General features: G+C 59.7%; 38 protein-coding genes (2 of these 38 cut by a window edge). 17 read left to right on the forward strand and 21 right to left on the reverse strand.

The features are described 5' to 3' along the window. The 8 genes from BX592_RS26195 to BX592_RS26235 form a co-directional block, all read right to left on the reverse strand. Window positions 1-2,906, reverse strand: the 5' portion of a protein-coding gene (locus tag BX592_RS26195; RefSeq protein WP_134196109.1) for an efflux RND transporter permease subunit. The gene continues 184 nt to the left of window position 1, outside the view; the window shows 2,906 of its 3,090 coding nt (coding positions 1-2,906); its start codon is at window positions 2,904-2,906; its stop codon lies beyond the left edge, outside the window. A 28-nt stretch (window positions 2,907-2,934) separates the two neighbouring features. After that, complete coding sequence (locus tag BX592_RS26200) at window positions 2,935-4,041, reverse strand: metal transporter (RefSeq protein ID WP_134196111.1); 1,107 nt, start codon at window positions 4,039-4,041, stop codon at window positions 2,935-2,937. After that, entirely contained in the window at window positions 4,038-5,432 is a 1,395-nt protein-coding gene (locus BX592_RS26205; protein WP_134196113.1) for a TolC family protein, read from the reverse strand. Before BX592_RS26205 ends, BX592_RS26200 begins: the two co-directional genes overlap by 4 nt. A 54-nt stretch (window positions 5,433-5,486) precedes the next feature. Continuing rightward, window positions 5,487-6,821: a sensor histidine kinase gene (locus BX592_RS26210; RefSeq protein WP_134196115.1), complete on the reverse strand. Its 1,335-nt coding sequence runs from the start codon at window positions 6,819-6,821 to the stop codon at window positions 5,487-5,489. Next, complete coding sequence (locus BX592_RS26215) at window positions 6,811-7,500, reverse strand: response regulator transcription factor (RefSeq protein WP_134196117.1); 690 nt, start codon at window positions 7,498-7,500, stop codon at window positions 6,811-6,813. The genes BX592_RS26210 and BX592_RS26215 overlap by 11 nt, the downstream gene beginning before the upstream one ends. A gap of 31 nt (window positions 7,501-7,531) precedes the next feature. Beyond that, a complete protein-coding gene (locus BX592_RS26220) occupies window positions 7,532-9,583 on the reverse strand; it encodes a TonB-dependent receptor (protein WP_134196119.1) in 2,052 nt (683 codons plus the stop codon). A 360-nt stretch (window positions 9,584-9,943) separates the two neighbouring features. Next, the gene (locus BX592_RS26225; protein ID WP_243849735.1) at window positions 9,944-12,853 is read right to left on the reverse strand and encodes a bifunctional YncE family protein/alkaline phosphatase family protein; all 2,910 of its coding nucleotides are present in this window, start codon (window positions 12,851-12,853) and stop codon (window positions 9,944-9,946) included. Window positions 12,854-14,298: 1,445 nt separating this feature from the next. Next, the gene (locus BX592_RS26235; RefSeq protein WP_134196123.1) at window positions 14,299-14,616 is read right to left on the reverse strand and encodes a hypothetical protein; all 318 of its coding nucleotides are present in this window, start codon (window positions 14,614-14,616) and stop codon (window positions 14,299-14,301) included. 521 nt (window positions 14,617-15,137) lie between these two features. Here BX592_RS26235 and BX592_RS26240 point away from each other — a divergent pair. Beyond that, window positions 15,138-15,911 (forward strand): hypothetical protein, encoded by a 774-nt coding sequence (locus BX592_RS26240; protein WP_134196125.1) that lies wholly within the window; start codon window positions 15,138-15,140, stop codon window positions 15,909-15,911. A gap of 43 nt (window positions 15,912-15,954) precedes the next feature. On the opposite strand, the gene BX592_RS26245 is transcribed toward BX592_RS26240, so the two are convergent. Genes BX592_RS26245 through BX592_RS26260 form a run of 4 tightly spaced genes read right to left on the reverse strand, consistent with a single transcriptional unit; the run spans window position 15,955 to window position 20,834 of the window. Then, a complete protein-coding gene (locus BX592_RS26245; RefSeq protein ID WP_243849736.1) occupies window positions 15,955-16,629 on the reverse strand; it encodes a response regulator transcription factor in 675 nt (224 codons plus the stop codon). 5 nt (window positions 16,630-16,634) lie between these two features. After that, entirely contained in the window at window positions 16,635-17,822 is a 1,188-nt protein-coding gene (locus tag BX592_RS26250; protein ID WP_134196129.1) for an FAD-dependent oxidoreductase, read from the reverse strand. Beyond that, window positions 17,819-19,750, reverse strand: a complete 1,932-nt coding sequence (locus tag BX592_RS26255) for a LodA/GoxA family CTQ-dependent oxidase (RefSeq protein ID WP_134196131.1) — start codon at window positions 19,748-19,750, stop codon at window positions 17,819-17,821. Before BX592_RS26255 ends, BX592_RS26250 begins: the two co-directional genes overlap by 4 nt. 58 nt (window positions 19,751-19,808) lie before the next feature. Next, window positions 19,809-20,834, reverse strand: a complete 1,026-nt coding sequence (locus BX592_RS26260) for a cupin domain-containing protein (protein WP_134196133.1) — start codon at window positions 20,832-20,834, stop codon at window positions 19,809-19,811. 391 nt (window positions 20,835-21,225) lie between these two features. On the opposite strand from BX592_RS26260, the gene BX592_RS26265 reads away from it, so the two are divergent. Together BX592_RS26265 and BX592_RS26270 are read left to right on the forward strand one after the other, a co-directional pair. Beyond that, entirely contained in the window at window positions 21,226-22,128 is a 903-nt protein-coding gene (locus BX592_RS26265) for a substrate-binding domain-containing protein (protein ID WP_134196135.1), read from the forward strand. Between the two features lie 9 nt (window positions 22,129-22,137). Next, on the forward strand, window positions 22,138-23,829 hold the full coding sequence (locus BX592_RS26270; RefSeq protein ID WP_134196194.1) for an ATP-binding protein: 1,692 nt from the start codon (window positions 22,138-22,140) through the stop codon (window positions 23,827-23,829). 127 nt (window positions 23,830-23,956) lie between these two features. Here the strand turns inward: BX592_RS26270 and BX592_RS26275 are convergent, their stop codons facing one another. Beyond that, window positions 23,957-25,372 carry an amidase gene (locus tag BX592_RS26275; protein WP_134196137.1) on the reverse strand — a complete coding sequence of 472 codons (1,416 nt, stop codon included), beginning with the start codon at window positions 25,370-25,372 and terminating at the stop codon, window positions 23,957-23,959. 146 nt (window positions 25,373-25,518) lie between these two features. Between BX592_RS26275 and BX592_RS26280 the strand changes: the two genes are divergently transcribed. From BX592_RS26280 to BX592_RS26295, 4 genes are all read left to right on the forward strand, one after another. After that, window positions 25,519-26,079: a TetR/AcrR family transcriptional regulator gene (locus tag BX592_RS26280; protein ID WP_134196139.1), complete on the forward strand. Its 561-nt coding sequence runs from the start codon at window positions 25,519-25,521 to the stop codon at window positions 26,077-26,079. A 112-nt stretch (window positions 26,080-26,191) separates the two neighbouring features. Further along, complete coding sequence (locus BX592_RS26285) at window positions 26,192-27,601, forward strand: amidase (RefSeq protein ID WP_134196141.1); 1,410 nt, start codon at window positions 26,192-26,194, stop codon at window positions 27,599-27,601. Between the two features lie 316 nt (window positions 27,602-27,917). After that, complete coding sequence (locus BX592_RS26290; RefSeq protein WP_208327982.1) at window positions 27,918-28,385, forward strand: allene oxide cyclase barrel-like domain-containing protein; 468 nt, start codon at window positions 27,918-27,920, stop codon at window positions 28,383-28,385. Between the two features lie 255 nt (window positions 28,386-28,640). Next, window positions 28,641-30,632, forward strand: a complete 1,992-nt coding sequence (locus tag BX592_RS26295) for a right-handed parallel beta-helix repeat-containing protein (protein ID WP_166676471.1) — start codon at window positions 28,641-28,643, stop codon at window positions 30,630-30,632. Between the two features lie 490 nt (window positions 30,633-31,122). On the opposite strand, the gene BX592_RS26300 is transcribed toward BX592_RS26295, so the two are convergent. Beyond that, entirely contained in the window at window positions 31,123-31,668 is a 546-nt protein-coding gene (locus tag BX592_RS26300; RefSeq protein ID WP_134196145.1) for a YkgB family protein, read from the reverse strand. Window positions 31,669-32,266: 598 nt separating this feature from the next. Between BX592_RS26300 and BX592_RS26305 the strand changes: the two genes are divergently transcribed. From BX592_RS26305 to BX592_RS26315, 3 genes are all read left to right on the forward strand, one after another. Then, entirely contained in the window at window positions 32,267-33,184 is a 918-nt protein-coding gene (locus BX592_RS26305; RefSeq protein WP_134196147.1) for an NADP-dependent oxidoreductase, read from the forward strand. A 263-nt stretch (window positions 33,185-33,447) separates the two neighbouring features. After that, on the forward strand, window positions 33,448-34,404 hold the full coding sequence (locus tag BX592_RS26310) for an AraC family transcriptional regulator (protein ID WP_134196149.1): 957 nt from the start codon (window positions 33,448-33,450) through the stop codon (window positions 34,402-34,404). 146 nt (window positions 34,405-34,550) lie between these two features. Beyond that, the gene (locus BX592_RS26315; protein WP_134196151.1) at window positions 34,551-35,255 is read left to right on the forward strand and encodes a glutathione S-transferase N-terminal domain-containing protein; all 705 of its coding nucleotides are present in this window, start codon (window positions 34,551-34,553) and stop codon (window positions 35,253-35,255) included. 61 nt (window positions 35,256-35,316) lie between these two features. Here the strand turns inward: BX592_RS26315 and BX592_RS26320 are convergent, their stop codons facing one another. Next, a complete protein-coding gene (locus BX592_RS26320) occupies window positions 35,317-35,772 on the reverse strand; it encodes a DUF3331 domain-containing protein (protein WP_134196153.1) in 456 nt (151 codons plus the stop codon). 264 nt (window positions 35,773-36,036) lie between these two features. Here BX592_RS26320 and BX592_RS26325 point away from each other — a divergent pair, with 264 nt between their 5' ends. Further along, window positions 36,037-36,576 (forward strand): response regulator transcription factor, encoded by a 540-nt coding sequence (locus tag BX592_RS26325; protein ID WP_134196155.1) that lies wholly within the window; start codon window positions 36,037-36,039, stop codon window positions 36,574-36,576. Window positions 36,577-36,657: 81 nt separating this feature from the next. Here BX592_RS26325 and BX592_RS26330 read toward each other — a convergent pair whose 3' ends face one another. Together BX592_RS26330 and BX592_RS26335 are read right to left on the reverse strand one after the other, a co-directional pair. Beyond that, the gene (locus BX592_RS26330) at window positions 36,658-38,445 is read right to left on the reverse strand and encodes a sensor histidine kinase (protein WP_166676472.1); all 1,788 of its coding nucleotides are present in this window, start codon (window positions 38,443-38,445) and stop codon (window positions 36,658-36,660) included. 462 nt (window positions 38,446-38,907) lie between these two features. Continuing rightward, the gene (locus tag BX592_RS26335; RefSeq protein WP_134196159.1) at window positions 38,908-39,852 is read right to left on the reverse strand and encodes an AraC family transcriptional regulator; all 945 of its coding nucleotides are present in this window, start codon (window positions 39,850-39,852) and stop codon (window positions 38,908-38,910) included. Window positions 39,853-40,258: 406 nt separating this feature from the next. Between BX592_RS26335 and BX592_RS26340 the strand changes: the two genes are divergently transcribed. From BX592_RS26340 to BX592_RS26350, 3 genes are all read left to right on the forward strand, one after another. Beyond that, window positions 40,259-40,996 carry a response regulator transcription factor gene (locus tag BX592_RS26340; protein WP_341804903.1) on the forward strand — a complete coding sequence of 246 codons (738 nt, stop codon included), beginning with the start codon at window positions 40,259-40,261 and terminating at the stop codon, window positions 40,994-40,996. Window positions 40,997-41,688: 692 nt separating this feature from the next. After that, window positions 41,689-43,098, forward strand: a complete 1,410-nt coding sequence (locus BX592_RS26345; RefSeq protein WP_134196199.1) for an aminotransferase-like domain-containing protein — start codon at window positions 41,689-41,691, stop codon at window positions 43,096-43,098. 113 nt (window positions 43,099-43,211) lie between these two features. Then, window positions 43,212-44,459 carry a serine hydrolase domain-containing protein gene (locus tag BX592_RS26350; RefSeq protein WP_134196161.1) on the forward strand — a complete coding sequence of 416 codons (1,248 nt, stop codon included), beginning with the start codon at window positions 43,212-43,214 and terminating at the stop codon, window positions 44,457-44,459. 102 nt (window positions 44,460-44,561) lie between these two features. On the opposite strand, the gene BX592_RS26355 is transcribed toward BX592_RS26350, so the two are convergent. Beyond that, on the reverse strand, window positions 44,562-45,926 hold the full coding sequence (locus tag BX592_RS26355) for an MFS transporter (RefSeq protein WP_134196163.1): 1,365 nt from the start codon (window positions 45,924-45,926) through the stop codon (window positions 44,562-44,564). A 971-nt stretch (window positions 45,927-46,897) separates the two neighbouring features. On the opposite strand from BX592_RS26355, the gene BX592_RS26360 reads away from it, so the two are divergent. Further along, window positions 46,898-47,608, forward strand: coding sequence for a response regulator transcription factor (locus BX592_RS26360; protein WP_134196164.1), 711 nt, complete (start codon window positions 46,898-46,900; stop codon window positions 47,606-47,608). Between the two features lie 351 nt (window positions 47,609-47,959). Beyond that, a complete protein-coding gene (locus BX592_RS26365; protein ID WP_134196166.1) occupies window positions 47,960-53,494 on the forward strand; it encodes a trifunctional serine/threonine-protein kinase/ATP-binding protein/sensor histidine kinase in 5,535 nt (1,844 codons plus the stop codon). An 87-nt stretch (window positions 53,495-53,581) separates the two neighbouring features. On the opposite strand, the gene BX592_RS26370 is transcribed toward BX592_RS26365, so the two are convergent. After that, on the reverse strand, window positions 53,582-54,319 hold the full coding sequence (locus BX592_RS26370) for a response regulator transcription factor (protein ID WP_243849738.1): 738 nt from the start codon (window positions 54,317-54,319) through the stop codon (window positions 53,582-53,584). A gap of 876 nt (window positions 54,320-55,195) precedes the next feature. On the opposite strand from BX592_RS26370, the gene BX592_RS26375 reads away from it, so the two are divergent. Next, a complete protein-coding gene (locus BX592_RS26375) occupies window positions 55,196-55,831 on the forward strand; it encodes a sensor histidine kinase (protein WP_279589208.1) in 636 nt (211 codons plus the stop codon). A gap of 33 nt (window positions 55,832-55,864) precedes the next feature. Here the strand turns inward: BX592_RS26375 and BX592_RS26380 are convergent, their stop codons facing one another. After that, a complete protein-coding gene (locus tag BX592_RS26380; RefSeq protein WP_134196170.1) occupies window positions 55,865-56,230 on the reverse strand; it encodes a response regulator transcription factor in 366 nt (121 codons plus the stop codon). A gap of 299 nt (window positions 56,231-56,529) precedes the next feature. Further along, window positions 56,530-57,671: the 3' portion of an ATP-binding protein gene (locus tag BX592_RS26385; protein WP_166676473.1), read on the reverse strand. 682 nt of this gene lie beyond the right edge of the window; only the last 1,142 of its 1,824 coding nucleotides appear in the window; its start codon lies beyond the right edge, outside the window; its stop codon occupies window positions 56,530-56,532.

Consider the following 57,671-nt stretch of genomic DNA (forward strand, 5'->3'; position numbering starts at 1 on the left):
GTCATCATGATCGGCACCAGCCGTTCGGATGCGCCGGCCACCGCGGTATCGATTCCCCAAGGCAATCCATCGACGTGCACCAGATGCTCGTAGTGGCTGATCAACATGATCGAATTGCGCAGCGAAATACCAAGCAGCGTGACAAACCCAACCATGCTGCCCAGCGACAGGTTTGCGCCGCTTAGTATCACGCTCACTACCGCGCCTACGAGCGCAAACGGCAGATTCACCAGGACGAGCAATACCGCGCGCCGACTCTTTAGCGCGACGAATAGCAGCAGAACGATACCCATCAGCGACAGCGCGCCGTAAGCGATCAGGTCTCGCTGCGATTGCGCGCGTGCATCGCTCTCACCGGCGAATACCGCATAGGTGCCGGGCGGCATCGCGATTTCGCTTTGAACCCGCGCTTGTGCGTCACTGACGAAATCACTGACGGCGCGACTCCCGGGAATGACCGAGACCGTCTGCATTCGCCGGCAACCGTCGTGCGTAATCTGATAGCGCCCGGAGACCTCCCGTATCGTCGCAAGCTCGCGTAGCGGCACCGCCAGCCCTTCCGGATTGCGCAGCATCAGCGCACCGATGTCGCTGACATCCCGACGCGCGCCGGGAGCGAGCATTACGGTCAGATCCCACGTGCGGCTGCCGTCATGGATTTGCGATACGGATGTCCCCTGAAACGCGGCCTGAATCGCATCGAGCACGTCTACCGGCCGAAAACCAAAACGGCTCAACGAAGCGGCCTTCAGCTTCACTTCCAGTTCGGGAATGCCAGGTGGTGACTCCACCTGCACGCTCGCCGCGCCACGGACCGTCCCCAGCAGCCGTGCGATTTCCTGAGCCTTACGGTCAATCACGTCGAGGTCATTGCCGAATACGTTAACAACTACCGGTGCTGTCACGCCGGAAATCGTTTCGTCGATCCGCTCGACCAGGAACGTATTGACGGAGGTCGTCAGCCCCGGGAATCGCGCGAGTTCGCGCTGTATGCGCGTCAACACGTCAGCCTGTCGCGAAGCGCTCATCGGTGCGAGACCGACTTCGAATTCGGAGAGCTGCACACCGGTAGGATCGACCACGCCAGACGCACGGCCCGCACGTTGCGCAACGAGCCGCACACCCGGCACGCGCATCAGCGCATTCGACACCTGCGTGCCGATACGCATCGATTCCGCGAGAGATGTCCCGGGCGCGAGGCCCATATGCACGATGTAGTGCCCTTCGCGCAGTTGCGGAATGAAATTACCGCTCAGCAACGGCAGCGACCCCAGCGTCGCCACGCACGTCAGCGCGGAGATCGCCATCACCGTTTGCGCGCGCGGCTCGATTGCCGTCAGCGCGCTCACGTAGCGCTGCTTGAGGCTTGCGATGAAGCGCGGCTCACGTTCAGGCAGCGACCCGTGCGTCAGCAGCCCAAGCGCCATTGCGGGTGTGAGCGTAAGCGCAACGCCTAGTGAAGCGAGCACCGCGAGGATATACGCGACACCAAGTGGCGCGAACAGTTTTCCGGCCACACCGGTCAGCGTGAGCACCGGCAGAAAAATCAGCACCACGATGAAGGTCGCGAAGACGACGGCGCTACGCACTTCCACCGACGCGCGCAGCACGACGCGAAACGCCGGCAGAGGCACCCGGCGCAGCCGATTCTCGCGCAATCGCCGGTAGATGTTTTCGACATCGATGATCGCATCGTCGACCACTTCGCCAAGTGCGATCGCCAGCCCGCCGAGTGTCATCGTGTTCAGGCTGACGCCGAGCGACGTCAGCAAGACAATCGCGACAAGCATTGACAGCGGAATCGCAACGGCCGAAATGATCACCGTGCGCACGTTGAGCAGAAACAGGAACAACACCGCAATCACAAGCGCCGCACCGGCGAGCAGCGCGCTGCGCAGATGATGGATCGACGCTTCGATAAAGCTGGCTGGGCGGAATACGTCGGCGCGTAGCTGAACATCCTGTTTTTCAAGCATCGGTTTCAGTTCCGCGAGTGCCTTGTCGATATCCTTCGTGACGGTCAGGGTATTCGCACCGTACTGGCTTTCGATCACGAGCATTACGCCCGGCCGTCCCATGATCGATGCGCCACCGACGGCCGGTGCGCTAGCCCAGGTGAGCGTCGCGACATCGCCCAGACGCACGGCTGCGCCGTTGCTCGAGCGCAGCACGACGCCGGCGAGCGTAGCGGGCGAAGTCAACTGGCCGTCTGCGTTGATCGCAAGGCGCTGATTCGCGCCTTCGATAAACCCGGCGCCGCGCACGCCCGTCGACTGGCGAGCGGCGCCGACAACGTCCTGGATCGACAGCCCGTAGCGCATCAGCTTTGCCGGATCGACCTGGATCTGCATCTGCCGCACGTCGCCACCGAACACGATCACATCGGCGACGCCTTGCACGCTCAGCAATTGCGGCCGCACTGTCCATTGCGCGAGGTCGTGCAGTTCCATCAGCGAACGGCGTTCTGACGTGAAGCCGATCGTGCGCACGACGCTCGTCGCGGTCGTGAGCGGCAGCAGCGCGGGCGGCTGAACGCCCGCAGGCAGTGCCGCTGCAAGTCCGCCGATCCGCTCCGAAACCAGCTGGCGCACTTGCATCACGTTCGCGTGGTCGTCGAAGACGAGCGCAATCGACGAAAGGCCTTGCAACGATCTCGAACGCATCGACTGCAAGCCGACCAGACCGGCGAGCGCGTTTTCGACCGGCTGCGTGACGAGCGTTTCGACCTGCTCGCTGGTCAGGCCCGCCGCTTCGGTCTGCACGATGGTCATCGGCGCAGCGAACTCGGGGAACACGTCGAGCCGTGCGCGCGTCAGTGTGTAAAGGCCGTAGCCCGCCGCCATCACGGCGAGCGCATAGACGACGCCGCGAAAACGCAGCGAGAAGCGGATGATCGCGTTGAGCATGAGCGGTGGGTGCGCGAAGGCCGTGTGATCAGTCGTCGCACTCGGGCGGGTCTTTGCAGACCGTGGCGATGCCTTGCGGCTTGAGTTCTTCGGAAAGCAGAAGCTGCGCGCCCTGCGTGACGACTTCGTCGCCTGCATGGAGGCTCGCATTGGGGCTCGTATTGGGGCTCGCATTGAAGCTTTCAGTCACGATGATGTCGCGATTGTCGCTGTCCGTGACGGGCACGAAGCGGCGAGCAAACCTGTCCGGCGCGGTTTTCACGTAGACCCACGTCTGTCCGCCGTACCAGAGCACCGCGCGCGCGGGAATCGCGAGCGACGCTGCGGCAAGCTCGCGCATTGCCGGTACATGTGCGCTCGCGCGCATGCCGGCGGGAAGCGGACGAGCGGTCACGTATAGCCACGGCTCGCCCTGCACCGCCGGATCGACGACCGGTGACGCCGACAACCGTTGCGCGACGACCTCTGCACCATCGGGTGCATCGACCGTGATTCGCTGCGGTGGCATTTCGCCGGACTCGCCCACTGGGAGCGTCATGCGGACCACCGCGGCGCGCCCCGTCTGCAGGCGATCGTACAGATCGGACGTGGCGGCCGCCGCGGCTTTCGCAAGCGCATCGCCAAACTGCAGACGCAACATCGCGTCAATTCCAGCCAGTGCAGCACGCGCATTGCGTAGTTTCGCGGCGTCGGCCTGCATCGCGGCATCCGCGTCCTGCAGGGTTTTGCGCGACACGTTCCGGTCATCGTCGAACAGGGTCTGGCTGCGCGCGAATTGCACCCGCGAGTTGGCGGCCTGGGCGGAAAATGTGTCGAGATCCGCTCGTGCGGCCGCCAGCCGGTTACGCAAATCGAACAACGACTGCAGATCGACGACCGTCGCATACGCCGTGCGCGCCGGCGCCGCGGTTATCACTGAAAGCGCCGACACTTCGATATGACTCGCACGCTGCATCTCCCGACTGACGACCAGTACCGTTTCGCCATTCACCGTTTGCACGGCGGGTCGCTGCGCTGCGCTGGGCTCGGTTGCCTGCGCGGATCGATGTGCGGCAAGCGTCAGGTATGTGAACCACGCGCCGCCAACTACCAGCACGCTCAACAGTGCGCTGCACAACAGCAGCCGGCTTTTCATTTGCGCCACTCCTGCGCGCTCCGCGCGGTGTTCAGTGCGTCATCCTCCGGCAGTGGCCGCTGCATCGCGTCTTCGAGCGCATCGGCCGCCTGGCGCGCCGCAATCACCGCGTCGAGATGGCCGATTTCGCTCGACGCATAGTCGGCCTTTGCTTGCGTGCAAGTCACGCGATCCACGTCGCCCGCGGCAAACCCCGCAGCTTCGCTGTCGCGCTGTCTGCGCGCCGCGGCCAGATTAGCCTCCGCGATCGGCAGCGCGTCGAGGCTCGAACGGTAACGCGCAACGCCGCGATCGACGTCGCCGAGAATCGCGTCCTGCAATGCCGCCGTACGTGCGGCCGCCTCCTTGCGCTTCGCGGCCGCCTGCGCGATGCCACCGTGGTTCCGGTCGAAGACGGGTAACGTGATGCCGGCCAGCCCGAACGCGATCCGGTTCGTGCCGGTGTCGTACGTGTAACCGGAACCGAGATGGATATCCGGATACTGCTTTGCAACCTCGAGTTGCAATGCCGACTCGGCGGCTGCATAGTCGGCAAGCGACGCGCGCAGGTCCGCGCGATCGAACATCGCGTTGCGCCGCGCGTCAGCGTCGGGCGGCGCCGGCGGCACCGTTGCGACTGCATCGAAGTCGATCGCGATGTCGTCGAGCGCAGCCTCCGGAACGCCAATCGCCGTGGCGAGCTGAGCCTGCGCCTCCTGTTGCGCGATGCGCGCAGACGCTAGATCGGCCTGCGCCTGGGTTGCCGCGGCGAGCGCTGCGTCGACGTCCGGCCCCGCGTTCTCGCCGACCGCGCGACGCTTGCGCACCATCGCGACGATCTGCTGCATTGCGTCCATCTTGGGCGAAAGCCAGCTGACGCGTTCGCGCGCCGCATACAGTGCGAGCATTGCATCGCGCACCTGCGCGCTCACTTTCCACGCTTCATTCGCGATGTTCAGGCGCGCCGATTCAGACTGGTGCGACGCCTGATCGACGCGATAACCGCGCTTGCCGGCGGTTTCAATCGGAATGTCGAGCGAGGGGCCAGTCGTGAACGGCGCACCGGGGCCGGGATTCGGAATCGTATACTCGAACGGCAGTTGCAGGACCGGATTCGGGATCGCATCGGCGACTTCGATGCCGGCCCGCGCGGTCCCCCACTGCGCACGCGCGACGTCAAGCGCGGGGTTGTAGTACCACGCCGCGAGCGTCAACGATTGCCGGCTCCAGCGGGCCGGCGGCCATGGTCCGACGCCGTGGCCGAGTTCGCGCGCGAACCATTCGTGCAGTTCGCCGCTCGCCAGCGAGCGCGTCTCGAACCGCTGTGCGAGTTGTGCGGGTGCAATCGGCTGCGCGCGATAGGTCGCGCAACCGCTCAGAAAAATGAAAACAATCAACAGCGCGTCGCGCATGCCGGCATCCGTCAGTCCAGTCGCCGTCCATCGGGACGGTTCCGGACCCGGATGCTACGCACCTGTCTGTGAAATTTTCGTCAACGACGGAGAGGACTGCGGGTCTGGCCGCGACCCACCCGCGAGCGGCAGACCCAGCGACGCGACAGTGCCTCGTCCGGGTTCGCTGTCGATCGTGATCGTCCAGCCATAGCGCGCGCAGATCTTGCGCACGATTGCCAGCCCAATACCGTAGCCGCATGACGGCGAAGATGCGTCGTCCGCGCGATAGAAGCGCTCGAAAACATGCGGCAGCGCATCCGCGGCGATGCCGTTGCCCGTGTCGTCAATGCGCAACCGGCCGCGGGTCCATCCAAATCGGACGTGTCCACTGGACGTGTGGCGCACGGCGTTGTCGATCAGGTTGGATAGCACAATTGCGAGTGCGGGCTGGTTCACATCCACATATACCGCGTCATCGACGTCGACGATCGACTCGACGCCTTTGCAGCGCATCGTCGCGACAAACGGCTGCAATGCATCGTGGACCCGCGCGACAAGCCGCTGCGGCTGCGTGCGCCCGGACGATTCCTCGCGCGCGAGCAGCAGCAGCGCATTGACCGTATCGCGCATGTGGTCCGCCGCGCGCTCGATCTGCGCGAGCCGTGCGCGAGACTTGTCGCCGATCGCCGTTTCCTCGGCGAGCAATTCAACACTCGTTTTGATAGTGGTCAGCGGTGTGCGAAGTTCGTGGCTGACGTTGCCGGTAAACTCCTTTTCCCGCTCGATCATGTCGGCCATGCGCCGATGATAGTCGTTGAACGCATCGACGAGCCCGACCAGTTCGGCTTCGTCGAACTTGCCTGGATTGATCGACGCCGAACGCTCATGCTGCAGTGCCTTGACCTGCCGCGCCAGTCCCGCAACCTGACGCACCAGCAACCCGGACAAACCGAACGCAAGCCAGATCGTCAGCAGCGCAAATGCGCCGGTGCCAGCCATCAGCGTATCGATCACGCGTTTAAAGTGCTTTTCGTAGGCGCTGAAGTCGTAGACGCGATAGAGACGCGACCCGTTAAGCGCAACGACCGAAACGTGAATCTCCCGACCATCGACGATGATCTCGTGTGTGCCATCCGGCAACGCGGCTGTTGTCGCCGGCAACGCGATGTGCGACTTGTCGGTGGTCGACAGGTAGCCTTGGAGTTGTTCGTCGAATGGTGGCAATAACGCCGGATTCGCTTGATAGCTTCGCAACACGCTCATCATGTCGTCGCGAATCAGCGCGGCAATCAGGCGCTCTTCCTGCGCTTCGGCGAACAGCCGGACCCCTAGCGCCTGCGCGATGAGCAACACGATCGTCAGCGCCGAGAAGACGAGCGCAACCTTCAGGCGCAGGCTACGCCGCATCGCGGTCTTCCGCGACTAAGCGGTAACCGAGTCCATGCACGGTTTCGATCAGTTCCGCTTCGCCCGGCTGGCTGAGCGCCTTGCGCAACGTATAGATGTGCGCACGTAGCGTGTCGCTATCCGGCAACTCCTCTCCCCACAATTGCGCTTCGAGTTCGGCTCGCCCGAGCACCCGATTCGGCGATTGCATCAGAATACGCAGCAAATGCAGGCATTTCGGCTTGAGCCTGATCGCGCGGCCGTTGCGTTCGACCGCAAGCGTGGCCAGGTCGAGCCGTACCCCTGCGCAAAAAATTTCCTGCCGGGCAACCTGCCCGCGGTAGCGCTTGATCAGCGCATCCAGACGCGCGCCGACTTCCTTCAGCGAGAACGGTTTCACCAGGTAGTCGTCGGCGCCATGTCCGAAGCCTTCGAGCTTGTCGTCGAGCGTGTCTTTCGCGGTCAGCATCAGCACTGGCGTGTCGCGGCGTGCTTCGCTGCGCAACTTGCGGCACAACGTCAGGCCATCCATGCCCGGCAACGTGAGGTCTAGCAGGATCGCGTCCCATGCATCGGCCAGCGCGAATCGCAGGCCGGAGGTTCCCGTATCGGCGACGTCTACCTCGAAGCCGCGACCCTCCAGATAGTCGTAAAGGTTCGCGGCAATGGCCGGGTCGTCCTCGACAATCAGCACCTTCATATACGCATCGTCGCCGGTTGCTCCCGCTTGATCAAAAGTCGGCGTGCACGGTAACGTAGGCGGCCAACGGCGGACCAACATACGCGCCGACCACGTTGGTCGCGGTGAAGTAGCGCTGGTTGGTGACGTTATCGATGTTGAGATCGACGCCCCAGTGGTGCTCCGCATAACCGAACTGCAGGTTCTCGATCAGGGAAGCGGGGGCCCAGTCGTTGCCGTTCGCAAAACCGTTCGTCATGCGGCTGATGTAGTTGATGCCCGCCCCTGCGTGAAAGCCGGCTGTACCGAACAGGCTGAAGCGGTACGTCGTCCACAGGTTCGCCATATAGGCTGGCACACCCTGCGGGACCGTCCCGACCGAGCTCGGGGTGTCTTGACTGTCGGTGATACGCGCATGCTCATAGGTGAAATTCGCATAAATATGCCAGGCCGATGTGAGATCCGCGTCGAACGACACTTCAGCTCCACGCGTGCGTTGCGCATCGAACGCGATCTGGTCGTCGCCGAATGGCGTCGCCACGTGGTCCCGCTTCACGTCGAACAGCGCGGTGTTAAGCACGTAGCGCCCATCGTCGAATGACCACTTCACGCCTAGCTCGTACTGCAGCGCGGATTCCGGAGGGCCGATCGAAAACGCCGTGTTTTCCGAGTTGAAATTCGCGAGGTAGCTGCGCGATACGCCAACATACGGCGTCATCCACGGCGTGACCTTGTACAGCACGCCGGCGTTCCAGCTGGTCGGCGCATCGTTACGCGTGTACGTATTGCCCTGGACCAGCGTTATGCCGTCGTTGGCCGTACGGTTCGGCTCGCCGGGGACCGGGTTCAGCGTCAGCGATGTGCCGAACCAATCCTTGCGCACACCCGCACGGACTTTGAATCTATCCGTCACATCCACCTGATCCGTTGCATAGAGGCTATAGAAATTCCCCACCACGTGGTCGTTCTGACACGAGTGAGAGGGCGAGCACTGAAAGTTGAGGTTCGCGATCGAGGTTTCCGGAGGCACCGGCGCAAAAATGTTGTCGATGTCCGGAAGATCCGCGGTCGTCTTTGCACTGTTGAGATCCTGGTGCAGGTATTCGAAGCCCGTCAGCAGCGTATGGTGCACGCCACCCGTCGAGAATTTCCAGACCGGCTCTAACTGGTAATCGATTGTGTTCAGCGAATCATCCTGATCGCGTAGCTGGCGGCCGGTAAACGTGGTGCCTTTGACCTTCGCGTGCGTGCTATCGCCGTTGCTGAAAAAGTCCAGCGTGTGGTGCAGGTACGACAGGCGATTATTGATCGTCAGGTAGTCGCCGATGCGCCATTCATCCGAAAGCGTGGTGCGGACGTAGTTACCGTGCGCGTTGGCGAACGGTGTCGAAAACCTGGCGTCGAAAGGAACGCTGCGGATAGGCGCCCCCTTGAAGTAGATCAGCCCATATGAATCGGGCGTTGCCATATAGTCCTGCGCGTCGACTGAGAATTCGATCTTGTGGTCGCCGATTTTCCATTGCAGATCAGGGCGGATTTCCTTGTTCCACGATGACAGGTCGCGGTAGCCGTCAGACCGGGCGCCCCCGACGTCCAGACGATAGTTCAGTCCATCGATGCCAGTTGGGCCCGTGACATAGCCCGTCGCATTGACGGTGCCGAACGAGCCGGCCTGAACACTGCCGCCCCAGTGAAACTGGGCCGACGGCGTGTAGTGAATCAGATTGATCGAGCCGCCCGGAGGGCCGCTGCCGAGCAGCGCCGACCCTGGTCCTTCAAGCACTTCGATCCGCTCGACCCCCAGCAGTGAATGCGTCGGGCCGTTGACCTGATCGCCATCCGAGAAGCCGTCATCATAAGTCTGCGCTTGCAGGCCGCGAATCATGAAGTGGTCGGTGAAGCCCTTTGAATCGGTACCACCATAATTGACACCGGAGAAGTTGCCGTTACGGATCGCCTCCTGTAACGACGTGGCGCCTTGCTCATCGAGAATCGCGCGCGGAACTTCCTGCACGCTCATTGGCAGATCACCCAGCGGTGTGCCTGTTTTGCTCGCGTTGACGACCTGGTCAGGATCGTTGACGTTGTCCGGACCGGTGGTCATTTTCGACGCGTCGACAACGATAGGCTTCAATGTGACAGGCGCTTCGGTTTGTTGAGCGGTTGAGGGTCGATTCTGTTGAGCTTGCGCCGTTTTGGCAAATCCAATCGTCGCAAAGGTAACGGATACCGCAACTGCGATGCTCAAGCGGGAGGCTCTCATTCAAAACTCTGTACCATAGATTAATTGTTATATGTAGTGCAAACTAAAAATATTACCTACATATATGGTCAGTGGATTTGCACAGGTAACTGCGTATATGAAGCTACGCAGTCACCCGCCGTTACCGGTTACTTCCGATCGCGCGCATCAGGGAAACGCCGGTTCATCCGATGCGCTCGACCGAACCAACACTACACCGGCTTAATCGTCGTCGCCGTCATCATCTGCCGTCGCGACCACCTTCGATCCGTCAGCACTCACCTTCGTGTAGATCGAATGCGGTTCCGGATAGGGCTTGTTACCCATCACGCCCTTCCACAGCACATGGTTGAACAGCTCCGGCGGAATCCGATCCTCTTTCGAAAAGTCGAAGTCCTTCGTCGCGTCCGCCCAGTACGTCGCGTCATGCAGCGGATGAATGTCCGGACCCTGAGCAAACTGGTTACCGTCATTACCGCTCTTCGTCGAGCCCGTGGCCACGTTGCCGACGTTCGTACCCTTCAGGATCGTCGATGCGACAGCCGTGTATGTCCACGAACCGTTCCCCCTCGTGTCGAAGAGGTCAGTCATCGGCTTCGCGTACGCGGTGTTCAGGTCGATGTGCGGCGTACCGAGCAGGTCTTCCATCGTGCGGATCGCGTCGACCTGCGTGTAGTTGGTGCTGACGACGGCGTGCTTCTTCACGTACGGACCGACCACGTATGCGGTCGAGCGGTGTGAGTCGACGTGGTCGGAGCCCGCCTGCGAGTCATCCTCAACCACCACGATCATCGTGTCCCGCGCATACGGGCTGTTCGCGACAGTCTCGATCAGCTTGCCAACGGCGAAGTCGTTATCCGCTTCTTCCTGCTCCGCGGAACCCATCTGGCCAACGTTCTGCGTAAAGCTGCCCGTGTGATCCGAGCCCATGCGAACGAGTTCGAATGACGGCAGCCCACCGTTCTTCACGTACTGCTGGAACTCACGGTTCCATTCCAGTTCGCGGAACGTGTCCGGATAAGCCTGATCGAAGCCGCGATAGTACTCATCGGTGCGGTTGACGAGCGTCGGCTTGATGGGGTGAGCCTGAACGATGTTGGCGCCGGCCGGGTCGAGCAGCGGGCTTGCGATCGTGCCGATCGAGCCCACGTTGTTGACCATGCCGCCATAGTTGCGCACCGTACCGCCAGCGGCGAGCACCGCATCATAGATGTTGGCCTGCTGGTAGCCGAACGGCGCATCCGGTACCGAGATATCGGCGATGCCCGGCAGCGCATTGGCCGCGCCGCCCGGCAGTGACGACGTGGCGTTTGTGACGGAGCCGTTCGTGGCAGCGTCGCGCGCGGCGGTCGTAGCCAGTCCAACCGGCAGGCCGCGATTGTCACCTTCGGTTTCGTACGACATGCCGCGGTTCACGCCAGCGTAATTTTCCTGCTGCGAAACTTCCTCAGTCGGCGTGATGTGCCCGTGCTGCACCCACGACCAGCCATCCATCGAACCATCGCCCGGATCCATGAAGTGGTCGATCGTGACGAAGCTCTGAGCGATGTTGTGGAAGTTCGGCGTCGTCGACTTGCCGTACATCGTCAGCGTCGGATCGGCGTCCGCGCCATTGCCCAGGTCGCCGAGGATCTGGTCGAACGTGCGGTTTTCCTTCACGACGTAGATCACGTGCCGGATGTGATCGCGCATGAACTTCATCGTCTTGCGATCGTTGTCCGACTCTTTTTCCGAGTAGTGGTTATTCTCGTCCACCTGGCTGGTCAGACGGTCGAGCTGACCATCGCGCGGAAGCGGCGCGCTCAAGAGCGTGCTCTGCTCGAGACCGAACTGGTACTGCGCCTGCACGCCCTGCGCCGTATAGAGCGGGTTCGGGCCGGTGACCGACTTGCCGTTGATGATGTACATCTGCGAACCATCGGCGCTGATCGTGATGTCCTTCGGCGCATAGGCGGTCGGCATGAAACCTTCGACGTGGTACGCATTGTTGCCGTCGTGCGAGATCACAGCGATCGAGTTGTCACCGTTGTTGACGGCATACAGTGTCCGGCCGTCGCGGGAAACAGTCACGTTGACGGTATCGCGGCCGCTGTACGTTCCATGACCGTTGCCGTTGCCATTGCCGTGACCATTGCCATTGCCCACATCGATTGCGAGGTCGATGGTCTTATCGACCTTGTGGCGAGCCGTATCGATGACGGCGATCTGATCGGCATTCGAGACCGCGACGTAGAGCTTCGACTCGTCCGGCGAAAGCGACATGCCGTACGCATTGCCCTGCACCGGGATGCGCTTGATGAACCGCGGCGCAGCCGGGTTCGCCAGATTCAACACCACGACTTCACGGTCACGTACCGACGAGACGAACGCGGTGCCGTCGGACTTGAGCGACACGGCCCACGGATATTCGCCACCGGCCACGCCTTGCTGGCCCGACGTGTTGAACGGACGCAGATCGTATTCCGACATGAGCGTGTTCGAGCTCGTATCGATGATGGAAATCGAATCGTTGTAGTTGTTGGCGACGACAAGCATCCGACCATCAGCGGACAAAGCGAGGCCACCTGCGTTCGGCTTCACGCCCGAACCGATACCCTTGCTGTGGTTCAGCCCGATGGCTGCGGTCTGCGCCCATTGTGCCGACGGAGCAGTGGAAGCGCGGCTGTACACATAGACCTTGTCGTCAGCGCCACCGGTACCGTACAGCGTCTTGTTGCCGTTCCAGACGAGTCCATCGAACGCGTTGTTCTGGTGAATCGCTTGCACCAGCTTCGGGGCGGTCTTGTTACGACCCGACACGTCATAGATGAAGATGTACTGGGTCGAATCGGCCGTATCGAGCGTGGCGTTGTTAGAGCCGGTGTACACCGTGTTGTAGCCGGCAGTGATCACCGCCAGGGTGTTGCCGTCCGGGCTGAGTTGCGATTTGATCGCACCGCTCACGACCTGTGTCGGTTTGGCCGACAGTTGCGGATTCAGCAGTTGAGCAACAGCACCGGGGATGGCCATCGGGGAGATGAATTGGCCAGTTGGCAAAAGCTCCATGTTGCCTTGCGGCGCAGCCATGGCTAGACCCAGACTACTCGTAATCAGGCCGGCGGCAAGCCCGACCTGGACGATGTTGCGATTCATTGTGATCCTCCGAATATTCAAAACTGGATTTCAAATTTAATTCGGCCTTAATCTTTTTGTCATGTTTTTGCCCTTGAGTAATCAAGATGCACTGGCAGAGTGATTGGCCGGGTGGGGGTTGCGTTATTTCTTTCTGCCAGCCCGGCCATTTAGGCACTGGCTAATGTCAACTAAATGACATGTCTTGCGATAAAAAAAGTAAGTTGGGTGTAACGCCGTCTTTAGATAGGCGATTAAAACTAACAAATATTACGGTTTAGTTCGATTGCTGTAATTAATTCGCAAGATTCCAGGTCCTCCGGAGTAGTCAGGTGCTTGTGCTGTAGTTGCAATATTTCGCACATGGCGAGCTGCGCGAAAGCACTCGAAACCGGAAGCGCACGACGGGTTCATGTTGGCCGGCTTCTCCCTGTCTCCCGCGCCAGATAACGGCGGCAACGCCTGTTCCGCATAGGCGTCCGATGCCGCCGGTTTTTCTCCACCATTCCGCCAGATAACTAGGAATCCAATATCGTTCGCATGTCAGTTTCCCAGCGCATTAGTTATATGAGTGGCTGACATTTCCATAGCGCGGGGAGGAATCGGGTCGACTCGTCCCGATTGTGAACAAATGTGAACTGTCGCCTTGCGCCAATAGTTGATCCCGCATACCGACGGCGTTATCGCGAAGATGGATCGATCACATAAAATGGTAAAAAAATAGAATCAAAATTCCGGCAGCATGCCGGTCTATGTATCCCGCATGCGCGACTGCACGCAATCCGAAGCAGACGTTTGTGCCGTCCGCCTGCACGGCTAATTTCCCGTTCGCTTTTCGAGTTGGGACTCATGCACTTTTCAAACCTTTCCGGCGTCCTTCGTCTATGCAGACGCCGCCGCGTTCGATACGGCCCGGCGGCACATCACTAACTTGTCTCCGGTAGACACCTTTCCATGTGCTCGCGCCGGGGAGAGCGTCCGCCGTATCCAGTTCAATCGTCCGCTTGCGCATTGCCGCTGCGCAAACGGGTGCGTCGCTAGCGGCACATCGACTCTCGCCGCGTCCTTTACGCGTCGAGCCGGCAGGAGACGTATCATGAAGCGCTCGTTAAAACTTGCTTTGACGTGTGGAACCGTTACAGGAATCTGCGTGACGTGCACCGTGTTTGCCCAAAATAGTGCCGATGGTGCGAGTAGCGTAGGCAATGCACAAGGCGCCGCGACTGCGGAAATGACCTATCACGGAGACTCTTCCTCAAGCTCGCGAAATGCAGTGTCCAGCAAAGGGCAAAGCAGCGCCTCCGGGTATGGCGGGGTATCAGGGGGCACTAGCTCCAGTGGCAGTCTGAGCGGCCCGGGATGGGCTGCGTGCGGTCATCTGCCGCGATGCAACCCTGACAGCGGCCACTAGAGCGGCCACTAGACAATAAAGTCGAAAATAGCGGAGCTTCACGGCCAGGCAGCGCTTATTCGTGAAGCTCCACCGCTGCGATCGCCGACCCATCGACAGGCGCCATGTCGCTCGCATGCGCCAACCGGGACTCTTCCATCGCTATCAGTTGTTCAAGCTCAACGCTATTTACGTGGTCCACCTGCGGGTCGTTTTCGGGCGCGTCGTGGTCATTGATCGCGGGCGTGTCTGTCGCTTGATAATCCGACACGCCAAGCACCTGAGACAATAACAACGCTGCGGCCGTCACGCTCATTCCGAGTGGACCGCTCGAAAGCCCACCAAGAAACTGCGCGGTGCTGCAAATGGTTGATGCTGCTCTGCTCCAGTTCATCACATTGCTCCCAGCAAGTTCCCCGCTATCCTGTCGGTTCATCCGCAACCGATTGAAGTAAGTGCGGGACACGTCCTCAGGTAGTTGCATCGGAAGGCCGCCCGCGTACCTGGCGGCATCGACTGTCTGCTAAAGAAAACGGTAGCCGGAGAACGTTATATGCACGGCGATTTTGAACCGCGTATACACCCGCTTTAGCGCGCGTCGCGGACAGCGAACACGGGTAAACGGTCAGCTCGCCGTGCTCGCCCATTCGGCCTGGAACGTTGGGCCTAGTCCGTGCAGCCGAGCGGCGTTTGCAGTGCAACTTCCGACGGCCGTGCGGCGGTGCTTTTGCGAGCGCTTAGGTCAGGCGACGTAATTCGCTCGTCGCACTTTCGTTTCACCGCTACCGATGAGCGCGTCATCGGTACCGTGAACAGATGGCCACGCTATCGCGGTGTAGTTCGTCCGGCCGATAGGCTAGGCCACTCCCGCGGCCTACTCTGCAAGCGTCTCCCTTCCGTTTGCTGGAGAACATCATGGCCGAGTTGAGTTACCCGACCGGCACCGGAATCGATTGCGAGGCCGCGACGCTGATCGATCTTTGGCATCGGCGCAGCCATCTTTCCACCATGGAGATGGGTCGCATCTACACGGTCGTGCGAGGAGCGCTGCACGGGTACTATCCTTCGGAATTGCGGGCGCTACCCGAAGACAAAGACGAACTGATCGCGCAGTTCATTTTTTCGCGCGTGCTAAGACTGGATACTGATGACTACGCGGAGCCGCATGAGTGTCCGGATAGCGCGCCGTCAAACGCCTACGCTATTTGTGCTTATTTCCGGCATTACCTGATTGATTGCCTGCGCAGTGCGAGCCACCGGCGCAACATCTCGATCGAGGTCGACGGCGTATCCGCCGAACTCGATGCTCATGCACACCCGCTCGATGACCCTGTCGAATCGGTGCTCGCGGAGTACGGCCTCAACGAACGGCAAACCAGGCAGGCCGCGCGTGCTTTCGTGAATTCACTCGATGACGGCGACCGCATCATTCTGGCGGCCAGCCTTGGGACGTGTTGCGACACGAACGGAGGACTCAGGGGCATTGCGCACCGACATCGGCTAGCTTCGTATCACTATCATGCGCGCAAGCTCGGCGTGACCTTGAAGAAAACGGCACATTCCGATGATTATGGTAGTACGAAGATCGGCAGCTGGATAAGGGATACGCTTGGAATCGAAATCGTCGCTGAAAACCGCCCCGTCATTCTGATCATCCTCAATCTGCTCGCTGTCGATGCGCACGAATGACATACAGCGCCAATTCCGGCTTCCGAACGACTGAAGCATTCAGTCATCCGCCCCGGCCCGATCTGAAGGTGATACCGAGCTGACTCACCGCAACCACAGCCTGCGTTCGATTTGCGACATGGAGCGCGCGAAACACGGACGCAATATGCACCTTCGCGGTTCCTTCCGCGAGACCGAGTTCGCGGCAAATGAGCTTGGTCGGCTTGCCCTGGACGAGCAATTCGAGCACTTGCATCTGTCTGCCCGTGAGTGCTTTTTCCGGCAATCGTCCCAAGGGCTGCGTAGCGTCGATTGCACTGACGGCCGCCGGCGCGGATTGTCTGGCGCCGGCCACCTCCAACGCGGCAGGCGGAATATAGACACCATTGACAAGGACCAGCCGTAAGGCGCTCATCAACACGCGACTGGTGGAGGACTTGGGTATGAAACCCATCGCGCCCGCATCCAACGCGTCGAGTATCGTCGCCGGATCGTCGCGGCCGGACAGAACGACGACCGGCAGGCCGGGATGTTCAGCGCGCAACCGATGTAGCGCCTCCATCCCCGATATGTCCGGCAGCGACAAATCCAGCAGCACCATGTCCAGATCCGTTCTTTGATCGGCCATCCGGAAAGCGCCGGCGCAGTTTTCCGCCTCAACGACTTCGGTGTCTGCATCGAGTTGCGTCAAGATGAGCCGTAGGCCCTCCCGGAACAGCGCGTGATCGTCGACTAGCATAATCTTCATTGCTGCTCCTTCGATAACGCTGATGTCCCGAGTCGCGCGCCGAAGGGCCCATGCTCGTCATAATCACGATGGCGACGTTGCCAGAAAGGCGACGTCGGCCAACGCCTTTCGCGACCGTAATAAAACGCTCGCGTTCCAAGATACGAAGTAAACCCTCGCTCGATCCGCGCCGCGTAGTGCGCAAGCGCCGTGTCGTTTCCTCCGAGCGAAGCTTCGATTGCCGCTGCGGCGTCAAGGCCTGAGCGCAACGCCTTCAATACGCCCGAGGACGAAAGCGGATCGTACGCACTGGCCGCGTCGCCAACCTTCAGGCATCGCTCGCGTTGAATCGATATGTGCCGATAGGTACTGGCCGCGAAAAGATGAAGACTATCGACATCGGGGAGCATGCCGACCTTCACGCGCGTATAAGGTGCTTCATGTAGCCGCGTGATAAAGAACCGCAAGAGATCGCGCCGGTAAAGCTTCAATTGATCGCCGTCAGTCATATAGGCGACGACTCGCCTGTTTCCCGGCAGCGGAGCGGAATACCACCAGCCATCGCGAACCGCTTCCAGAAGCATGCGCGAATCGCTTTGACCGGACGGCGGGACGACGAAGCCGACCAGCCCCACAAGCTTGTCGTAAACAATGCGGTGGCTCGATCCAGGCAGTAGCGACGAGCAACGCCCCATCGCGTCGACGACGAAACGGCTGCGCAGCCTCAGCGGCCCATCGGAAACTCGCTCGGCATCGATCTCGAAGGTCTTCGAACGCGGCTCGCAGCGTCGTACCGTGCTCGCCAGGAACACATGTGCACCTGCGTCCGCAGCAGTACGCGCGAGCATTGCGTCGAAGCGGCAGCGATCGAGATGCCACCCGTGACCGTATGGATTGAAAATGTAGTCGTTCTCGAACGGGCGCGGCGTTCCCCATACCGAGACCATTCCGCTGCTACGCAGATGGACGTCGTTTTCCAGGCGCTGCAGCGAATCCATTGCGGTGAGGGCCACGCGACTCTCAGGCGGCAATGTTTCGCCGGCGCGTGGTGTGTCGTAGCGGGAGCGTTCGAGTATCGCAACGGCCAGGCCGCGGCGCGCGAGCGCAATTGCGGTCGCGCATCCGGCCGGCCCGCCGCCCAATACGGCGACGTCCAGCGTGCGCGGAGACGGACGTTCACGACGTGCAACGAGATCCGCTTTCATGGCGACCCAGGTGGGAGCGTATCGTCGCGGTTGTCCTGAGCGCGTACCGTGCGCAGCGTTCCAGGCCGGCGGCGAAGCGTTTTGCCTGGCGGTTCCGTATGCGGTGGAATATCGTAGGGTGATTCGATGCGCTCCTCCTCAACATAGACCGTGCCGGCGACAAGTTCATTTTTATCGTTTTTACCGACGTCGTCTGCCGTAGCCGGAATGCTCCAGCCGTCTTCTACCGTAAGCCGCTTCGCCTTCACCACACCAAGGCTCGACCACCGGTTCACCATGTCCATCGCGTCTTTTATACCGAAGTGCCACAGTTCCATCTGTTCCGATAGCGCATCGGCCGGTAGGTCCATTTTCTTGTCGTCACGCAAGACCACCACCTTGTCCGGATGCGTAGCCGGCCACCAGGTCGCGTCTCCATCCATCCTGCACTCGTAGAAGTCCGACTGCCACGGCACCGCCAAGCCCTCGGTGATGCGTCCGGCCCCACGATTTAAATCTCCGCTCCATAGTTCGGAATGCGGATCAATCCGGCAAGGCGCCATGTAAAGGCGCTTGTCCTTCATGATGCGAGGCGCTTCCATTCCCGGGAAAAACGGGCCACCCGAGCATGCTTGCAACGCGATGCGATCGAGCGCGTCGCATTCGCGTTCGCGTTCGGTAACGGGCAACTGCGTGTTTTTAAAGGTTCCATTAGCCCAGTTGCGCATATGCCGGTATTGACGACGCGTCAAAGCGAGCACTTGCGATGCGCCACCGGGTTTCGCGAGCTTCTTGAAGTCGTCGTGAAGCCTCGGCATCGCGACCTCGCGCGGCTCCATCAAAGCGTCGTCAGGATCCCGCAAGTGCGCGAACAGCATCTGCCGGTATCGAATTGCCTTTTCCGACACACTGCCCGGCGGCGGTGCAATGTCTGACGGTTCGGCAAGCGCCGCAAACAGCGCTGAGCTTTCGTCGCTCCACGAACCGTGCTTGTCCGGCACCTCCGAACGCATCACGCCGGAGAATACCCACCGGTAGCCCCTGGCTCGCCGGAGAATGGGTAACACGTCACGATAGAAGTTGGTCTCGACCTCTTCGGAAAGATCAACGCCTTGCTTGTCCATCCATACTTGAAGGCACACGTCGTACAGGGTGACGAAGCTGCTGACATCGGGTGCGAAGTCCGGCGGAGCGACAATCACCCATGACGGCACGACGTCGATCGAAACGCCGTCTTTCGTCATGACCCGCGCGCTCACAGGTCCGTCTGAGGTATCGTCGCACCAGCCGTCATTGTCCGCGAAGCTCGGGAGCGACGGCGGCACAGACGTCGTGATCGATTTGCCCCTGCCGCCGAGGACCAGAAGCCGACCAGTTGCATCCGTACGAATCTCTCCAAGGGGAACCGATTGACCGAGAAACACCCCGGTGTCGAAGCGTGCCGTGTTCTGACCGGCACCACCAGGCGGGACGTGCAAGGTGCGCGGTTCAGGATCGACAACGAGCGTGTCGCGGTCCGCGCAACCGCTATTGCGGAGCTCAATATCCGAAGTTGGTCGACCCGGCTCCGCGGACTGTTCGAATCGTGCAGCGGCGCCCTTGCGATTGCGCAAATGGACCGTCCAGTCGACGCTCTGCACCTGCTCGTCGCCATAGCGGACTTCTTCCGCGTCGGTGAGCACGCCGTGACTGTCACGGGTGCATTTGTAAATCCGGAAGCGCGCGGCCTGACGCTTTAGCTCCCCTGCGCTGTCGCGATACATGAACGGTCCGGACACCTCCGCAGGCGTTTCATCCTCGAAGGGCCTTCGTGTCACCCATTCATCGTTGGCGCCCTTGATCGGCTCCGGCCCAATGAAATACGAATCCGAACTACCCAGCCGGGCAATGCCGATGGACGGGTGAATCTCGTAGGTGACCGTGTTCGCGTCCGCATATTCGTCGATCATCGACGTCTCCTCAATGAAAGAGGCAGATCATCTCGCGTCGAAAACAGCCGGAGAAAACCTACCCCGTCTTCGATGCATCGAGGGTGCTACCGGGCGAATCGTCTTCCAGGACGTGCAGAACCGGATGGGGCGTCTGCAATGCAAGCAGCACGAGATCTTCCGTACCCAATACCGCGTACCAATGCAGCGCGCCATTTGGAACGACCACGAGATCGCCCTCCCCGAGTTCTCCTTCCATCAGTGCGTTGTCCCATGGGACATTGCCGGCATCGTGCGGGTCGTGTGACGGTCTGACCGTCATTTTGGCGCGCCCGAGCCAACACAAAACGAACTCGACGCTCTTCGGATGGAAGTGCTCGGGATTTTCCTGCGACGGCACAAACGTGTAAGCGGTGAAATGAAAAGTTGGCTTCGCAAAATCCGTTGCCCCACCCGCGACAAGTCCCTCCTTGCCCCAGATCTTGGACCTCACGCAGATCAGCTTTGGATCGAGTTCAAACCCGAGGTAATCCTGAATTCTGCGTTTGTACGACGTCAACGCATCGCTGCTCAATACCTGAGGGTAGCCGCCGGGAAATGAATCGACTTCCGTGGCGGATTCGTCTGTATCCGGAATACGAATCAGCAGCAGAACCAGCTTTTCGACAGGCCATACTTGCGGATTCTGATTCGCTTTCGGAAAGGGATGCTGAACGCTTTTTCGCTCCTCCGCGAGTGCGGTGAACTTGTGCAGCGCATGCTTTGGGATAACCAGCGTATCGCCCGGCGCAATATGAATACCGTTAGAATCCGGCGCGTCCACTAGCGGCGGATCCCAGCCTGACCCATCGGATTGCTGCAGCGCGAGGCAGACCGTTCCGCGGCCGCGCCAGCAAATCACCAGTTCGACCTGGTCTGCGTAGTAATGAGAAGGAGTCTGCTGCCCCGGTGCGATCGAGAGAACTTCGACGGACAAGGACCGATCGCCGGTGCCCCACTGGACCGGCTTGCGCGCGAAGTTGGGATGCTCGGCATCGGCCACCGCTCTGACGTCGGCGACAAAATCCCTTAAATGCTTAATATTGACCTGAGGCGTGGCGTTCACGGCTTTTCCTCCGGCTCGCAATTTCAAGTCGTCAATCAAGTCAATGAATAATCTATTGGCTTATTTCGTATTGCATATCGACAACTGATTACTCAAAGCATTGTAGATAGTCACGTAGTCAAGTCAACCAATGCTGTATAGCCTTCCTTTGCCTGTTTAGCTTCCCATTCGTATGCATGCCTCTGCGGCGACGCACGGTGCTCCCGAATGTCAGGGCGCGTTGTAGTTAGCGAATTCAAAATTGATCCGCTGGTTAGTTCTAGTCCGGAAGGACTATGTTCATTTGCGAATACGCAACTAGACTACGAATTGAAACGGCCAGCGAAAGATTTACGGTTCGCGAGTGAAATCATCACGTCGCGGAAGATCGACGAAACAGGGAGAAGACGTCATGCTGGAACGACGGCATCTGAAACCCCTCTGCCTTAAGTTGATTGTTAATGCAGGGCTCTCTTGCGCACTGATGGTCACTTCGCTTGCCATCGCGGACGACATCAAGATTGGCGGCGCGGGTCCCGCAATGGGGACCATGCGCTTACTCGCCGAGCGCTATAACCAGACACACGACGCGCCGAAAATATCGGTGCTCGCGGCGAGTCTGGGTTCTGCCGGTGGAATTCGCGCGGCGACGGAGGGTGCGATCGACATCGGTGTCAGCAGCGTACCGCTGACCGAAAGCGAGCGCGATAAGGGAGCCAGGGAAATCGAAGTGGCTCGTACGCCGTTCGTCTTCGTGGTGGGAATGAGTACACCTGTCAGTGGACTGAGTACCCGTCAATTACAAAGCATCTATTGGGATACTTACGAGAAGAAAGATCCTGACTGGTCAGGATACCTGGACAGAACGCTCTTGCAGACGGACGCATCGGCCGTTCGAATCCGGATCATCATGCGGCCTGCCAACGAGTCGGACAATGCGATCATCAAGAAGATTAGCCCCGAGATCGACACGGCAATGACGGCCCTCGAGGAACGACCTGGCATGATCGTCAAGTCGAACGCTCAGGAAAACGCGGTGGCGATCGAAGAAATTCCAGGCGCGTTCGGCACGTCCACGCTCAGTCTCATTGTGACGGAACACCGCAAAATGCGGCCGCTGAAGCTGGACGGTGTGGATCCGTCGCCGCAAACCGTCGCCAATGGGCGCTACCCGTACTACAAGTCGGTCTTCCTCATCACCGGGACGAAGTCGTCCCCCGGCGCGCAGGACTTCATCGCATTCGTCAAGTCGAAAGACGGTCGGGAAATTCTCGAGAAAACCGGGCATGCGGTAGTCGACAAGCCAAAGCAGTAGTGATTGAACATGGTCCGAAACGAGGTTGCTGTCACCGTTACCTGGATTGCCACCATAGTTGCACTGATTCTCACGGTGGCTTTGCCATGGGGATATTTTCGGGTCGCCTATGGCGCGCTTGAGAGCCAGACCGAGACCGAGGGGCAGATTCGCGCCGGACTATTGAGCCAGTTCGTCGGCGCCAATCCGGACTTGTGGATGTTTTACGAACACAGTCTGCACGAAGCACTTTCACGCGACCCGCCACTGAGGACAGGACAGTACAACCGCATTCTCAACCTGAACGGTCAAACGGTGGACAGCGCAGGAACGCCTCCTTCGTGGCCGACCATCGTGCGCGTCGTCGAGCTATACGATGCAGGCAAGGTAACCGGCTACCTGGAGGTCACTCGTTCAATGCGTACGGTAGTTCGCAACACAATCTTCGTGGGAATGCTAGGTTTGTTGATGGGCGCCGCGGTGTTCTTTGTGTTGCGTGTGCTTCCGCTCAGAGCCTTGCAGCATGTCACCGAAGCACTCGAAGAGGAGATCGGGAAACACGATGTGGCCAGACGGGAGGCGGAGGCCGCCAATCGCGCCAAGTCACAATTCCTCGCGGCCGCCAGTCACGACTTGCGTCAACCGCTGCATGCACTCGGGCTGTTCGCTGCAGGCCTGACATCGGTCGTCAAGGAGCCATCCGCGCTTCGAATCGTCGCGAGGATTAACGAGTGCATCGAGATACTTGAAGAACTCTTCAACTCGCTACTGGACATATCGAAGCTTGACGCGGGCGTCATCCGGCCAGCGTTGAGTCACTTCCCGATCGAGACTTTGTTTGGCAGATTACGAATCGAGTATGTACCGATCGCAACGGCACAGGGACTAACACTGAAGATCGTCACCAGCAACGCGTACGTCTTCAGCGACTCGATCCTGCTTGAGCAAATTCTTCGCAATCTGATCGCGAATGCAATTCGCTACACCCCGAGCGGAGGACGCGTGCTGGTGGGTTGCCGGCGTCACGCTCAGACACTTCAGGTGCAGGTCAGGGACACAGGCATCGGGATTCCGGCGGAGCAGACCGAGCGAATCTTCGAGGAGTTCTATCAACTAGGCAATGCGGAACGCGACCGTAGAAAGGGTTTGGGCCTGGGTCTCGCGATTGTGAAACGCACGGCAAAATTGCTGGGATACAACGTGCAGCTGGCGTCGAAACCAGGCGTCGGTTCCGTCTTTAGCGTGGAGGTTCCTATTGGAGACGCGCCAACGCCAACACCTGCGCGCGACGTGTCGGGAGAAGTCCTTGGGGCAAGCGCCGTTGAAGGCAGTCTCATTGCAGTAGTTGACGACGAACCGGAAATTCTCGACGGCATGCACACGCTACTGTCGCAGTGGGGTTGCCAAACTGTCTGTACCGAAACGCTGGAGGAAGCAACACAAGGACTTATCCGCCATGCGCGCCGGCCAGACGTATTTCTTGTCGACTATCGATTGCGTGAAGGCGTGTCGGGAATTAGCGTCATTCGAGATCTTCAGGCACGCTTCGGATGCGATATTCCCGCCGTCATCATCACCGGGGAAACAGCGCCCGAAAGTCTGAGAGAGGTGAATGGAAGCGGCTATCAGCAAATCCACAAGCCGCTTTCCCCCGCCAGGCTCTACGAGTTGTTGAGTGGCCTCATCACATCTCAACGCGGAAGGCAGACCGAATTGTCATAGCTTTAGGCTGAAGGCGCGGACCCAATCACGGACTCCACTGTGCGAGAGCACAGTGGATCGCACATGAAAGACCGAAGGTAGACCAGACCGGCCTGGCCCTGGAGAATGCACCGTCGATGGCCCCAACTCAGATGCTGACCAGGTCCGGGTGAAGGTCTCGTACAGGGCTCACTGCTTCCAGTAACGACCCCAGATGCAGGACAGTAGACTCCGCCAGCCACGGCGCAACCAGTTGCACCGCGACAGGCAGGCCATCGCGGCTGGTACCGAAGCGCATCGAGAGGGCTGGCAGCCCCGTCACGCTGAATGGCGCGGTCGCATGCATCACGTGCAACGACGACACCGACTGACCATCGATAACGAATTCCGCGGCGTCGTGCCGGTGTGCCGCGACCGGTATGACCGGGCACAGCAATGCGTCGTAGCGCCCGAAATATGCGGCAAAGCCGTCACGTAGCATTTCCGCCTGCTGCTCCGCCTGAACGAAGTCGTCAATTGAAGTATCCGGCGTGTCAAAGACGCCCTGCACATGTTTGAAGATCTTATCCTCGTGCCCTGCCGTTGCTTTCCGGAACGCGGGCTTGGCCTCCATCGCCTGCAGTTTCCAAAGCACGTCGAGCGTGTCGATCTGCTCGAGCACGGGGATACGCACGGGCTCCACGATGACTCCCGCCTCTTTGAGCGCCTCTGCCGCTGCCTGCACAGTGGCGGCAACATCGCGTTCGACTGGGCCGAAGAACCCCGGGTCCACCAGCCAGCCGACCCGCAGCGGCCGGCTCGGGGTCGCTCCGACACCAGTGTCCAGCGCGAGTGGGCTCGTTGAAAAGCCGTCCGCGCCGTCCGGCCCGGCCAGCAGCGAATAGCCGAGCGCAATGTCGCGAACGGTGCGCGCCATCGGGCCAATATGCCAGAACCGGCGTGGCACGCGCGGCCACACACCTGTCATCGGAATTCGCCCATGGCTTGCTTTGAGCCCAATGACACCCGTCAGCGCGGCCGGGCCGCGCACCGAGATAGCAACATCACTGGCAAGACTGATCGGCGACATGCCAGCCGCGATCGCCGCGGAATCGCCACCGCTCGATCCACCCGGCGTGAGGTCCGGATTCCACGGGTTTCTGGTGCGTCCCGAAAGGAGGTTGTCGGTCTCGATCCAGTATGAAAACTCGGGAAGATTAGTCTTCGCGAGCAGGATGCCACCCGCCTTCTTCATGCGCGCGACGGTGGTTGCGTCGCTGTCCGGCCGGCGGCCCTTGAAGATGGGCGAGCCGCGTTGGGTCAGCACGCCGGCGGTGTCGATAGAGTCCTTCGCCGTAAACGGAACGCCATGCAGCGGTCCAAGTTCCTCTCCAGCCATAACCGCAGCCTCGGCAACCTTCGCGGCTTTGAGCGCGTCGTCCGCGATCGTGACGATTGCGTTGAGCTCGGGGTTCAGCGCATCGATGCGGTCAAGATGCGCGTTGACGACCTCCACCGGCGACACATCTTTCGTACGAATCAACTCAGCTAATTTCGTTGCGTCCTGATAGATGATGGATGTCATGAATTACCTTCAAGGATGATTGACATGAGTGGCGTGCACAGTCCAAACGATCGCTCTACCTAGCGTTTGTTAGGTCGGATGCTAGGAGGTACAATACGGTTCGTCAACACCTTTTTATGGGCGATTCCGTGAAGAACCGAGCAGACATGAATTCAAGCGACAGGATCCTGGCGGCGGCGACGGAGATCGCGCAGGCACATGGTTATGGCGGGTTGAACGTTCGTAGCCTTGCGGAAGAGGTCGGTATAAAGGCCGCGAGCCTTTATCATCATTTTCCAAGCAAGGCCGACCTCGCGGCTGCGGTTGCCCGACGCTACTGGGAGGACGCGGCCGCCCTGCTGGAAGCGCTAGCGGCGCAAACGCGAGATCCAGTCGAGTGTCTGCGCAGATACCCCACCGAGACGTTCCGAAAGTCGCTTGAAAACGGCAACCGCATGTGTCTCGCGAGCTTCATGACCGCCGAGTATGACGATCTGCCCGAAGCCGTGAAGCAGGAAGTTCAGGCCTTCGCCGATGTCAACATCGCATGGCTCGCGAAGATGTTGTCGGCAGCCGGCATCGTCGGTCCGAGAGAAGCCAAAAAACGAGCCCGTTCTATCTTTTCTGCAATCGTCGGTGCTCAGCTAATGGCGCGCGGACGTTCGGATATCGCACTCTTTGACGCGTTGATCGAAGGCTATCGGGCGAGCGGGCTCTTGCCGAAGTAAGCGAAGGACCTGCTTGCAGCGCCAAAACCATGCCCTCCTGAAAACAGATATTGACGACCGCAACGATAAGGCCTAATGTCTACCTAACAATCGTTAGGTCGACGGGTGGGTGATGAAGTCAGAGATCTTGTATCAGGACGCAACGGGACTCGCTGCACTGATTCGTGCGCGGGAGGTTTCGCCGGTCGAAGTCGTTCAGGCGCATATCGATCGGATCGAAGCCGTCAATCCCAAACTCAACGCGATTGTCTCGATCGCACACGACGCGCTGAAAGTCGCAAAAGCATCGGAAAAAGCCGTACTGCAAGGTGACGAGCTTAAACCGCTGCACGGTGTGCCTTTTACCGTGAAGGACTCGATCGATACCGCGGGTGTGCTGACCCAACGCGGCTCACCGATTTTCAAGGGACGCATACCTGACACCGACGCAACCAGCGTCGCCCGAATGAAAAAAGCCGGTGGCATTCTGCTCGCGAAGACAAACCTTCCCGAGTTTTCCTACTCGTTCGAAACCGACAATCTTCTCACTGGCCGTTCGAACAACCCGTGGGACCTCGAGCGCACGCCGGGCGGTTCGAGCGGCGGAGAGTCAGCAGCCATTGCCGCAGGCATGTCGCCGATCGGGCTCGGCACCGATCTTGGGAACTCAGTGCGCGGCCCTGCCGCGCAGACCGGAATCGCGTCGCTCAAGGCAACGCACGGGCGCGTGCCAATGACCGGAATCTGGCCGCGCGCACCGCGCCGCTTCTGGCATGTCGGCCCAATGGCTCGCAGTATTCGTGACCTCGCACTCGCGTTTTCGCAGTTGTCCGGTCCTGACGGCCAGGACGCATTCGCGACCAGCACCATCCCGTTTGATGCGGGAACCGGTTATTCGCCCGACAGGCGGCTGCGCGTAGGCTGGATGGTGGAACCGGGCTTCGGGCCAGTCGATTCCGAAGTTGCAGCCACCGTTCAGGCAGCAGCGCAAGCGTTGCAGAACATCGGATGCGTTGTCGAGCCGGTACGTATACCTGCGCTCGAGCGAGACTTCGCTAATGACGTGTTCAACCGCCTGCACATGATGGAAATGAAGCGGGAATTCGCAGTAGCAACTGCTGGGCGCAATCAGGACGAGCTGTACAGGATGGCGAAAAAAATGCTCGCGCTGCCCGATGTATCCATGAACGACTACATCGACGCCGAACAGGCCGCAGAGCGGCTGCGTGATGGATACGCCGAATATTTCATGAAGTACGACGCGTTGATTACCCATGTGCTGCCGATACCGGCGCACAAACATGGCCTCGAAACATTCGTCATCAACGGTCAGACCTTGGACGCGAGCTATCTTCGGGGCGCGGCCGCACCGCTTAACGTCACGGGCTTGCCTGGCATTTCGATGCGTTTCGGCACCAGCCGCGAGGGGCTACCGATCAACGTTCAGGTAGTTGGCAGCTGGCAGGCCGAGTCGACTCTTTTCCATCTCGCAACCATGCTTGAATCAGTCAGCCCGGTTCGTGATCTGCGTCCTGACATTTGAGCAACAAGCGACGGTTAAGCGTGACACTTGCGGAAGACGTCGGCCGTCGAACGTACATCTTTATGCAACGAATGGCCGCATTCGTGAAGGCCCGCCTTCGCTTCGTCCACAACCGGTACAACCGGTAACACCCGGTGTAGCCTTTACCTCCTGAGTCAGGATGCCCGCACCCTGGCGGGCGAGCCTTCGCGCCCATCGTCCCCATTCCTGCGTCACCCAACTATTCGAATTTTGGCCGGACGGCGATACGAAATAAGATTCTCCCGGCAGACCTGCATCGCACGCAGGACAAATTTCCGTATGGAGAAGGCTAATCATGCAATTGAATAGACTTGCAAGGGTGGGGGTGCGTTTTCTCGTTGCTTCGGCGCTGACCCTCACTTTGCCTGCTTTCGCTTCGGATGATGTGATTGTGCTGACAACGATCGCCGATGCGAACGCAGGGACGAAAACCCCGGTCGATCTGGGCCAACACGGTCCGTCGCAAGGCGACATTTTTGTTTTCGATCAGCCGTTGCTGAATGACCAGCACAAGGCCATTGGCAACAACGGCGGATTCTGTATCACGGTGCGGCCTGGCGTTTTCTCGCAATGCCAATGGACCTTGCAGCTCGGTGATGGCACGATCACGGTCGGTGGGCAGGAGGCGGCGTCGGGTCCCTCGACACTGCCTGTAATAGGCACCCCGGGCGCCTATCAGCAATACGACGGAATAATAGTCACCAAACCACTACCGGACCGCACGTTCAGCCAGATCGTCACCCTGCGCCGCATCGCCCGATAACCGTTCTGGCCGACATGCCAAACGGTTAGGATTTGCCACAGTTGTGTCACACAACTACCCAACCATTGAGTACCCGCCTGGCGCGGCCTCGGGTAGGGTTTGAACGACCTCGAACCCGCAGGAACTATCATGACGTTTATCCTTTCCTTTCGTCGTGCACTAACCCGGTGTCAGGCACGCGTCAGCGACGCCCCATTGTTTTCGTTTCTCGCGCTCATTCTGTTTAGCGCGCCGTGCGCGGCGATGGACGTAAATTTGACAGCTGCGGCAACCAATGCGCGTGAAAGCGGCCAGACGCCTGCATCCAATCCGATCACTTTTACCTCGCCAAACTTAAGCCTGCGCGATGTGCTGTCGTTACTCGGCAAAAACAAGGGGCTCGTCGGAAGCAGCATCGATAGTTTAAATATCGTCCTCGCGGCGGGCACCTATCGTCTCACCGCGCCGCTCGTGCTGGCTCCCGACCCGACCTGGAGCAGCACACCGATCACGATCACCGGCCCGACCAGTGGCCGGGCCATCATTACGGGCGGCAAGGTACTGTCGGGTTTCACGCCGGTCACCGACGCCGCATCGCTCGCGCGGCTGCCGTCTGCCGCACGGGGCAGTGTGGTCGTCGCAAGCCTGACGAGCAACGGCATCACCGACCTCGGCAAGAAGCAGCGGCACGGTTATGACATCGCCATCACACCTGCTCCGCTCGAAATCTTTTTCCGTGATGCACCGATGACCGTCGCGCGTTGGCCCAACACGGGCTTCGCAAAGATCCAATCGTTGCCGAACGGGCCGACCGGCCTCACTTTTACCGTCTCGGGCGGCCACACCAGCGCATGGCAGAACGAACCCGACCTCGAAGCGATGGGTTATTGGGCGCGTGACTGGGCCGACACGACGCTTCCGGTCACGTCCGTGGACTCGTCGGGCGTACTCACACTGCAGTCGCCCGCCCCCGAGTTCGGATTGCTTCAGGGCCAACGCGTGATCATTCAAAACGCACTCTCGGAACTCGATCAGCCGGGTGAGTACTACGTGGACCGTGCTACCGCGCGCGTGTTCCTGTGGCCGCCGGCACCGATGGCCGGGGGCGATGTTCAGGCGTCCATCGTCGATACGCTGCTGACGGTCAACAACGCGGTAAATCTTACGATCCGGAACCTCTCTTTCGATATCGCACGCGGCGATGGCATCGATCTCAACGGCGGCGGCAACATCCTGGTGCAGAACGCGATCCTGAGCAATACGGGCGACCGCGGTGCGTTTTCCAATGCGGGCAGCAGCGGCTTCGACTCGGTCATCCTTGCGCACACCGGCGAGGGCGGCATCGTGATCGTCAATGGCAATCGCACGACGCTCGCGTCAGGCAACGCTTTCGTGACCGGCAGCAACATGCATGACTTCGCGCGGCGCTCGCACGCATATCGTCCCGCGATCAATGTGGCCGGTGTAGGCGCTCGCGTGATCAACAACACGATCTATTCGGGCCCGCACGCCGCGATTATTTTCACCGGCAACAATCATGTGATCTCGGACAACGAGATCTACAACGTCGTGACCGAAACCGCCGATGCGGGAGCGATCTACACCGGCCGCGACTGGAGCGCGCGCGGGACGGTGATCCAGGACAACTTTATCCACGACATCGGCACCACGACCGAGCCGCAAGCGACAGTCGGCGTATACCTGGATGACGAAGCGAGCGGCACGATCATCCGCCGCAACGTCTTCTCGCGCGTGAACCAGGCCGTGTTCATCGGCGGCGGTCGCGACAACATCGTCGAGGACAATCTCTTCGCAAACTCGTCGCCGGCGCTTTATGTCGATTCGCGCGGCCTGTCCTGGCAGAACCCCGACGTCATCAATCCGAGCGGCATATTCCAGACCGCGTTGCGCGCGGTGCCTTACAACCAGCCGCCCTACTCGACCCAATATCCGACGCTGCCCAATATTCTTCAGGACCACCTCGGCGCACCCGTCGGAAACGTATTCAACCGCAACATCGTGATCAATGGAAGCGAAGCCTCGATCGACCTCGGCGCGCAACCGTTCGTTACGCTCGGACAACTCTTCGACGCGAGTAGTGTCGTGTTTGCAAGGGCGATCGCAGACGCTGACCGTACGACCTACGACGACTTCGCCCTTTCTCCGTCGTCGCCTGCCATTGCCTCGGGTTTCATGCCTTCATTGTTCGGGACACCGGCGGCGCTGCTGGCGCCGCCCATCGCCGCGGCTTCGACGGCCCAAAGGTAGGCAAGAAACAACCGCTCGGGTTACCTGTCACGCGAGCAATGAACCGCACCGCACGCATCGCAGGATGCCGTTTCATCAGTCGCGGTGCGCGAGCTCGCCTGCGCGAATCGCTTGACTCAGCGCATCCTCAATTTGACCCAGAACGGATGGTCTCATGCGGTCCCTCTCGCGCCGCATGTTGCCTCTTAGTCAGTTTCTCAGCGAGACTGGACGTTCCAGACAAACGAAAAGCGAATGACCAAAGGCGCGAGAGTAAGTTATGCAGACTCGAGACAAGCGTTTCGGCGGCCATCGATCATCTCGGCGATACGTACGGCACCCGAGACGGCCCGGGTAATCGCATCGCACATATCGCAACTGACGCGTGGGCTTGCGGTTCCGGAAAATGGCGCGTCGCGTGGTCGTCATCCGTGATCCGGCTATTGCGAAACTGAGGGCGTACGACGCGCAGCCGTGGCAAGGAAAACGCGCGATCAGATTCCAACGCTCTCTATCTTCCATCTTGCGACTGTTGGTCTTTGCGGTGCAGTCCCTGCACGGATGCGCCGAGCAGACACAATGATGCGGCGAGCAAGACGAGGTCTTTAAGAAGAAACTGGCCAGGCGCCGCTGAAATTGCCGGAAAGCCACCTGCTGTCGGCTCTGCCACACCGGGTGTACTCAAGAAGAAGGTGAGCGTGATGAGATAGGTCATCGTCGACATAGCCGCCCCCAACGCGGAGAAGAACGGCCGGACTGCTCCGACAATAAGCGCGGCGGCGGTGGACAACTCCAGCACGCCAATGACTTCACTCGCCCCTCTGATGCCGAACACCGTGTGCAGCCAACTCATGAACGGGCTATGCGCGATGAAAGGCGCTATACCATTCGCTTCATATGAAGTGAATTTCATCCCGCCAAACCAGAGAAAGACAACGACCAGCGCCCACCTGAGCAGACCGAAAAGGTATAGCGATCCCACGCTCTTTTCAGCAATTTGTAGACGAAGCGGATGTGCGCCATCGGTCACTTGCAGTTTTTCTTCCAGGTAAGTCATATACGCCTCTGCTCGTAAAAACTCATGCTTTTGATCTCTCTCACTCGTTGCGCGAAGTTCTCTTTATGACAATGCCGGTTCGCGGTCAGTGAAGTCTATGACCATAACGATCGTTATTCACGACATCGTGAGTACATCCTTTTATACCTAGGTATGAGCGCGGAGCACACGTAGGCTGGCAAACGATCCGACACTAACGCCCCTATACCTATGGAACGTTGACCGGCATCCTGAGATTGAATTTAATCGAGATTCGGAAGCGACGACGTAGACCACGCTGACTGCACCCCCATGAGTGCGCCCTTCAGCTGCTACGGATTGCTATGCATATCGCAGGGACAGGCACTTTCGATGAAACGACGGCTGGCTTCGTAGCCACAGTTTGATCCGGCCAACTTCGAAAACTTCGTCCTCCAGCTGCAATCCTCAACGCGCGGGCCTTCGCCCTTGAACCGATAAACGAGATATCGCGTCGATAACGTGTCAATGGTCAAGCCTCGGGGTTGCGCCGCACCCCTCGGAAAGCGGCGTCACGTCGACACGTGCACCGCGCGATTCCCATTCCACCACTGCAAGATTGCGCAAGGAGGAAACTCTCATGAAGGCCATCGTTGTGAACGATCAGGCGGCCGGAACCGCCGGAATGAAGCTAACCGAGCGGCCTGAGCCGACGGCAGCGATAAACGACGTTACCGTTCAGATCTATGCGTCGGGATACATCGGCACCGAGTTGCAGTGGCCCTCGACGTGGACCGATCGCCACGGCCGTGACCGAACCCCGTCGATTCCCGGCCACGAGCTGGCCGGCGTAGTCACTGCTATTGGTTACGGCACGACAGGGCTATCGGTGGGACAGCGCGTGTTCGGCCTCGCGGACTGGTATCGCGACGGCACGCTCGCGGAGTATCTGGCGATCGAGGCTCGCAATCTTGCTCCACTGCCAGGCGATGTCGACTTCACAGTGGGCGCAAGCCTGCCAATCTCGGCGCTGACCGCATGGCAAGGGCTGTTCCAGCATGGGCGTCTTCAGGCGGGCCAGCGTGTCCTCGCGCACGGCGCAGCCGGCGCAGTCGGCACGATGGTCACGCAACTCGCGCGAGAGGCCGGCGCCTACGTCATCGGGACCGGCCGCGCTGCCGACCGTCAGAAAGCGCTCGACTTCGGCGCGCAAGAGTTTGTCGACCTTGACAACGATACGCTGGAAGACGTCGGCGCAGTCGATCTGGTGTTCGATGTCATCGGCGGTGACATCGGAAAGCGATCGGCACGCATGATTCGAGCCGGCGGAATACTCGTGTCCGTTGTCGGACCGGCCGAGGCGCGGCCCGACAACGGTCTGGCAATCGATTTCGTTGTCGAATCCGATCGTGCGCAACTGAATGAGATCGTGCAACGGATGCGGGACGGACGACTGCGGACGAACATCGGCAAAGTCGTGCCCCTCGACAACGCCGTCGTCACTTTCAATTCGGCCACGCGGATCAGCGGGAAGATAATCGTCGACGTTCGCCCGTGAGCGACACGCGGCCTGGCGGTGTTTTGCAAATCGGCCGGTTACGATCTATCAGACGTGCTGGCTATCTGCCAACGCGGTCGGAACCCGCTCACATCAGGTCCCGACTCACGATCACCCCAGCCGCCAACCAGGCAAAAGCAACCATATACAGCCGCGGACGACCGAATGGCAAAATCAACTGAGTTGCGTGCGGCGTAGAACCGCCGCGCGACGTCAATAAGATACTTGAGAGATACTTGAGCGTTTCAAGCTCCAGAGGCCCTATGTCCCGAGTTGACTGGCTGAGCCATCTCCTGCAAATGATCACCATCACGGGCCAGCTGGAGGTCCGCTGCACCTACGGTGCGCCATGGCGTGTCGCCTGGCCTGAGTCCGCGGCGCACGAAGTTCCTTACCACGTCGTACTCAAGGGCCGGGCCATTATCGAGGACCCGAAGACGGAGCTGGCCAGCGAACTGGTGGGAGGCGATATCGTGTTGCTGCCTCACGGGTCGGCGCACGTGCTGCACGATGGCAGCGGCGATAGGCCAGCACCTACCCACAATCGCCGGAGCTCTGCGGGATGGACGTTCAGCAGGAACGACGGCTTAAGCGAGGACCTCGACATGTTGTGCGGACGGTTTTTTATCGGACCGCCTCATGACCGGCTGATTCGCAATTATCTGCCCACGAATCTGGTAGTACGCGCGATGGACCGCAATGGCGAAGAGCGCATCGAGTCCGCTTCGAGCGGCCTCGCGATTCTCGTCGAGCTGATGCGCATCGAGTCCGGCAGCGACAAACTGGGCGGCCACGCGATACTCAATGCGCTGAGCTCGGCGCTATTCGCGCTGGCACTGCGTGCAGCGAGCGAATCGGAGCAGGCGCCGCCAGGCCTGTTGGCGCTAGCTGGTGATTCACGACTGGCCCCGGCCATTTCAGCGATGTTCGCCGATCCGGCGCAGCCCTGGAACCTGCCTGAGCTAGCCGACTTGTGCAACATGTCACGCGCGACGTTCATGCGGCACTTTCAGGACAAGCTGGGGATATCGGCGGTCGAACTGCTGACCAATATACGGATGAGCCTCGCCGCCAACGAGCTGAAGAAGCCCGCGATGACCACCGAGGCCGTGGCCGAGTCGGTAGGATATCGATCCATTTCGTCATTCTCGCGGGTGTTTACCGAGTGGATGGGGATGACGCCAGGCAAATGGCGCCGCCTCGCGCGCGAAAGCCGCTAAGGGTCTGCGTCGCTTTGATCCTTTCGAACAATTTATTGAGCCAATTCAGTCTCGTAATCGATATCGGGAAATCCTAAAGTGACGACTTCCAGCCGTCATAGCCAGAGAACGGTTCCCCCTTGAAGTTCTTTGAAGGAGAGCCCCGCGTGAACGATCTTTCCGCGTTCCCGATTACGCGCAAATGGCGTGCACAGCATCCCGCACGCATCCAGCTCTATTCGTTGCCGACGCCGAACGGTGTCAAGGTTTCGGTCATGCTCGAAGAAACCGGGCTACCGTACGAAGCACACCTCGTGCGCTTCGATACCCATGACCAGATGTCCCCGGAGTTTCTCTCGCTCAACCCCAACAACAAGATTCCTGCGATTCTCGATCCATCGGGTCCCGACGGCAAACCGCTCGCGCTGTTCGAATCCGGCGCGATCCTGATGTACTTGGCTGACAAGAGCGAAAAGTTCATTCCGAAAGACATGGCAGGACGCTACGAGACGATTCAATGGCTGATGTTTCAGATGGGCGGCATCGGGCCGATGTTCGGTCAGATCGGATTCTTCAACAAGTTCGCGGGAAAGGACTACGAGGACAAGCGTCCGCGCGACCGCTACGTCGCCGAGGCGCGCCGCTTGCTCAACGTGCTCAACGGGCGCCTTGCCGAACGCTCGTGGATCATGGGAGACGCGTACACGATCGCGGACATCGCCACCTTCCCATGGGTGCGCAATCTGATCGGCTTTTACGAGGCGGGTGATCTCGTTGGTATCACTGACTTTCCACACGTGATGCGTGCACTCAACGCGTTTCTTCAGCGTCCGGCCGTTGCAAAGGGTATCGAGATTCCAGCCCGCGCATGAAACGCGCGACAAAACCAGCGAACGTAATCGGAAAAGTGTGGGACAGAGGTGGAACGGGCTATCACCTGGACGCCGCCCTCTGTCCGTCTTCTCCACTCATGTTCGATTCAACCGCCGATGCAAGGATCATCCGGTTCCCGTTGAATGGCACCTTGTAGTGAATGGGCACCGGTTTGAAGACAGCATCGCCCGGTTGAATATGCAGCCCCGTGGCTGCACACCGCGAGTAGCGACACGCGCGTCCGATACGCCACGTCTGCTCGCCGTAGGCACCGGATCGGGAATCGCTCCAGCGCACCGCGATCGTGCTAGGGCTGAGCCGGCCGAGAATTGCCGCCTTCAGCTTTGTCGTTTCGGTGCAGCGTGCGTCGGCCTCGTCGACCAGTGCGCCGCACGCGTGGATCTTGGCCCACTTCCTGTGGAGTTGCGCGCGCATCTCCTCGACCGTTCGCGTTGGTCGAACCACCAGGTCCACCAGCGCACGCGCGATCAACTCGTCTTTACCCGTCTGGCTCATCCTTACCTCCAGTGATAGTCCGTTCCAGATCCCGTGGCCTCGCCCGCCTGGTTGCAGATCAAACTATTCCCGTTTTTTACTGTCATAACCCATGACATCCATTACGCCATAGTCATTCGACATGAACAACCAGACCAAGGTATTCATTTGAATCCCAAGATATTGTTCCCGAACACATCCGAGGCAGGACCGTAATCGCGCTTTTATTCAGCAGTGCATAGCCGGCCATCGCGTATGCGTTGATAAAAAACAGCCCGTAAAAAATTGATACGAACGTATAGGCTGGGTCAATTATGTCTGGCGTACTATTGTGCTAACGTTGCGCGTTTCGCCCTGTACTTCAATCGCCTGCAGCGGCCCGCCGAAACGCGACTCACGAAGCCGACCCTTGCATCGCCCATTCAAGCAGGTTTCGCTTTCTGTTCTCTAGAGCACAAGATGATCGTAGTCATAGACGACGACCCGTCGGTTCGGGAGGCCGTTGAAAACCTTATCGCCTCGCTCGACTTTCCAGTCAGCAGTTACAGCTCGGCGGAGCAGTTCCTCGCGTCAAGCGATTTGAATTCAGTCAGCTGTGTGGTGACTGATATCCAGATGCATGGAATGAGCGGCATACAATTGCAGCATTATTTGCACGCAATCCGCTGCACGGCGCCCGTCATTCTGATGACCGCCTATTTCGACGAGCGCGCGCGGCGCGAGGCCACGGCCGGTGGCGCAGCGGCGTATCTGGTGAAGCCTTTCAGTAGCGCCGAACTGATCGGGGAGATAGAAAGGGCATTGTCATCGCGCGAATCGCCGTGATCTTTCGTCGAACCGCTAACGTTGACAGTCCTGCTTTGTTTGAACTTCGACCATCGCTTGCCGCGTGACGATCCGCGCGGGTCATTCGGAGGCGCACGGCACGGCGAACTGGAACGACGTGCCCTGTTCGGGACTCGAGTACACGGCCAGGTTGCCGCCATGTGCCTCGACAATCGAGCGGGATATCGGCAGCCCCATGCCCATGCCGTGTTTCTTCGTCGAATACATGGCTTCGAATACGCGCCCCTTCATATCGGCGCTGAATCCGAGGCCGTTGTCGTGCACCGTGATTTGCACCGCTTCGTCTCCGATCATCGCAGTCGATACCTGCAGCCGCCGCGGGCCTTCCCTGCCGGCCATCGCTTCAATTGCGTTGCGCATCAGATTGAGCAGCACCTGTTGAAGTTGCACGCGGTCGCCGAGCACGGGAAGATGCGCCGCCAGTGCAAGCCTCAGGCTGATCATATTGCGCTCGATGTCGCTGCGCAGCATCAGCGCCACTTCGCGTATCGCATCGTCAATATCCACCGCGGTCTTCGCAAAGCCGGTCTTCCACGCAAGCGCGCGCAATCCGGTCACGACTTTCGCGACACGGTCCGCATCGCGCGTCGTTCTTGTTGCGGCGCGCCGAGCCTGCTCGATTTCCGGCCTCGAGCGTGCAAGCCAGCGCAGACACGTTTCAGCGTTCGTCACGACTGCGGTCAGCGGTTGATTGATCTCATGGATGATCGACACAGCCAGTTCGCCCATGGCCGCAAAGCGCAGCGAGCGCACCAGTTCATCCTGCGCGGCCTGCAGCGCCTCGGCCGCAAGCCGTCTTTCTGTCGCGTCCATGACAATGCCCGCGAATTCAAGCCCCCCTTCCGGATCGAGATTCGGATGCGCTTCAGCGCTCAGATAGCGGATGCTGCCGTCATCGATCAGAATCCGGTATTCGAACTTGAACACGCTACATTGCGCCGCGGCGTCCACCAGCGCCTGCTCGAACAGCGGGCGGTCATCCGCATACACGCGTGCGACAAATGCGTGGTACGACAGATCATATTGACCCGGCAAATCGTAGATGCGAAAGAACTCTTTCGAGCCGATCATGCGTCGTGTTCGCGGGTTCCATCGCCAACTGCCGGTGCGGCTGATTCTTTGTCCCTCTGCGAGAGCCAGTTCGCTTGCGATCAAATCGCGCTCCGCGGCTTGCCTCGCGTTCTCCTCCTGAACGACGCGCATTTCGAGGCGGACATTATGCAACGCGAGATCCGCTTGCGCGGCGAGCAGCAGAATGAACGCGCGTGCTGTCGTCGTCAGCGTGACCTTGACGCCGGCTTCGCCGATCAACAACAGGTCCCCACCAATTTCACCGGCATTCAGCGAGACCCACTCAACATGATCCGCCACCGCACATTGCGCGCCGCTGCTGCGATCGGCCGCCTCGTTAAAGGGCTCCTGCGCGAACTCCTGCGCGAGACGGGCCAGTGTTGCGGCAACGTGATTGTCGTCTAGCGGTTTCTCGTCCAGCGTCGTATCACAGGTGTGCGTCGTGACGACGTCGCCCATTTGAGCGGCCTGGCACAGAATGACGGGTTTGCCAGGCGTGCGCGAGACGACCAGTGCACGACTCGCATCACACAATGAAAGCACCCCTCTCATGAAAATGTCGAAGATTTGTCCCGCATCGGTCTGGCCGCGAATACTCGAAGAGCAATCGACCACCGCCGAAAGTCCAGTCACGTATCGAACCGCGGCTTCGTTCATTGATGACATAGAAATTAAGGATTCCGATATCCCGTTGTAGAGCGTTAGCTCGCCTGCTGGCGCACACTGCACGGAAGACGCGCTGATGGCAGGAGAACCATGATGTGCACCGCGATCCATCGACTCGCTCGCATCGGCGCGTGTTCGCCCCGCGCCGTGCCTGGATAGGCTACGCGCGCCGTGAAACGGATTGCGTACGGCACGCAGGGGCATGTGCGTCTTCTCGAGCTTGAGGACGGGCCGTTCCCATGCCGTGGCGAAGGCGCCGGCTCAGGCTGAAGCCATCACGAAGACACCGCTCGTTACGGCGCTGCTGCACAAGGCCGCATCGTGAAACTTGCATTGCATCGACCGACCGACCTCGTCAATGCGCGAGTGGCCAGCGACACGGAGAGAATGGAGCGACCCGCGTGCCCCGTTGGCCGATCAAGGCCCACGCTCCGGAGCGCGGACAACAGACGAAACCGCCCGCCCGCCGCGTCGCGCTACCGGCATTTAATGTCGCGCAGAGTCGGACCGCAACGTGGAATAGGTATCGGCGGCTATACAAACGTATGGACTACACGCCTCGTGCTGCGCGCACTATGGGCGCTCGTTTTCCGTATAGGCGGAAGGATCCATTCCGTAGACCTTCCGGAACGCTCGCAGGAAACTGCTACGGCTCGAATAGCCGACGCTACGGGCAATCTGGTCGATGGAGAGCTGGCAATTCGAAGCGAGCATCGCGGCCGCCTGTCGCATGCGCAATTGACGCAATACGGCGATCGGCGACTCGCCGATCAGGTCGGCAAACCGCGCCATGAACGACGACCTGCTGAGACCGGCCGCCTGCGCGAGCGAACGGATCGAATGCGGAGCCCCGGGCCGATTGACCATCTCCGAGAATGCACGGGCAATCTGCGGGTCGCTCAACATCGAGAAGCGCTCGCCCAATACACTCGTCGAGGTGAGTGAACGGCGCAGCAGCATGACAAGCACTTGCTTGAGCAACGCGGTCGTCATCGCGCTGACACCGACCTGCTGCCCCGCGAGTTCGTCGAGGACCGACTTCAGCTTTTGATCGAGTTGATCTTCGGCATCGAAATGTTCGACGATAGGCGATGTTAGCCCTGAGAACAAGCCGATTGTGGTGCCATAGACTGCCTGGAAATACCCGCACACAAGCGTCACTTCCGGCTTGTCGCTTCCCGCGACGTAGCGCACCAGTTCACCGCTCTCGCTGGGCTGCGGGTCCACCATTTTTAGCATCGGAATACGGCCGTCAGGATCGAACGCCGTAATGTGAAACGGACGCTCGGCGGGCGCGATAATCAGCATGTGCGGCGACAGACGGATTGGCTCATGTCCGCTCACCACGAGTTCGCCGGTACCGCCGAGGTTGTAGTGCATCGCGGGCATCCTCGACGGAGTAAACGACAACCGCCAACCCGGACTCACGTGACATTCGGCAAGATCAACAAATTTCACATCGAGTCGCGTGAGCAGGCTGTCCAGATCGGTCGCAGAGATTCGGGTAAGTTGCGTCATTGCCACGGCCTGCATGTCCTCCGCACCCTGAGCGCCGCACAGTGGTCGAAACCGGCGGACTTCGCGAAAGCGGATAGCCCACACGGCAGCGTTCTGATCGATTGCACCATTCCTGATTATTCCATTCTATATAGGTAACAGCTGCAAGGCGGCCTCACCACACATTCACAGGCCCCCGCCCCCACGCAATTCGTCGGCGCGACATTCTAATCAGCACTTTCAGTCGTTTTCCATGCTTAAAGCGGATACTACTCAAAAATGGACGAACGGCGACTTATTCGGGACTTTCTGCTTCGAGGCTCCCTTTAAACTGCTAATCACCGTAGCCCCGTTCGCTCATGTCCTTCCACATGTCGTGGTCACAAGGCGGCGAGGTGCTCTGCACACTATTGCATAGGAGCCAGGCGTGGCAGCATCTGCAATCGGATCAGGCGATCATCTTGCTCAGACGGTTTTCGTCGTCGACGACGACGACTCAATTCGCGAAGCTCTTCAAGGACTGCTTTCGACGGTGGGCCTTCGTTCGAGGGCGTTTGCATCGGCCCAGGCATTTCTGGAATTCGACAGGAACGACACGAGCGGACACTCGTGCTGCCTGATTGTCGACGTCCGTATGCCTGGCATTGGCGGTCTTGATCTGCAAAGTCGTCTCGTGCAAAGAAACCACGTTCCGCCGATCATTTTCATGTCGGCGTTCGGCGACGTGGCAATGACTGCGCAGGCGATGAAGGCCGGCGCGAGGGATTTCCTGCCCAAGCCGTTTCGCGACCAGGACATGCTCGACGCGGTCATGTCCGCGCTGAAATACGACCAGCAAATGCGTGCGATCGAGGAATCGCGCGAAAACCTGCGCAATCGCTATCGCTCTCTTTCTGATCGCGAGCGAGAACTGCTACGAATGCTAGGCGACGGACTCATGAACAAGCAGATTGCATCGCGGCTTTGTTTGAGCGAAATCACCGTCAAGGTCGGGCGCCGGTCATTGATGAACAAGATGAAGGCGCGCAACTTTGCGCAACTGATCAAGATGGAAAGTCTGACAAGGGGACTGGACAACCAGAAGATCCCCACATCGTACGAGGGCGGCGCAGGCGAAGTGGCTTACCGTCTGGAGCCTGGGTTAGCGCACATCTTGCGCGATTGATGGAGCGAATTTACGGCGCTAACGATCGCAATGGCTTCAAGATTTCGCTCCGCCGGCCGTAAGCGGCGTGGGAGGCTATCACTATCATGATAGCGGTCATCAAACGCCATCGGCCGCGAGATTTTGTCTACTCGACATTGCCGAAGATCGTTGCACCGCCAAAATAGAGCGCAACCACGACCGGCTGCCGCGGGTGCGACGTCGCGCCCGCCATCGGCATCCGGTTGCATTTCCGGCCCCGGGCCCTCCTTGTGTTAGTCCACCCGCTTGTTTCTCGCCCCAAATGGCGTTGCTCTGGTTGGCGCGGGCCGTTCTTTATCGTGACTGTCAACGAAAAAGGACGCCATCGACAGCCAGCACGGTAGACGCCCAGCTCAGCCTCACTCACCTCAGATCTGTATGCGCCCGACACCACGTAATCGCCAATGAATGTGGACTTCGCGTGAATGCGAAGTCACGACGCAACCGTTGACGGATACTCGATTTTCTACTGCGAAACGCGACCTGTTCGTCAGAATCGGAAACAGTCGTTCAAAAATTTGTCTTTTCGATTTGGCCAATGCCCAAGGGCATACGCAGCCGAGCCGACACACCGGCGATGCCTGGTTGCACTGTCTTCATCAACGAATGATGAGCCTTCGACAGTACAAATATAAGAACCAGGAACTTCCATTTTTGTGTATGTCAAGAATATGGACCCGCACCTGCAGATTCACCTCGACCGGGCAGCGAAGCTGCCTCTGTCAGAACAAATTCGCATCAGTATCGCGAGAGCAATCGAATCAGGCCTGCTCGCACCCGGGACCCGACTACCGTCATGGCAGGACCTGGCCGCGCAACTTGGCGTGGCGCGCGGCACGGTTCAAGCGGCCTATGAACGGTTATCGGACACCCAGATGACCGAAACGTTTGGAGCAAGGGGTACGCGCGTGGCTTTACGGCCCCGGGCAACGACGGCTCAACCGGAGGCGCCGCCGCTTGGCGCTTTTATGAAAACCTATCAGGAAATGAATGCCGGGCCGGCAATTTTTCAGCTCGGCATTCCGGCATTGAAAGAGCTACCGGAAAAGCTTTTTGCACGCGCGCGCTCTTCGAATCTATTGAAGACGGGGTCTTTCTCGTCACTGGTCTATCCCGATCCTCGAGGGGAGCTCGACCTGCGCCGGGAGATCGCGAGCTATCTCACCCTCTCCCGAAACCTCCATTGCTTTCCGGAGCAGGTGTTTATCACGTCGGGATTCAGTTCGGGCTTAGGCCTTGCACTGCGAGTGTTAGGTCTGGACGGGAAGAAAGTCTGGATGGAAGAGCCCGGGTTTATCGTTACCCGCAAGGGGTTGGAGCTCGCGCGTTTGAATGTCGTCCCGGTACCGGTGGATGCGGAAGGCCTCAACGTGAGCTACGGAATCGAGAATGCCGCCGATGCGGCGTTAGCCGTGCTGACGCCTGGCCAACAGGCGCCGCTGGGCACGACCCTCTCCTTGAGGCGGCGGCTTCAGCTGCTCGAATGGGCGGTCACGAGCAACGCGTGGATCATCGAGGACGACTACCTCGGCGAGCTGCAACTGGAAGGCCGCGCGGCACCCGCGCTGGCGTCTTTCGATGGTGGCGAGCGGGTTATCCACATCGGATCCTTCAGCAAGACGGTCAGCCCCGGGCTGCGATTGGGATTTGTCGTGGCGCCAATCGAACTGACTGCGGCGTTCTCCGACGTAGCCGCCACGCTTGCGCCCGCGCCTTCACCGCTCATTCAGCTTGCCACCGCGCAATTCATGCATGATGGCCACTTCATCCGGCGTGTCCGCCGGCTCAAGCGTCTATATTCCGCGCAGCGCGATGCGCTTTGCGAGCAGCTGCGCCTGCGTAATGCACAGTGGATGAGGGCAGGTCTGGCGATACTGCTCAGGCTCCCGGACGGCGCGCCCGACGTGCAGATTGCGCGGGATGCGATGGCACTTGGCATGGCGCCATCGCCTTTGTCCACGTGGTTCGCGACGCCGTCCTGGGCGTTGCCTGGTCTTCTGCTCGGGGTCGCCACGGCGCCTGAACCGCAGCTTGCCGCATCGTGCCGCCGTTTGTTCGAGATCATCGACCGCTATTGCTAGTGCGCCGCCGCCTGCGATGCATGCGGTGCGGGAGTATTCTCGGCACACATTCAAGGAGTCGCGAAAGTGCTGCATGAGACGTTGCGGAATCATCGATCAGCAAAGGAGAAAACATGGGTATCGAAAGCAGGCAAAGGCAGGGGATGTCCTGTGAACGGCTGGAGCGGGTAGAACGTTTTATCGACGACGACTACATCGCCACGGGCAAGCTGGCAGGCGCCGTGACTCAGGTTTGGCGGCGTGGCGAACTCGCGCTGAACTCGATCCTCGGTCTTGCCGACCGCGAACGGCGACTGCCGATGGCCGAAGATTCGATCTTCCGTATCTACTCGATGACCAAGCCGATCACCTCAGTGGCGGTGATGATGCTGGTCGAGGAGTGCAGGATCGCGCTGGACGATCCGGTCAGCAAATACATTCCGGCATGGGGCAAGCTGGGCGTCCACATGGGCGGCATGATGGAAGGTTTCCGCACGCGAGCACCGGCGCGCCCGATGCTCGTGGTGGACCTGCTGCGGCACACATCAGGCTTGACGTATGGCTTTCAGCAGAACACGAACGTGGACGCAGCCTATCGCGAGCTGAAGGTCGGCGCGCTTGCGACCGACGGTACGCTGGAAGAAATGATCGAGAAGCTTGCGACGTTGCCGCTCGAATTCTCGCCGGGCGAAGCGTGGAATTATTCCGTTTCCACGGACGTGCTCGGCTATATCGTCGGCAAGGTCAGCGCAATGCCGTTCGAGGTCTTTCTGAAAGAACGGATCTTCGATCCGCTGGGCATGGTCGATACAGCGTTCCATGTGCCTGAGGAGAAGCGGTCCCGCTTCTGCGCATGCTACGCGGTCGGCGCGCTTGGCTCAAAGCTGGCGACCGGACAAAAGCCGACACTGCAGGACGATCCATATACCAGTCCATACCTCACGCCGCCCACCTTCATCTCGGGTGGCGGCGGCCTCGTATCGACCGCCGCGGACTACATGCGGTTTGCGCGGATGCTGCTGCAGGGCGGCGAACTGGATGGCGCGCGCCTGCTCGGGCCGAAGACGCTCGAGCTGATGACCGCCAATCATCTGCCGGGCGGCGTCGATCTGCCTCGTCTGTCGCGCTCGATGTTCAGTGAGGCCAATTATGACGGCGTCGGCTTTGGACTGGGCTTCGCCACGACCATTTGCCCTTCGGCGACGCTTGTTGCGGGCAGCGCGGGCGATTTCTTCTGGGGCGGAGCGGCCAGTACGTTTTTCTGGGTCGATCCGCGAGAGGACCTGATCGTGCTGTTCCTCACCCAGCTCCTGCCATCTGGCGCTCACCCGGTGCGCCGTCAGCTACGTACGCTGGTCTACAGTGCGATCACCGAGTCGTGATGACAGTCGGGCGCGCAACCCGGCCACAACGCGGCGCGCGGCCAAGGTCCGGCATTCTTCGATTTTGCGAGGTGCCGCATCAGTGCGGCAGCCGAACCCGGACTAAGCTCCTTTCGAGCCGCTTGCGATCGGCGCGGCCAGCGTCGGCATTATCGCGGCCGTTATCGCGCCGCCGATCGACGTCGCGGCCGCTACAACCAGACCGACTTCGTAGCCGGACTCGAACGACCCGACACCTGCGGCCAGCGCCACGCCGACGAGCTGCGCAATCCGGCTCGCCGCGTTATTGACGCCCGAGGCGAGCCCTTCGTCCGTGTCGTTAACGCTCGATAGAACGGCCGCGGTGAGCGGCGCGACGAGCACTGCGAAGGACAGACCAAGCAACGCCATCGGTACCAGCACGCCGAGCATCAAAGATGCGTTCTGACCGAGCGCCATCCAGACATAAGCGAGTGCGGCGCCTGCCGGTCCCGCGATGAGCATAACGCGCGCGCCGATCTTGTCCGCCAGCCCGCCGAAAACCCTCGACAGCAGTCCAACGCCGAGCGTAAAAGGCATGAATACCAGCCCGGCGTCGGTCGACGACAGCGCACGGCGGTCAACGAGGTCAAACGGAACCAGGAAAAACATGATCGAAATTCCGGCATAGATCATCAAGGTCGCGATATTCAGCCCGACGAAAGCGCGATGCTGCAGCAGCCGCGGCGGCGTCATCGGGTGTTTGCTTATGCGTTCCCACATCGCATAGAGGCCGAGTCCGGCAACACCGAGCCCGGCCACGATGATGAGCACGGCGCCCGACTGGGATGACGCGTGCCCCGCTGTCCGCGCTTCACCGGGACCGATCTGACTGAGCGCCCAGGCGAGCGCCCCGATCGCCAAAGCGAGGATGACCGCGCCAGGCACGTCGAATCTGCGTTCGACGCCGTCATCGTTGTGCGCAAAGACCAGCAGGATTCCCACGACGACGAGCGCGAGCGGCGGATTGATCCAGAACACGGACGGCCAACCGAAGGCCTCGGTCAGCCAGCCGCCCAGGACCGGGCCGCCAGCGGTGGTCAGCGCGGATGCCGCGGCCCAGATGCCGATTGCGCGGTTGCGCTGCGTGCGCGGATAGGTCGCCCCGATCAGCGCAAGGCTCGCGGGGGTCACGATTGCCGCGGCCGCCCCCTGCGCGACGCGTGCAGCAATCAGCCAGGCGGGCGAAGGCGCCAGCGCGCAAGCAACCGACGCCAGACCGAACAGCATGCAACCGAGTATCAGCACGCGGGCTTTGCCATAAACATCCGCGAGCGCGCCGCCGATCAACGTCAGCGACGCGAGTGCGAGCATATAGCCGTTCAGAATCCATTGGACGGACGCGAGATCGGCACCGAAATCGGCGCGCAATTTCGGCAATGCGACGGGCAGCGCGGTCGCGTCGATAAACCCCATCGACGACGCGAGCACACAGGCGGCGAGCACCATGCGCCGGCGCGGCTCTTCGTGTTTAAGCCGGGGCCGGCCCGGTTCCGCGCCTATCACGCCGTTACCGGAAGACTCTACAAACGGCCGCGCCTCGTTGCGACATGCTTGCGGTCTCTCGTTTGTGGGGGTATTCATTTACGAGTGAGGTAGTGAGGCGGCGCCCGGCGGGTACTCGACTTCTATGGCGACAAGCGACTTGCCAGGTAGATGGAAAACGCTCATTCAAAATTCGGCGTTACGATCGAGCGGGGCCAGCGCCCCGCCGAGCCAATTGGCCAGGCGCGCGAGGCAGCGGTCGTCCACATTCGACGAGAGCAGGACGAGCGATCGTGTTCAGCTTACTTCATCCTGATTCCATATTTTGTGCCGTCGATCGCGCAAGAAGAAGAACCGAGATCTTCCATTTTCGTGTGTACCAGTGATCTGGGACCGACCGGCGGTCGCAGCTTCATCTCGAACGTACAGCGAAGCGACCTTGTCATCACCGACGAAGCTGGCGACCACGGCGCCATTACGGCACCGGCGGTGCAGCCGTCCGACCTATGTCGTACGCATTCGCGTCACGCCTGTCTATGGGCCCACTCACCGCACGCACTCCGAGTTCCCCCAGATTTGTCAAATTAACACCCGCCCGGACCACGAAACTCGTTACAAAAACCGTGCGAAATTGTAATAAGCGGATTTCATATGGCTGTAGCATGCATTGCATGAAACCGGTTCGTAATCATGCTGACCAGCGTGCAATAATTCACCTTGATTTAGCGGCTTTAAATGTATATTTAAATATTGCCAAAGCTGCCCTGTATGTCTGGTTGTTCATTGATGGATATAGTAATTGTCACGCGAATTCCTCCCTGATTTCGGCTTGACGCCTTCCCCGGTTCGCGCGATCTCAGCTCTGCTTTCGGTCTTTTTCGGACGAGCGCAGGGGCTTTCTTGCGGCAAGAAAACGCAAAGGAGATACCGTGGTTATGCAAACGTCGAATTGGAACGAACCTAAAACCCGGCGACCGATGGTCTTCGTCGCCGACGACGATCCGCAGACAAGAGAAGCGATCGCGTCGTTGTTGAAATCCATCGGCGTCGAAACACAACTTTTTTCGAGAGCAAACGACCTGCTCGTTCGGCTTGAAGAACTCACGCCTGACTCTGCCGATTTCCCGAACTGCCTGATACTCGATGTGCGAATGCCCGCGATGGGCGGGCTCGAGGCGCAAACACGCCTCGCTCAAGCCAAAGTGCAAATTCCGATCATCTTTGTCTCCGCCTACGGCGACGTGATAATGAGCGTGCATGCGATGAAGGCGGGCGCATACGATTTCCTGCCCAAGCCCTTCAGAGGGCAAACCCTGCTCGATACGGTATTGTCGGCACTCGCCCACGACCAGCGCTCCCGCGGGCTCGACCGCTTCCGCAGAGAGCTGAGCGACCGTTATGCGTCGTTGACCGCGCGCGAAAGGGCCATCCTGAGGCTGATCGGACGCGGCCTGCTGAACAAGCAGATCGCGTGGGAACTCGGCGTCAGCGAGATCACCGTCAAAGTCAATCGCGCGCAGCTGATGCGCAAGATGAAGGCACACTCAGTAGCTGAACTGATAAAAATGGAAGACCGGCTCAGTTTCAAGGAACCGCACTCCGAACTCTCGGTGGATCAGGTCGGTCAAGGCGAGCTACCGCGCTGAAGGTAACGTCTGTATCGGTCTTGTGCAGAACCTGACCTCCACGCGCAAAGGACTCTACCGGCGGGAGTGCGAAGGCGGCAGTTTTCCCGCGAAAATCTCTCTTCGTCGAGGCCGTCGACCTGACAGCAGACTGCACGCAGGCTCGCTTGACAGCGGACCGTCCAGCTGGCCCTCGAGCGGCTGAACGCGCGCCCGGCAATATAAGGGGCACGGTTGCCGCTGCCCGCGGTCGCAAACCGAACGCCGTGTTGCATTCTATGTGGCACACTGATCATTGCCGCCAGGCGGATCAGCCGTCGTCCAGCCTTCTCCACCCGACATTGGCAGCGACCCGATGAAGGAAATCGACAGATGAATACGTCGATCCAACTCGACGCGGATGCAGATCGTAGCTGGCGAACGCTACAGAGGGACAGTGAGCGCGTCCTGCGGCGCGGTTGGGGTCTGGATGCCGCCGGCCAGCGGAGTTCTGTGCTACTGGTTTCGCCTGCCAACGAGCAGCCGTTGCCTGCCACCCTTGATCGTCTGGCTCACGAGTGCCGGTTGAAGGACGAGCTTGATGGTGCGTGGGCAGTGCGGCCACTCGAGCTCCGTCGTGCATACGGTCAGACCATGCTGGTGCTCGAGGATCCTGGCGGCGAACCGCTCGACCGGCTGTTCGGCGCGCCAATGCCGTTAGAAGCTTTTCTGCCCCTTGCCATCGGAATGGCTACGGCGCTGACCGGCATGCACCAGCGCGGCCTTATCCATAAGGACATCAAACCCGCGAACATCTTCGTGAACTGCGCGAACGGAGAGGTCAGATTAACCGGCTTCGGTATCGCATCACGATTGGCCCGCGAACGACAGACGCCCGAACCACCGGAAACGATCGCAGGCAGCCTCGCCTACATGGCGCCCGAGCAGACCGGCCGGATGAACCGCTCGATTGATTCCCGTAGCGATCTCTACTCGCTGGGCGTCACGCTTTATCAGTTGCTCACCGGCGAGCTGCCTTTCACGGCTACCGAACCCATGGAGTGGGTCCACTGCCATATCGCGCGAAAACCATCGGCACCGAGCGGGCGCTTTGCAACTGTCCCGGTTCAGGTTTCCAACATCGTCATGAAGCTCCTCGAGAAGACGGCCGAGGAACGCTATCAGACGGCGGCCGGCGTCCAGCGCGATCTGCGGCGCTGTCTCACTGAATGGCAAACCACGCACAGCATTGATGAGTTTCCGCTTGGTGAACGCGATACGCCGGATCGGCTCGTGATCCCCGAAAAGTTGTACGGGCGCGAGAAAGAGGTCGATACCTTGCTCGCCTCCTTCGATCGGGTCGTCGCCGGCAGCAGGCCGGAACTGGTGCTCGTCTCGGGATATTCCGGGATCGGCAAATCCTCTGTGGTCAACGAACTCCACAAATCGCTCGTGCCTCCGCGCGGTCTTTTTGCATCGGGCAAATTCGACCAGTACAAGCGCGACATCCCCTACTCCACTTTGGCGCAAGCCTTCCGGAGCTTGATACACCCTCTTCTGAGCAAGAGCGACACGGAACTGGCCCGATGGCGCAACGCGCTTCGCGATGCGGTGGGTTCGAGCGGAAAGCTCGTTGTTGACCTTATCCCGGAGTTGAAGCTGATCATCGGAGAACAGCCGCCCGTCGTCGAACTGCCGCCACGTGACGCGCAACTTCGATTTCAGCTGGTCTTTCGGCGGTTTATCGCGGTATTCGCGCGGGCGGAACATCCTCTCGCCCTATTCCTCGACGATTTGCAGTGGCTCGACACGGCGACGCTTGACCTGCTCGAGCATCTGCTGGGTCGAACGGATATGCAGCATCTGATGCTGATCGGCGCCTACCGGGACAACGAGGTCAATCCCGCACATCCACTGATGCGCAAGCTGGAAGCGATCCGCCAGGCCGGAGCGAAAGTGCACGAGATTGTCCTTGCCCCGTTGGCGCATGAAGACCTCGAGCAGTTGATCCGCGATTCTCTTCGCTGCGATCCGAGCCTTTCTATTTCGCTAGCGAAACTGTTGCACGAGAAGACCGGCGGCAATCCGTTTTTTGCGATTCAGTTCCTTTCCTCGCTCGCCGACGAGCGCCTGCTCACGTTCGACCATGTCGACGCACGCTGGTCGTGGGACCTGAAGCAGATCCACGCGAAGGGTTACACCGACAACGTGGTGGACCTGATGGTCGCCAAGTTAAGTCGCCTTCCCGTTGATACGCAAACGGCGCTACAGCGATTCGCGTGCCTCGGGAACAGTGCGGCGTTCGGCATGCTCAGCATGATTTTCCAGAACGGCGAAGAAGAGATGCACGACCGGCTCTGGGAAGCCGTTCGAGCCGGGCTCGTGTTCCGCTCGGACGAGTTTTACCGGTTTCTTCACGATCGCGTCCAGGAAGGCGCGTACTCGCTGATCCCGGATGAATCGCGCTCTGAAACGCATCTGCGGATCGGCCGGTTGCTCTCGACGAAGATTCCTTCTGAAAAGCGGGAAGAAGCGATCTTCGAGATCGTCAATCAGCTCAATCTCGGCTTTGAGCTAATCACGTCGGTTGAGGAACGCGAAGAACTGGCGGAGCTGAACCTGATAGCAGGCAAGCGCGCCAAAGCTTCGACTGCCTATGCTTCCGCATGCAAATATCTTTCCTTTGCGATGTTTTTACTCGGCGAGCGGCGATGGGACAGCCGTTATGAGCTGGCGTTCGCCATCTGGTTCGAGCGCGCAGAGTGTGAATTTCTCGATGGCAAACTCGAAGAAGCAGAACGGCTAATTACGCAGCTTCTTGCCAGAAGCGTTTCCAGGATCGACAACGCGTCGATTTGCCGACTCAGGATAGATCTCTATGTGATGAAGTCGGAATACACAAACGCTGTGAACTGCGCGCTCGAATGCCTGCGTCTGTTCGGCATCGACATGCCGTTACATCCTTCTGCCGAAGAGGTGCAAGCGGAATACGCGGAAGTCTGGAAGAACCTCAACGGGCGGTCAATCGAGAGCCTGGTCGACTTGCCTCTGATGACCGACCCCGAGATGCTGGCTGCGATGAACGTGCTGTCGTCCCTGACTGCACCGGCGATTTTCACCAACAATGAACTGCACCGCCTGCACACCTGCCGCATGGTAAGGCTCACGTTGCAGCATGGCACGAGCGGTGCAGCGACGCATAGCTATGCCGGGTTCGGAACCATGCTGGGTCCACACTTCCGGCGCTATCCGGAAGGCTATCGATTCGGAAAACTTGCCTGTGATCTCGTCGAGAAGCATGGATTTGCCGAATACAAGGCGAGGATGTGCCTGACGATGGAGATGATCGTGCTCTGGAACGAGCCGATCGCGACTGCCCTCGATTACATCCGTGAGGCGTTTCGCGTCGCGACGGAGACAAGCGACCTCGCGCGGGCCTGTTACAGCTGCAACCACACAGTGACTGACCGGCTCACGCGTGGGGATCCGCTCGATGAGGTACGGGAAGAAACAGAGCGCGGGCTCGATTTCGTGCGCAAGGGAAAATTCCGCGATGTCGAGGACATTCTCGTGAGCCAGCAGCGATTCATTCGCACTATGCGCGGAGAAACGACGACCTTCTCCACCTTCAGCGATCAGGCGTTCGATGAAGCCGCGTTCGAAGCGGCACTGAACGGTGACCGCATGAGCGCGTTGATCTGCTGGTATTGGATTCTCAAACTTCAGGCGCGCTTTTTCTCGGGCGACTATGAGGTTGCGATCGCCGCCGCTGAGAAGGCGAAGGCACTGCTCTGGTCCTCCGACGCGCACATCCAGTTGCTCGACTACTACTTATACAGCTCGCTTGCGGTCGCGGCAGTGTACGAAAGCGCGGCACCGGACCAGCAGACCATATGGCGCGCGCTCCTTGCCACACATGTCGAGCAACTGCGGGACTGGACCGAAAACTGCCCGACAACATTTGGCGACAAACACGCAGTGGTATCCGCAGAGATCGCACGCATAGAAGGCCGCGACCTTGACGCCATGCATCATTACGAAGAGGCCATCCGCCTCGCGCACACAAACGGTTTTGTCCACAATGAGGCGGTGGCGTACGAGCTTGCCGCGCGTTTTTATGACGCACGGCGTTTCGACAAGATCGCGGATACCTATTTGCGTGCCGCCCGCTACTGCTATGTGTGTTGGGGAGCCACCGGCAAAGTCCGGCAACTTGACAGCTTGTATCCGCATCTCCAGGAAAAGGAGGCTGTGGGGCCTGCCAGTACGATCGGCACATCGGTGGAACAACTGGACCTGGCGACGGTGATCAGGGTCTCGCGCGCGGTGTCGGGCGAAATGATGCTGGACAAGCTGCTCAACACCCTAATGCGCACCGCAATCGAACAGGCGGGCGCCGCGCGCGGTCTGCTTATACTTGCCCGTCGTGGCGAACCGCGCATCAAGGCGCAGGCATCGATCGACGGTGACACGGTCACCGTGCAGGTGCGCGACGCGCCCGTGACCGCAGCGATGCTGCCGGCAGCCGTGCTGCATTATGTGATGCGCACACGAGAAAGCGTCATTCTCGATGACGCGTTGAATGACGACCCGTTTCAAGCGGACCCCTACATCCGGCAACATCGCGTCCGCTCCGTGCTTAGCCTGCCGCTAATCAACCAGGGCGAACTGATCGGTGTGCTCTACCTCGAAAACAATCTGACGCCATCGGTATTCGTTGCGGCCCGCATCGCAGTGTTGAAGCTGCTGGCCTCGCAAGCCGCCATGGCGCTGGAGAATTCCCGTCTTTACGGCGATCTGGCGGAACGGGAAGCAAAGATCCGGCGCCTCGTCGACGCGAATATCGTCGGCATTTTTATCTTTGATCTCGACGGCCGGATTTTCGAGGCCAACGACGCGTTTCTCCATATCGTCGGCTATGAGCGCGAGGATCTCACATCAGGGCGCTTGCGCTGGACGGAGTTGACGCCGCCCGAATCGCTCGAGCGCGACAAACGGGAGTGGATGCCGCAATACCTGGCAACGGGGACATTACCCCCGTTCGAAAAGGAATACTTTAAAAAGGACCGCAGCCGCGTACCCGTGCTGATCGGCGCGGCAAGCCTGGAGGGAAAAGGGAACCAGGGCGTCGCGTTCGTGCTCGATCTGACCGAACGCAAGCAGGCTGAAGCCGAAGCACACGAGAGTGAACGGCGGTACCGCGAGGTGCAGATGATGCTGGCGCACGCCAACCGCGTCACGACGATGGGACACCTCGCCGCATCCATTTGCCATGAAATCAAACAACCGATCACCGCGGACGCCACCAACGCGCAGGCAGGCCTATGCTGGCTGAGCGCCCGACCGCCGAATCTGCAGGAAGCGCGCAAGGCGTTTAACCGGATTATCGAAAGCGCGATGCGGGCCGGCGAGATCGCTACCCGAATTCGTGGCCTCGTCAAGAACGCTCCACCGTGTAAGGAGAAGCTACAGGTCAATGACGCGATTGGCGAGGTCATCGCGCTGACGCGTGGCGAGGCCGAGAAGCACAATGTTTCTGTGCGAATGCAGCTTGCCGATCAGTTGCCGCTCGTTGAAGGCGATCGTGTCCAGCTCCAGCAGGTGATGCTGAATCTGGTTGTCAACGCAATCGAAGCGACCAGCACGGTCGATCGGGGCCCGCGGGAAGTCACCGTCAGCACCTGCAAGGACGGCTCCGGCAGCGTGCTTGTCGCCGTGCTCGACTCAGGGCCGGGGGTGGATCCTCAACACGTCGAGCGACTTTTCGAGGCGTTTTACACAACGAAGGCCGCCGGGATGGGCATGGGGTTGGCCATCTGCCGGTCGATCGTGGAAGCGCACGGCGGGCGGATATGGGTCAGCGCGACTGCTCCCCATGGCGCCGCCTTTCGGTTCACCGTGCCCGTCCAATCTGACAACGCACAGTGATCAGGTATTGCTCGCGAGCGCCAGGTTCGCGAGCGCCGATACGTGTCGCCTGGGGGAAGCGTCTCCTACAGCCGCGCGTCTGAGCAGTTATTCACCCAAGAGGTGCGCGATCCCGAACTCCGACCGGCAGACAACGTCGCTCGCGCCGCACTCATGTGACGGGTACATCTTCTCGCTCTCCAGCCCCCTTACCAGACTTTCCATCTTGATCAATTCTGCAAAGTTTCGAGCCCTCATCTTTCGCATGACCGCACGGCGCCCCACCTTGACGGTTATCTCGCTCAAACAAAGCTTCGATGCAATTTGCTTGTTCGCCAGCCCGTCGCCTAACATTTGTAGAAGCGCTCGCTCCCGATCAGAAAGAGAAAAATACCGCTCCTTCAGGCTTTCGCGAGACTTGTCGATCGCGCGTCGCCACTTGTCGTATGTCAGCGCCGACCAGACCGCATCCAGCATGTCCTGATCGCGAAATGGCTTGGTCAGGAAATCCCTCGCACCCGCTTTCATTGCCTGGACGGTCATCGCCACGTCGCCGAACGCCGACATGAAAATGATCGGCGGAACACGGTTTCTTTGCGCGAGAAGGCTTTGCAGATCAAGACCGCCGATCCCCGGCATACGGACATCGACGATCAGGCAGCTTGACGGTGCGCCGGTACCGGTATCGTCGAATTCGAGGAATGCGTGCGCGGACGCAAATGTCCTTGAACGAAGGCCCACGGACGACAACAATTCCTGAAGAGCTTCCCGTACCGAATCGTCATCGTCGACAACGAAGACCGTCGAAGAGTCCTTAGAGCCCGATCCAATCGCCGATGCTGTCACGCCTGGCTCCTATGTGATGGTATGCAGAGCACCCTCCTCCCGGTGCCCACGCGTTGCTTGTACTCATGAACGGCCCGGGTGGTACGGGTGGTTTGCGAGTTTATAGGTCATCGCGAAGCTAAGAGTCCTGACCAAGTCGCCATTCATCCAATTTTAAATGGGGCAGCCTCCACCCATCGTGGAGGAATGCGCTTCTGGCGGCATGACGAGGCGGTCGAAACTGTAGAGATCGGCTTCGTCATGCTTGATTGTGCAAAATTGCACTAATCCGTAATGGTGCTAAGTGTTCGCGTTTCGCCGCTTAGCGGGTTAGCGCGATATCCACACTTTTGTATAGCCCTCGGATACTTGTTCCACGTTGCGTTCCGTCTCTGTACGGGATTGAATGCTGATAGAGCGAAGCGACGCACAACCCTCTGTGAAGCTGATCGATACTCGGATTGTTAACGCGCTGACGTGTGCCATTTCCACCAGATACCCGTCCTCCGGTTCGCGGACAACGCCCCGTCCGGTAGTACCAGAGATCCATCGAACAACTGTTCAATCACGTGCATCCCAGAGGCCTAAACCACTTCGTTGCTCGCACGCAGTCCATTTCCCAGTGGGCCTGACCGTTGCGCGGCAAACACGTGGTGACACAAAGCGCGCAACGTACTGCGGTTGATGCCATGGCATTGCCACCATCGGTGTCATCGCGGCGGTGTAGCTCAAGCCTCGCAAGGTCAACAATCTCCATTGAATATCGCAATCCTCAATTGATATGTCATCAATAAACGAAGCCGCCGTTCGATACGTGACCGGACTTTCGGCGCTGGTAGACTGGTCCACGAAAATTCGCAGCAAGACCGATTCACGGCAGTATCGATCATCCATGAGATCAATCAACCGCTGACAGCGGTTGTGACGAACGCCGATACCTGTCTGCGTTGGCTCGCGCGGTCCAGCCCCGACATCGAGCGGGCCCGCCAGGCCGCGACACGAACCACGCGCGACGCGGAACGCATCGCCAAAGTCGTCGCCGGGCTGCGCGCGCTTGCGTGGAAGACCGGCTTCGTCAGGATAGCAGTGGATATTGACGATGCGGTACGCAAAGTCGCGCTGATGCTGCGCAGCGACATCGAGCGCAACATGATCAGCCTGAGGCTTACACTGGCGGCGAACCTTCCCGCGCTCGGCGACCGCGTGCAACTTCAGCAGGTACTGCTCAATCTGATGCGCAACGCGATCGAAGCGATGGCCGGCACCGAAGGGCCGCGGCGGTTGCAGGTATCGACTGCGATGATCGGAGACGAAGCGGTGCAAATCACGGTGCACGACAACGGGCTCGGATTCAGCGCCGACCTGACGGGGCGCTTATTCGAAGCGATGTATTCGACGAAGAAACACGGCATGGGCATGGGACTGTCGATATCCCGATCGATTGTCGAGGCACATGGCGGAAAGCTGACCGTTCACTCGAGTCCCGAACAGGGCACGTCGTTCCAGTTCTCAGTGCCATGCGCAACTGAATGACCATCGCGAATCGTTAATCCGTTTGACGAACAATCACGGCGATTCGCGCGATGACAGCGCCTTTTCGATCTCTCCGAGCAGTTCCGCGCCACTGAAAGGCTTCACCAGGTACGCTGCGGCACCATGCGCTGTGGCCTCGCCTCGTGTGCTTTCGTCGAAATAGGCGGTCATCAGGATGACGGGCGCCGGGCAGCGGGCGGCACGCAAATAATGCTGCAATTGCATACCACTCATTCCCTCCAATTTGATATCGGTCACCACACAGGTGACTAAATGAAAATCGCTGGACGCGAGGAACTGCTCCGCCGAGCTATAGCTCCTGACCGGAAGGCCTTGCGACGTAATGAGACTTTTAACGGCCTCGCGAACCGATGCGTCGTCGTCTATGACTGCGATCATCTTGTGCTCTTGAGAACAGAAAGCGGGACCTGCCTGAATGGCGATGCAAGGCTCGGCTTCTTTATCGCGTTCCAGAGGCCTTCGCGACGGATTGATCGCAGAGCGAAACGTGCGACATCAATACGATAGTACGACATAGGTAGCCGATTCAGCCTATACGTTCGTATCGACTTTCGCCGGCCCTTTCCGCATTGGCTAGCGCAAATAGGCGCTATCAAGAATGATGCGACGCTTTCGCGGTTACGGGTTCACGTGCTTCTTATGCGCGGCGAATCATCCCCGGCGCCAAATTGGGAAGCTCACTGGGCTGCGTGCCCCGTTCTATCGTGGTTCAGGTCGTAGTGCGATTCGAGCGGTGGCAACGAGCACTGGAAAGTCGCGCCATGCACTTCGTTGTTGAACGCGCAGATTTGTCCGCCGTGCGCGTGGATGATCGACCGGCAGACTGACAGCCCCATTCCCATGCCGCGCGGCTTGGTGCTGAAAAACGCCTCGAACAATCGACCTTCGAGTTCCGCGCGGATTCCCGTACCCGAGTCCCGCACTGCAAACGCGATGTTCCCAGCCTCGTCCAGCCACGACTCTATCAACAGGTCGCGCGGCCGGTCGCTGATCGCGTCCATCGCCTGGATGCCGTTCATGACGAGATTGATCAGCACCTGCTGCAACTGGACACGGTCTCCAAGCAATGGCGGCAGCGCCGGTTCAAGGTTGACCCGCATCGACGCGCGATAACTTGCGACCTCACGCTGCGTCAGGGACACAACGTCGTTCACGACATCGTCGAGTTCGAGTGGAACGACTTGCGCGACACCTTTTGTCGCTAGCGCGCGAATCCGCTTGATAATCTGCGCCGCGCGTCGTGCGTTCTCAACGACACGCTCCAAGCACGCACTCGCCTCGCAGATATTCGGCGCGGGCCGCTTTAGCCATCGGAGCCCGGCTTCGCTATCAATCACAATTCCATTGAGCGGCTGGTTGACCTCATGAGCAATCGTTGAGCTCAACTCTCCTAGCGTAGTCGCGCGCGTGACGCGGGCCAGTTCGTTTTGCGCATCCTGCAACTGTGTTTCCGCCTTCCTCGCGGCCGTGATATCCATGACGGCTCCGATGTAGTGCTGGTCATCCCCTTCGACAGTCGAAGCACGCACAACTGCGCGCACAAATTTGACTCTTCCATCGGACATCAGCAGCCGACACTCAAAATCGACCTTCGCGATACTGTGGATCATCTGTTCGATTGTTTGCTCAAGCCGCTCACGATCATCGGGATGCACGCGTTGCAGTATGAGATCGAATGTAGGACTGACATCCAGCTCGTACTCAAAGATATGGAAGGTCTGATTCGACCAGTACACTTCTCCGCTTCTGATATCCCATCCGAAACTTCCCGTGAGGCTAAGACTCTGCGCTTCTGCCAGAAAGGCCGCCTGGCTGCACC

Origin of the sequence: Paraburkholderia rhizosphaerae (genome assembly GCF_004366595.1) — a bacterium.
GTDB classification, from domain to species: Bacteria; Pseudomonadota; Gammaproteobacteria; order Burkholderiales; family Burkholderiaceae; genus Paraburkholderia; species Paraburkholderia rhizosphaerae.

Bases quoted from the DNA above. Each gene is read 5' to 3' on its own strand.
- BX592_RS26200 (WP_134196111.1), bottom strand. From the start codon at position 4,041: ATGAAAAGCCGGCTGCTGTTGTGCAGCGCACTGTTGAGCGTGCTGGTA.
- BX592_RS26205 (WP_134196113.1), bottom strand. From the start codon at position 5,432: ATGCGCGACGCGCTGTTGATTGTTTTCATTTTTCTGAGCGGTTGCGCG.
- BX592_RS26210 (WP_134196115.1), bottom strand. From the start codon at position 6,821: ATGCGGCGTAGCCTGCGCCTGAAGGTTGCGCTCGTCTTCTCGGCGCTG.
- BX592_RS26215 (WP_134196117.1), bottom strand. From the start codon at position 7,500: ATGAAGGTGCTGATTGTCGAGGACGACCCGGCCATTGCCGCGAACCTT.
- BX592_RS26220 (WP_134196119.1), bottom strand. From the start codon at position 9,583: ATGACCACCGGTCCGGACAACGTCAACGATCCTGACCAGGTCGTCAAC.
- BX592_RS26225 (WP_243849735.1), bottom strand. From the start codon at position 12,853: ATGAATCGCAACATCGTCCAGGTCGGGCTTGCCGCCGGCCTGATTACG.
- BX592_RS26235 (WP_134196123.1), bottom strand. From the start codon at position 14,616: ATGAACTGGAGCAGAGCAGCATCAACCATTTGCAGCACCGCGCAGTTT.
- BX592_RS26240 (WP_134196125.1), top strand. From the start codon at position 15,138: ATGGCCGAGTTGAGTTACCCGACCGGCACCGGAATCGATTGCGAGGCC.
- BX592_RS26245 (WP_243849736.1), bottom strand. From the start codon at position 16,629: ATGCTAGTCGACGATCACGCGCTGTTCCGGGAGGGCCTACGGCTCATC.
- BX592_RS26250 (WP_134196129.1), bottom strand. From the start codon at position 17,822: ATGAAAGCGGATCTCGTTGCACGTCGTGAACGTCCGTCTCCGCGCACG.
- BX592_RS26255 (WP_134196131.1), bottom strand. From the start codon at position 19,750: ATGATCGACGAATATGCGGACGCGAACACGGTCACCTACGAGATTCAC.
- BX592_RS26265 (WP_134196135.1), top strand. From the start codon at position 21,226: ATGCTGGAACGACGGCATCTGAAACCCCTCTGCCTTAAGTTGATTGTT.
- BX592_RS26270 (WP_134196194.1), top strand. From the start codon at position 22,138: ATGGTCCGAAACGAGGTTGCTGTCACCGTTACCTGGATTGCCACCATA.
- BX592_RS26275 (WP_134196137.1), bottom strand. From the start codon at position 25,372: ATGACATCCATCATCTATCAGGACGCAACGAAATTAGCTGAGTTGATT.
- BX592_RS26280 (WP_134196139.1), top strand. From the start codon at position 25,519: ATGAATTCAAGCGACAGGATCCTGGCGGCGGCGACGGAGATCGCGCAG.
- BX592_RS26285 (WP_134196141.1), top strand. From the start codon at position 26,192: ATGAAGTCAGAGATCTTGTATCAGGACGCAACGGGACTCGCTGCACTG.
- BX592_RS26290 (WP_208327982.1), top strand. From the start codon at position 27,918: ATGCAATTGAATAGACTTGCAAGGGTGGGGGTGCGTTTTCTCGTTGCT.
- BX592_RS26300 (WP_134196145.1), bottom strand. From the start codon at position 31,668: ATGACTTACCTGGAAGAAAAACTGCAAGTGACCGATGGCGCACATCCG.
- BX592_RS26305 (WP_134196147.1), top strand. From the start codon at position 32,267: ATGAAGGCCATCGTTGTGAACGATCAGGCGGCCGGAACCGCCGGAATG.
- BX592_RS26310 (WP_134196149.1), top strand. From the start codon at position 33,448: ATGTCCCGAGTTGACTGGCTGAGCCATCTCCTGCAAATGATCACCATC.
- BX592_RS26320 (WP_134196153.1), bottom strand. From the start codon at position 35,772: ATGAGCCAGACGGGTAAAGACGAGTTGATCGCGCGTGCGCTGGTGGAC.
- BX592_RS26330 (WP_166676472.1), bottom strand. From the start codon at position 38,445: ATGGATCGCGGTGCACATCATGGTTCTCCTGCCATCAGCGCGTCTTCC.
- BX592_RS26335 (WP_134196159.1), bottom strand. From the start codon at position 39,852: ATGACGCAACTTACCCGAATCTCTGCGACCGATCTGGACAGCCTGCTC.
- BX592_RS26345 (WP_134196199.1), top strand. From the start codon at position 41,689: ATGGACCCGCACCTGCAGATTCACCTCGACCGGGCAGCGAAGCTGCCT.
- BX592_RS26350 (WP_134196161.1), top strand. From the start codon at position 43,212: ATGGGTATCGAAAGCAGGCAAAGGCAGGGGATGTCCTGTGAACGGCTG.
- BX592_RS26355 (WP_134196163.1), bottom strand. From the start codon at position 45,926: ATGGTGCTCGCCGCCTGTGTGCTCGCGTCGTCGATGGGGTTTATCGAC.
- BX592_RS26360 (WP_134196164.1), top strand. From the start codon at position 46,898: ATGCAAACGTCGAATTGGAACGAACCTAAAACCCGGCGACCGATGGTC.
- BX592_RS26365 (WP_134196166.1), top strand. From the start codon at position 47,960: ATGAATACGTCGATCCAACTCGACGCGGATGCAGATCGTAGCTGGCGA.
- BX592_RS26380 (WP_134196170.1), bottom strand. From the start codon at position 56,230: ATGATCGCAGTCATAGACGACGACGCATCGGTTCGCGAGGCCGTTAAA.